Below are 57,068 nucleotides of genomic sequence, written 5' to 3'. Positions count from 1 at the left end.
GCTCGGCACCGCCCACGCCGCGGAAGCCACGCTCGTCACCGAGGGCAATCGCGCGATGACCGTCATCGTGTTCGCGGTGCTGTTCTCGCTGACGCTGGCCATCACGTGGTTCGCGGCGCGCCGCAATGCCACCGCGAGCGACTTCTACACGGCCGGCGGCGGCATCAGCGCGCGCATGAACGGCATGGCGATTGCCGGCGACTACCTGTCGGCCGCGGCCTTCCTCGGCGTGTCGGGACTGATCGCGCTGTACGGCCTCGACGGCATCAGCTACGTCGCCGGTTTCTTTATCTCGTTCGTGCCGGTGCTGCTGCTGATTGCCGAGCCCTGCCGCAACCTGGGCCGCTACACGCTGGGCGATGTGCTCGCGTATCGCAACAGCTTCCGCGCGACCAAGCTCGTGGTCGCGGTATCCAGCGTGCTGGTCGCGCTGTTCTACATGGTCCCGCAGATCGTCGGCGGCGCCGTGATCGTGCGCGCGCTGATCGGTATCCCATACGAGATCTCCGTCTGCGCGGTGGGTGCGCTGATGCTGACCTACGTGCTGTTCGGCGGCATGCGCGCCACCACGTCGGTGCAGGTGCTGAAGGCGTTCCTGCTGATCTCGTTCTGCATCGTGCTCGTCGTGCTGTCGTGGATTCCGTACGGCTTCGACATCGAAGCGTTTTTCCGCAGCGTCATCCACAACGATGCCATCCAGCGCCATGTGCTGGACACGCTGCTGAAGGGGCAATCGACGCTCTCGGTGGAAGAGGCCGGCCGCCGCTTCCTCGAACCCGCGCTGTATCTGAAGAGCCCCGTCGAGCAGATCTCGCTGGGCATGGCGCTCGTGCTCGGGACCGCCGCGATGCCGCACATCCTCATGCGCTTCTTCACCGTCAAGAGCGCGAAGGACGCCCGCACGTCGGCGCTGTATGCGATGTTCGCGATCGGCCTGTGCCATCTGCTGATCGTCGTCATCGGCTTCTCGGCGGCGCTGAACGTCGGCCCGAAGGCCATCCTTGCGCTCGACAAGGGCGGCAACCTGGCCGCGCCGATGCTCGCGCAGTTCCTCGGCGGCGGGCCCGACAGCCTGCTGGGCAACTTCATGCTCGCGGTGGTGGCCGCGGTGGCCTTCGCGACGATCGTCGCGGTGGTCGCCGGCCTGACGCTGGCCGCGGCCTCGTCGCTCGCCCACGACGTCTATGTCGGCGCGATCCGCAACGGCCATGCGACGGACCGCGAACAGGTGGTGGCCGCGCGCATCGCCACGTTGCTGACCGCCGTGGTCTGCGTGGCCGCGGGTATCGCGGCCAAGGGCCAGAACGTCGCGCATCTGGTGGGGCTCGGCTACGCCGTGGCGGCCTCGGCCAACCTGCCCGCGCTCGTCTGCACGCTCTACTGGCGCCGCTGCAATACGGCGGGGGTGGTGGCCGGCGTCGTCGGCGGCACGCTGGTGTCCATCGGCATGGTACTGGTGTCGCCCAACATGACCTATCCGAGCATCATCGGGCTCGATCATCCGCTGATCTCGCTGCGCAATCCCGGCATTGTCTCGATTCCCATCGGCTTTCTGCTCGTGATCGTGTTCTCGCTGCTGACGCGCAGCCGCCTGTCCGAGTCTCGCTGGCCCGAAATGGCCGTCCGCCGCGAGACCGGCATGGGCATCGCCGACGCGGTTTCGCATTGATTCATTGTTTTGTCCGCACACACTGATATGACTCTTCCTATCGTCAAGGTCGCCGCCGCGCATGCCGCGCCGGTGTACATGAATGCGGCGGCCACCGCCGCCAAGGCTGTCTCGCTGATCGATGAAGCCGCGCGCCATGGCGCCGAGCTCGTGGTGTTTCCCGAATCGTTCATCCCGGGCTTTCCGGTCTGGGCCGCGCTGTGGGCGCCGATCTACAACCACGAATGGTTCCACCGCATGGTGAACAACAGCATCCGCATCGACGGGCCCGAGATGGCGCAAATCCGCGCCGCGGCCCGCCGCAACGGCGTGTTCGTGTCGATCGGCTTCAGCGAGAGCAGCGAGGTCAGCGTCGGCTGCATCTGGAACTCCAACGCGATGATCGGCGACGATGGCGCTTTGCTGAACCACCATCGCAAGCTCGTGCCGACGTTCTACGAGAAGATGGTGTGGGCGCCCGGCGATGGCCACGGCCTGCGCGTGAGCGACACCCGCATCGGCAAGATCGGCGCGCTGATCTGCGGCGAGAACACCAACCCGCTCGCGCGCTATGCGCTGGCCGCGCAGGGCGAGCAGATCCATATCTCGGCATGGCCCGCGATCTGGCCGACGCGCCTGCCGGGCTCCGGCCAGAACTTCGACAACCTCGCGGCCAATCGCATCCGCGCGGGCGGACATTCGTTCGAAGCCAAGGCATTCGGCATTCTCAATGCGGGCTTCATGGACAACGCGATGATCGAGGCCTTGTGCGAAAGTGGCGACGCGCAGGCGCGCGAGGTCATCGAGCGCACGCCGCGGGCCGCGACGCAGTTCCTCGACCCCACCGGGGCCGTGATCGGCGATACGCTCCAGCACGACGAGGGCCTGGCCTATGCGACGTTCGACCTCGATGCCTGCATCGAGCCGAAGCAGTTCCACGATATCGTGGGGTACTACAACCGCTTCGACGTGTTCGATGTGCGGATCGACCGGCGGCGACTGACGCCCGCCACGTTCACGTCCGACAACGTCGGGGCCACGCGGCCCGCCGCGCGCGAGGGCGCCGGAACGGTGGCCAGCGAGGGGGCCTTCGCGTTCGAGGATGCGGTGCGCTGACGCACCGCCATATGGCCCTTGGTCCCTTGGTCCCTTGGTCCCATGGCGGGACGGGGCCAAGCACCGGCATAATCGCTGCAACGCCCCGCCCTGCCCGTGCCCGCCGCCATGCCATTACCGACCCGACTCAACTGGGATGACCTTCGCATTTTCCTCGAGGTCAATCGCAGCAAGACCCTGACTGCCGCGGCGCGGCAGCTTCGCATCGACGACTCCACCGTCAGCCGCCGGATTGCGGCGCTCGAGGCGTCGCTCAACGAGACGCTTTTCATTCGGGACAGTGCGGGGCTGCATCCCACGCCGCGGGGCCTGGAGCTGCTGACCTGCGTGCAGGACATGGAGCGCGGGGCGCTGGCCATTACCGAGCCAGCGATCGCCAGCGACCGGACGCCGTGCGGGCACGTGCGGGTGGCGACGATGGAGGGAATTGCCTCGCTCTACCTTGCCGCGGAGTTCGTGGCGCTACGCGAACGGTTTCCGTTGCTCGAGGTCGAGCTCGTGACCTCGTCCAACCAGGTGCAGGTGAACCGTCGCGAGGCCGATATCTTTATCAGCTTCTTTCCGTCGGCGGGGCGCGGGCTCGCGGTATCGGCGATCGGGGCGTTTCAGCTCCATCTCTACGCCGCGCCGGAATACCTCGAACGCGCGGGCACGCCGCGATCGGTCGATGACCTCGCCGGTCACGACTTCGTGTCCTATGTCGACGATCTGATTCAGCTCGATACGGTGCGATGGCTACGCGAAGGCGTACCGAATCCGCGCGTGGTCTTCCACTCGTCGAGCATGCTCGCGCAGATGTTCTCCGCGGCGGGCGGGGGCGGAATCGTGATGCTGCCGACGTTTGCCCGGGCCGAGCGATTCGGGCTCGTGCGGGTGCTGGGTCGGCGGGTGGAGGTGGAGCGCATGCTGTACCTTGCCGTGCACAAGGAGTTGCAGCATACGCCCCGGGTGAAGGCGGTGTGTGGCTACCTGCAGGAGATCATTGCGCGGGATTATCCCGCGCGATAACCCTCAGAACCCGATACGTGCCTGCACGTACACCGTCCGCGGCGCACCGACGAGGCGGCCGGCGTTGCCGTCGGCGGTACGCGTGTAGTAGCGCTTGTCGAACAGGTTGTTGATACCGATCGCGATATCCGTACGCTTCATCCGCGGCACCTTGAACATGCCCTGGATGTTCCAGACACGGTAACCCGGGATCTTGCCGTTGCTGCCGTCCGCCGACTCCTGCACCGTATTCGCGAGATCCGAGAACTGCGAACTCTGGTGCGTGGTCGCGATATTGAACGTCCACTCGCGCCAGTTGTAGCGCGCGCCCACCGTGTCCGTGTTCCGCGAATAGAACGGCACGTCGAGGCCCGCCGTCGTGCCGGACTTCTGGATCGCGCGCGTGTACGTGTAGTTGGCATACACGTTCAGGCCCGCCAGCAGGCTCTTCTGGTCGAACGAGTAGTCGATGGCCGCTTCCACGCCGTCGTGGTCCGTCGCGCCGATGTTCTGGAACGTGGCCGGCACCAGCCCCGGTACCTGAAGAATCTGGTTGTCGAACTTGATCTTGAACGCGCTCAGCTCGGCCTTGATCTGGTTGTCCGTCCAGCGCGTCCCCACTTCGAACGTGCGCGCCACTTCAGGCGACAGCGGGTTGTTCGGCGTCTGCGAGTTCAGCTGGATGTTCTGCACCGGGCCGAACGACGTGCTGTAGTCCGCGAACACGGTCCATGCATTGTTGACCAGATACGAGACATTGATCGCCGGCAGCGGCTTGTTGTTCACGCTCTCGAATTGCGAGGCCGTGCCGCGCTGCTGGCGGCTCGTGTCGATATGCTCGAAGCGCAGGCCCGGCGTCACACGCCAGTTGCCGATCGCGATCCGGTCGTCGATATAGACCGCATGCGCGTCGGTCGCATTGTCGAACGTGGTGGTCGGCCCCGTGACGCCGGTCGTGGCGTTGACGTTGTACGAATTGTCGTCGCCACGCTCTCGCACGTAGCGATAGCCCACGGTAATGTCATGCAGGGTGGGCCCGAGCGCCAGGCGATGCGTGTAGCGCGGCTCGATGCCGAACGTCGAGTAGTTGCGCGGCTGGTGCACGAGGTTCGCGCCGCTGGTCAGCGTGCTCTGGCGGTAGCTGTCGTTATAGAACGTGCGGATCTCGAACTCCTGGTTGTCGGAGATCGCGTTCACGTAGCCGAGATCGAAGCCGTAGCGATTGCCGCTCCAGTAGTCGTTTGGACGCGTGTTCTGGAACGGGTCGGCATTGAATTGCGCCACCGTGAGGCCACCGGGCGTGCGCGACTTCACGTCGTAGTACGAAACCTTGCCGTAGAACTGCTGCGAGGGCGTCAGGTCGTACGAAAACTTGACGGCCATGTCGTTCACGTCGTCGTCGCTGCCCTTGCGCCATTCGCGGCCCGTCTGGCCCGAATACAGGAACGCAAGGCCGAGGCCGCTGTCGAGCGTGGTGCCGACGAACGCGTTGTACTGCGTGTTGGAGCCACCCGTGGTGAAGATGTTCTCGCGAATCGCGGCGTCGCCCGTAATGCCGGGGCCCGCCGGAATCGGCTTGGTCGTGAAGTTGATGATGCCGCCGACGTTCTGCGGGCCGTAGCGCACCGAACCGCCGCTGCGCACGACGTCGATCGAATCGATATTGCCGAGGCTCACCGGCGCGAACGACAGCTGCGGCTGACCGTAAGGCGCCACCGCGAGCGGGATGCCGTCCAGCAGCACCGTGGAACGCGGCGTATAGCGGCCGGTCAGGCCGCGCACCCCGACGTTGAGCGAAATGGCGCTGCCCGCCGTACCGGAGTTGTCGCTCGACTGCACGCCAGGCACGCGGCGCAGCACGTCGCCGATATTGGACGCGCCGCTCTGGTCGATCTGGGTCTGGTTGACGACCGTGCGCGCGCCCGCGAAACCCTTGACGCTGTTCTGCAGGCCCGAGCCGAGCCAGTTGCCGGTCACCTGAATCGTGTCCAGCGTGACTTCTTTCTGTGCATCGGCGGGTGCCTGCTGGGCTGCGGCGGGACCGGACATCGAACACAGCAGCATGACGGCACCGGCTGTCGCGCAAAGCGCCAGGCGTTGACCGGCAAGGGGAGCGGCAGGCAGGCCGCGACGGCTCGAAACCATCTCTTTCTTCTCCAGCGTGTTTATTAAGATCACAAAATTCCGGCGATTGTAAATGATAATCGTTATCGGATTTTGTGCTGCCGTGAAAGAAAGACATACGGCCCGCATGCCGTTGCGGCCGCGCGACACGGGTAACCGCGTGTCGCAATGGGAACGCCCAAAACATCGGGAAATACCACATTGCAACACAAAAAACACTTTTGCCAACCGGTTCCCGCACGGGTGCCAGGCCTAGCTCATGATCCCGATATGCCAGGGCACGAACTCATGGTCGCCGAGCCCGAGCAGCTCGCTCTTGCTCGGCGCGCCCGAAGCGGTCCGCAGCATCAGCCGGAAAATCTCCTCGCCCACCTGCTCGATGGTCTTCTCGCCGTCGAGGATCGTGCCGCAATTGATGTCCATGTCCTCTTCGAGGCGCCGGTACATCGGCGAGTTGGTCGCGAGCTTCACGCTGGGCACGGGCTTGGCGCCGAACATCGAGCCGCGGCCCGTGGTGAACGCGATGAGATTCGCGCCGCCGGCGATCTGCCCCGTCGCGGAGACCGGATCGTACCCGGGCGTGTCCATAAACACCAGCCCGTGTTCGGTTACCGGCTCCGCGTAACGGTAGACGGCCATCAGCGGGCCCGTGCCACCCTTCATCGACGACCCCAGCGACTTCTCGAAGATGTTCGCGAGCCCGCCCATCTGATTGCCGGGGCTGACCGCACCATTGATCTGCACGTCGCGCCCCACCGAGTACTCGTCCTTCCACCAGCGCACGCGTTCGATCAGCTTCTCGCCCACCGCGCGGCTGCGTGCGCGGCGCGTCAGCGTATGCTCGACGCCGTAGATCTCGGGCGTCTCGGACAGGATCGCCGTACCGCCGTGGCGCGCCAGCAGATCGACGGCCGCGCCGAGCGCCGGATTGGCCGTGATCGACGAGAAGCCGTCCGAGCCGCCGCATTGCAGGCCCACCGTCAGATGGCTCGCCGGCACCGTGGTGCGCGAGACGCGGTTGACCTCGGGCAGCATCTCGCGCACGGCGGCGATGCCCGCCTCAATGGTCTGACGCGTGCCGCCGGTTTCCTGCATCACGAACGCGCGCAGCAGCGGTCCCGCCGCGAGCGACTGCGTATCGAGCAGCCCTTTCAGCTGGTTGCGCTCGCAGCCCAGGCCCACGACGAGCGCGCCACCGACATTGGCATGCCGCGCGTAGCCGGCCATGGTCCGGCGCAGCAGGTCCATCGGCTCGCCGGTCATCTCCATGCCGCAGCCCAGCGAATGGCTGAACGCCACCACACCGTCGACGTTCGGATAGTCCGCAAGCCGCTCGGGCGTGAACCACTCGGCGATCTTTTTCACCACCGTGGCCGAGCAGTTGACCGTGGAGAGGATCGCCAGATAGTTGCGCGTGCCCACGCGGCCGTCGGCCCGGACGATGCCTTCGAACGTGGCCTGCTGCGCCTGCGGCACCGACACCACGGGCACGTAGTCGCGCGCATGCGCATAGTCGCGCTCGTACTCCTGAAAGCTGATGTTGTGCGAATGCACGTAGCTGCCCGGCGCGATATCGGTCGCGGCAAAGCCGATGCACGTGTTGTACTTCACGATCGGCTCGCCCGCGCGTATCGCGCGCGCGGCAATCTTGTGCCCGGCCGGCACCTGCCCGCGAATGCTCCAGTCCTCGCCCGGCACGGTGTCGCCGATGGCGACGTTGATGCGCGCCACATAGACGTTGTCCGAGGGATGCAGGCGGATGCACGGGCCCGCCACCACCTTGCTGCCGATATGGCCAATCTCTGCGATGCTTTCCATACGCGTCCTTACTCCGGCTGAATATTGGCCGACTTCACGATCGCGGCCCACCTGGGCACCTCCGCGGTCATGAACTGGCCGAACTGATCGGGATTGGTGCCGACGATCGTGAGCCCCTGCTCCTGGAACTTGCCGCGCACGTCGGGCGTGTTGAGCGCGGCGCTCACTTCGTCGCTGATCCGGCGCGCGATCGGCTTCGGCGCGCTGGCGGGCAGGAACAGGCCGTACCACGTGAGCACCTCGAAGTCCCTGAGTCCGGATTCCGATACCGTCGGCACCTGCGGCAGCGTCTGCGCGCGCGCCAGGCTCGATACCGCGATCGCGCGCAGCTTGCCGGACCTGATGAACGGCGCGGCCACGGGCACGTTGGCGAACGCGACCTGCACGTTGCCGGCCATGACGTCGGTCAGCGCGGCGGACTCGCCCTTGTAGGGCACGTGCGTGAGCCTGATGCCGGCCATCTTGTTGAACAGCTCGCCCGCGATATGCTGGGGCCCGCCCGCGCCCGACGACGCGAAGTTGGCGAGCTTGCCCGCGCGCGCGAGGTCCATCACTTCCCTGAGCGTGGTGGCCGGAACCGATGGCGTGACCACCATCACGAGCGGCATCGAGACCAGCTGCGTCACGGGGAGGAAGTCGCGGATCGGGTCGTATTGCAGCTTGCCGTACATGCTCGGCGCGATGACCATCGTCGATTGCGACGCCAGCATCATCGAATAGCCGTCGCCCGCGGCCTGCGCGACATTGGTCGCCGCCAGCGTGCCCGTGGCGCCTGGCCGGTTCTCGACCACCACCGACTGGCCCATCTGCTTCGACAGCTGCGTGCCGATCTGGCGCGCGACGATATCGGCGCCGCCGCCGGGCGCGAAGCCGACCACGATGCGGATGGGCTTGCTGGGATAAGCGTCCGAGGCGTAGGCCGGCACGGCGAGGATGCCCGCCGCCAGCGCCATGCCCGTCAGCGCGCGATGCAGGCATCGCGAGATTGGATGATCCATGTTCCGTCTCCTGTGGTGATCGAATGTCCCGCAGCGGTGTCTCGCGACATCGAGGCCCGCTGTCTTGAGCCGGATGGTAGAAGAAGGCAGAATCTCAAAACAGTGTTGTCTGACGCATTCAAACCGCAAGGATTTTGCGTTTTATGGATATCCGTTTTCTGCAGAGCTTCGTCGCCGTCGTCGAGTACGGATCGTTTGCCGAGGCCGCGCGGCGGCTGGGGCTGACGCCCAACGCGATTGCCGCGCGCGTCAAGGCGCTCGAGGACGCGCTCGACATTCCGCTCGTGCAGCGCGCGGGCCGCACCGTCATGCCGACGCAGGGCGGGTTGCGCATTCTGGCGAGGTCCCGCGCGGTGGTACGCGACGTGCGCGACCTCGGCGCGATGGCCCATGACGATTCCATGGGCGGCGAGCTGCGGCTGGGCGTCTCCAGCTCGGCGCTCACGGGACTGTTGCCCCGCATTCTCAAGCGCCTCTACGCGCGGCATCCGCGGCTGAAGATCTTCGTCGAGCCCGGCACGTCGTCGCACCTGTATCGCTCGGTGGTCTCGGGCGACCTCGACGCCGGCCTCATCGTGATGCCGCAGTTCGCGATGCCCAAGGCCTTCGCGTGGAAGGTGCTCGTGGAGGAGCCGTTCATCGTGCTCGCGCCCGGCGCACTCGCGCATCGCGAGCCGCACGACCTGCTGCGCAGCGAGCCGTTTATCCGCTACGACCGCGCGATGTGGGGCGGCATGGTCGCGGACCGGTACCTGCAGTCGCACAATATCGCCCCGCACGAACGGCTCGAGATCGATGCGCTTAATGCCATCGCGTCGATGGTGGACGCGGGGCTCGGCGTGTCGCTGGTCCCGGACTGGGCACGGCCGTGGCCCGAGGGGCTCGACGTGGCGCGCATCGCGCTGCCGAAGCCCGCGCCCGTGCGCCGCATCGGATTGCTATGGTCGCCGAAAGGACCGCACGCCGCGATTGCGGAAGCCTTTCTGGCGTCAGTGGGCTGAAGCGGCCGCACCCCGGTGCCCGACCATCGAGAAGTCCTCGAAGGTACGCGTCGATGATTACTCCGCCTTCGCGCCGGATTCCTTCACCACCTTTGCCCACTTGGCAATCTCGCTCTTCTGATAGGCGGCAAGCTTGTCCGGCGTGCCGAGGACCGGATCGAGTCCCAGCGTCGCCAGCTTCTGCTTGACGTCCGGCAATTCGAAGATGCGGTTCAATTCCGCGTTGAGCTTGTCGACGATCTCCTTCGGCGTGCCCGCCGGCGCGAACACCGCGAACCACGATTCCGCTTCATACCCTGGCAGTCCCTGCTCCGCGATGGTCGGAATATCCGGCGCCGAAGGCGAACGCTTCGCGCTCGTCACGCCCAGTGCGCGCAGCTTGCCCTCCTTGACCACCGGCAGCGCCGACGGCAGGTTGTCGAACATCATCGTGATATGGCCGCCGAGCAGATCGGGAATCGCCATCGCGCGGCCCTTGTAAGGCACGTGCGTGATCCGGGTTCCGGCCATCGTATTGAACAGCTCGCCCGAAACATGCAGCGACGTGCCGACGCCCGGCGTGCCGAAGGTCAGCTGCCCCGGCTTGCTCTTGGCCAGCGCGATGAGTTCCTGCACATTCTTCGCCGGCACGGACGGATGCACGACGAGCACGTTCGGCGTGGAGGCGAGCAGGATCACCGGCACGAAGTCCTTGACCATGTCGTACGGCATCTTCGTGTACAGCGCGCCGTTGATCGAGTGCGTGCCAACCGTGCCGAGCGCGAGCGTATAGCCGTCGGGGGGCGCGTGCGCGACGGCCTCCGCGCCGATATTGCCGCCCGCGCCGGGCTTGTTGTCCACCACGACCGACTGGCCCCACGACGGCGAGATCTTCTCCGAGAACGTGCGCGCGAGGATATCGGGCGCGCCGCCACTGGGGAACCCGACGACCACGCGGATCGGCTTGCTGGGATAGGCCTGGGCGCGCGCGGCGGGCGTGCCCAGGGTGGCAACGGCGGTGACACCCGCGAGCACGGCGAGCGCGAACGCGCGCCGGGCGGGGAGCGATGCAATACCAATACGCATGGGGGCTGTCTCCAATCTTGTTATGGATATCGTTGATGCGGTACTGCGGTGATGCCTCGATACGGTGACACGAAACCTCAGATGCCGTGGCCGAACTCCTCTTCCACCCTGTCCTTCAGCCGGCGCATGCCGCTCAGCCAGCGATCGTAGTCCTGTCCCTTGCGGCGGTAGTATTCGAGGACTTCCTCGTGCGGCAGGATCAGAAAGCGTTCGGCGCGAATGCCGTCGATCGTCAGCTCCGCCACCCTCTCCGGATCGAGCGCGCCCGCCTGCAGGAAGCCCTTGCGCGTGCCGTCCTTGCCGAGCAGCATGGGCGTGCGCACGCCTTGCGGACAAAGACAGCTGACGCGGATACCGCGATCATGGTATGCGATCGACAGCCACTCGGCAAAGCCGATCGCCGCATGCTTGGTCATCGAGTACGACGCGGAACCGATCTGCGACAGCAGTCCCGCCGCCGACACCGTGTTGACGAAATAACCGCTGCCGCGCTCGAGCATCTGCGGCATGACCGAATTCGCCGCATGCACGTGCCCCATCACGTTGACGCCCCAGGTCTGCCGCCACTCGACGTCGGTGGTTTCCAGCCCCTTTCGCACCATGACGCCGGCATTCGAGCAGAATATGTCGATGCCGCCGAAGCGCTTCGTCACCGCATCGACCATCGACTGCACGGCCTCCTGACTGCCGACGTCGACGCGATGGGCGCTCACGTCGCAATGCGGATACTTGGTCCTCAGGACACCGGCGACCGCCGCCGCGCGGGACAGGTCGATATCGACCACCGCGACGGCGCACGCGCCCTTGGCCACGAACTGCGCGGCCAGCGCCTCGCCAATCCCGGAGCCACCCCCGGTCACGACCACGCGTTTGCGACGAATCTCCATGGAACTGCCCCCTGTCGAGTTGAACGAATGTTTGCAGGCGCGGCCGTCAGGCCGCGTGGTGCCAGAGCCGTTGCTCCAGCGTATGTGCGAGCTCGCGGATGCGCGGGCCGAGATTGGTCTCGAGAATCTCGGGCGATAGCCGTGTCGATGCGCCGCCGATATTGATGGACAGCACCTCGGTGCCATCTTCCAGCCGCACGGGCGCCGCCACACCGCTGACCGAACGGTCCCACTCCGCATGCGCCACGCAGAACCCGCGCCGCGCGTACTCGCGCAGCGTGCGGTCGAGTTTCGTACGCAGCGCGGGCCAGCGCGCGCCGTAGAACCGTTCCAGTTCGGCGAGTACCGCCGCGCGCCGCGCGGGGTCGAGTCCGGCAAGCCAGGCGCGGCCGATGGCCGAGCTCGCCATCGGCAGCCGCGAGCCCGGCGTGAGTCGCATGACGAGGCCGCCGCGCGGCTGGCAGGCCTCGAGGTAGAGCATGTCGTGGCGGTCGGGCGCGGCCAGCGCGACCGTGCATCCCGTGGCGAATGCGAGCGACTGCATCAGCGGCTGCGCGACATCGCGAATGCCCGCGCCCGACAGATAGCGATGCGCGGGCAGCAGCGCGCCCTGCCCCACGCGGTATTTCTCGTGGCTCTCCACGTAGACGAGGTAGCCGAGGCTCGCGAGCGTATAGGTCAGGCGCGAGACAGTGGGCCGCGGAATGCCCGTGCGGCGCGACAGCTCGGCATTGCCGAGGTAGTCGTCGCCGGGCCCGAAGGCGCGCAGCAGTTCGAGCCCGCGCGCGAGCGCGCCGACGAAATTGCGGTCGCCATCGTCGATGGGACATACGGTCTCGCCGGACACGAGGGCCGCGTCTACAGGCTGCGGAATCGAAGTGGATCGCTTCATGCAAGGCTGGCGTCGAGGAGGATGGACCAGAAGATGCGCACGGATGATATGTGGCACATCGATGGACGATATTGACCTCGTACATATCCCGTGCACATCGGGCGCACGGCGTCACGCGAAGCACTGTCCGCCACCCGGACCGCGCCGCAAATCAGGGATTCCACTGAGGAAAATTCCTACAAAAGTCCGCGTATTCAGGCCGCTATTTCGATCTGCGGAATACGCGGCCATATCGCTTGACGGTGGGCAAACGGCCATGCAAAAGTCCGCTGAACAAAAAACGAACGACCGTGCACAACACGGCGGCACGGGGACCTACCCAAGGAGACGACCGTGGCTTTGTTCTTTCAGCAGTTCCTCAACGGGCTCACACTCGGCGGCGTGTATAGCCTGGTGGCACTGGGCCTCACGCTGGTCTACGGCATCCTGCACGTGCCGAACTTCGCGCATGGTGCGTTCTACATGGCCGGCGCGTATGTGTCCTACTTCCTGATGACGTCGTATGGCGTCAACTACTGGCTGGCGATGCTCGCGGCAGCCGGCGCCGTGGCATGCCTCTCGATGCTGGCGGACCGGCTCGTGTTCCATCCGCTGCGCAACGCGCCGGAAGTGCACGACATGATCGCGGCCATCGGCATCCTGCTCTTTCTCGAAGCCGGCGCGCAGGCGCTATGGGGCGCGGAGTTCCATCGCATGCCGACGCCCTACGGGCAAATGGTGGAACTATTCGGCTTGACCGCGCCGATGCAGCGGCTGCTGATCATCGCCGCGGCGTTCGGGCTCATGGTGCTGCTGCATCTGTTCCTGACGCGCACGGTCACCGGGTCCACCATCGTGGCGATGGCGCAGAACCGCGAAGGCGCCGCACTGGTCGGCATCGACGCGACGCGCGTCACGCTGCTGGTGTTCGCGATCTCGGGCGCGCTGGCCGCGGTGGCCGCCACGCTCTATGCGCCGATCAACCTCGTTTATCCGAGCATGGGCAACCTAGTGATCACCAAGGCGTTCGTGATCATCATCCTCGGCGGCATGGGCAGCATTCCCGGCGCCATCGTCGGCGGCCTGATCATCGGCATGGCCGAAAGCTTCGGTGGCTTCTACGTGTCCACCGACTACAAGGACATCATCGCCTTCCTGCTGCTCGTGCTGATTCTCTCGGTACGCCCGCAGGGATTGTTTGCCGGCCGCATGGCCTGAGGAGTCCTCCATGACATCACTGCAAGGCAAGGCCGGCTGGGCCCTGCTGCTGGCCATCGCCATCGCGTTTCCGCTGTGCGTGCCCAACAGCTACTTCATCACCGTGACGACGCTCGCGTTCATCTATGCCATCGCCACGCTGGGCCTGAACCTGCTGACCGGCTATACCGGCCAGCTCAACCTCGCGCACGGCGGCTTCATGGCCATCGGCGCGTACACGCTCGGCATCCTCACCGTCGATCACGGCGTGCCGTTCTGGGCCGCGTTCGCGCTCTCGGGCTGCGTCTGCATGGCGGCGGGATGCGTGATCGGCGCGGTATCGCTGCGGCTCAAGGGCCATTACTTCGCGATCTTCACGATGTGCATCGGCTACATCATCTACCTGCTGATCGAGAAATGGGAGTCGCTCACGCACGGCACGGTCGGCCTGATCGGCATTCCGGTGCCCGCGTCCATCGGACCGGTCGCTTTCGACAGCGTCACCGCGCAGTACTACCTCGTGCTGGCCTTCCTCGTCGTGGGCACCTTCCTCATGCATCGCATCGTCACGTCGCTGCTCGGCCGCAGCCTGATGGCCGTACGCAACAGCGACGTGCTTGCCGAAGCGCTGGGCATCGACCTGATGCGCACCAAGATGCTGTCGTTCGTGCTGTCGGTGGGCTACGCGGGATTCGCGGGCGCGCTCTACGCGGGACAGGTGCGTTTTCTCGGCCCCGATATCGCGCGCACCGACCTTACGTTCGACATGGTCATGGCGATGCTCGTCGGCGGCACCGGCACGCTGCTCGGGCCGCTGCTCGGCTCCGTGCTCGTGCCGTGGGTCACGCAGACGCTGCAGTTCCTGCAGGACTACCGCATGCTGGTGTTCGGGCCGGTGCTGGTGCTGCTGATCATCTTCTTCCCCGAAGGCATCGTGGGTGCGTATCTGGCCCGCCGCGCCAGGCGCGCGGCCGCGTTGCGGCGCGCATCGGCACGCGACGCCCGCGAGGGGGGAGACCGGCACGCAGCCGCCGCGCGCCGCCCCATGACGACCCGCCCGGGAGCCGACCATGCTTGAAATCCGCAACCTGACGAAAACGTTCGGCGGGCTGACCGCGGTCAGCGATGTCTCGGTGACGTTCGAAGCCGGGCAGATCAACGCGATCATCGGCCCGAACGGCGCCGGCAAGACGACGTTCTTCAACCTGATCGCGGGCACGCATGCGCCGACGTCGGGCCAGATCGCGTTCAAGGGCACCGACATCGCCGGGCAGCGCGCGGACCGGATCGCCCGCCTGGGCCTGGCGCGCACGTTTCAGGCCACCGCGCTGTTCGATCGCGCCACCGTGCTGGACAACCTGATCGTCGGCCACCGGCTGCGCACGCAGTCGGGACTGGCCGATGTGCTGCTGCACACGCGGCGCTGGCGCGAGGAGGAAGCGCGCTGCCGCGACAAGGCCGAGGCCGCGCTCGACTTCGTCGGCCTCTCGCACCTCGCGCACGAACTGGCTGGCGACATCACGCAGGAAGCGCGCAAGCGCGTGGCGTTCGCGCTCGCGTGGACCACCGATCCGGAACTGCTGCTGCTCGACGAGCCGGCCGGCGGCGTCAACCCCGAGGAGACGGTCGGCCTGTCCGAGCTTATCCGCAAGATGGTGCGCCATGGCAAGACGGTCTGCCTGATCGAACACAAGATGGACATGATCATGCGCATTGCCGACAAGATCATGGTGCTCAACTACGGCCAGAAGATCGCCGAGGGCACGCCCGCGCAGATCCAGCGCGACCCCGTCGTCATCGAAGCCTACCTCGGAGCCGACCATGCTGCAGCTTGAACGCGTATCGCTGTCTTACGGCAGCTTCCGCGCGCTGGAGGACGTCTCGCTCCACGCGGGCGCGGGCGAACTCGTGGTGCTGCTCGGTGCCAACGGCGCGGGCAAGAGCTCCATCTTCCTCGCGATGAGCGGCATTCACCGCCCCAGCGGCGGCAGCATGCGCTTCGACGGCCGCGAGCTGTCCGGCATGAAGCCCTCGCGGATCGTGCAGGCGGGCCTCGTGCATTGCCCAGAGGGACGCAAGCTGTTTCCGGCGATGACCGTCGAGAAGAACCTGACGCTCGGCGCTTATGTGCACCGGCGCGATCGGGCCGGCATCCGCCGGTCGCTCGAAGAGGTCTACGCGCTGTTCCCGATCCTGCATCAGAAACGCGACGATGCGGCGGGCTCGCTTTCGGGCGGCCAGCAGCAGATGGTCGCGCTGGGCCGCGCCTTGATGAGCCGGCCGCGCGCACTGCTGCTCGACGAACCGTCGCTCGGCCTCGCGCCGCTGGTCGTCAGGCAGATGTTCGAGGTCATCCAGCGCATCAACCGCGCGGGCACGACGGTACTGCTCGCGGAACAGAACGCATACGCGGCGCTCGGTATCGCGCACCGCGCCTACGTCATCGAGAGCGGCCGCATCGTGATGGAGGGCGACCGGGACACGCTGCTGAAGGACGAGGGGATTCGCAAGGCGTACATCGGCGGTTAGCAAGCACCACGGCATACACAAGACAAGGAGAGAGACATGAAGGTCAAGACCGTTGCCGCCGCGCTGGCGGCCCTGCTGGCGACCGTGCCGGCATTCGCGCAGGAAGTCGTCAAGCTCGGCTATACGGGCCCGCTCTCCGGCGGCGCCGCGCTGTATGGCAAGAACGTGCTCTCCGGCGTGCAGATGGCCGTCGACGAGATCAATGCCACCAACCCCGAGATCGGCGGAAAGAAAGTGAAGTTCGAAGTCGTCGCGCTCGACGACAAGTACGCGCCGGCCGAAGCCGCGATCAATGCGCGTCGCCTGGTCCAGCAGCACAAGGTGCCGGCCGTGTTCGTGCCGCACTCGGGCGGCATCTTCGCGCTGCAGGCATTCAACGAACAGGAGAAGTTCCTGGTCATGGCGTACTCGAGCGTGCCGCGCATTACCGATGCCGGCAACAAGCTGACCATCCGCATCCCGCCCGCGTACACGGGCTATATCGATCCGTTCGTCAAGGCGCAGATGAAGCGATACGGGAAGAACGTCGCGCTGGTGCCGGCCGATCACGACTACGCCAAGGCGTGGGTGCAGGCCTTCGTGCCCGCATGGGAAGGCGCGGGCGGGAAGGTCGTCGGCAACAATCCGATGTCGTACACCAAGGCCACGGATTTCTACACGGGCGTCTCGCGCGCCATCGCGGACAAGCCCGACGTGATGTTTATCGGCGGCCCGTCGGAGCCGACCGCGCTGGTGGTCAAGCAGGCGCGCGAGCTCGGCTTCAAGGGTGGCTTCATCATCATGGATCAGGCCAAGATGGACGAGATGGCCAAGGTCACCAACGGCCTGGCGATGCTCGAAGGCTCGATCGGCGTCATGCCGCTCGTCAGCGACGCGCGTCCCGTCACGCAGGCGTACAACACGCGCTATCGCAAATCGCACGACAACAAGGACGCCACCACCGAGATGTCGCTGAACTACACCGCGGTGTATGCGCTGGTCGGCGCCATGAAGCTCGCCAACAGCACCAGCGACGCCACGGCAATCCGCGCGAAGATGGCCGACGCGTTCAAGGCGCTGCCGAAGGACGCGAACCCGAACGAGGTGGAAGGCCTCGACGCCAGGGGCGGCACCGTCGCCGATACCGTGGTGGGCTGGGTGCAGAACGGCAAGATCCAGCCCGTGCGGCTGTCGGAGCTCGCAAAGTAATACATGGAGGGAAAGACCGGCATCAGCCGGCTGGCGGTAGCAGCAGAGAAAGAGAGAGAGAGAGAGAGAGAGAAGAACCGGGCGCCACGCGAGTGGCGTCCTTTTTTTTTTCGTACCCGGGTAAATATTACTAAGGGTTTTCCACTAGCTGCCGTAAACATCCCCATGTCTATGACCAGCGGGAAACCGTCATGCTGAAGAACCTTTCGATCCGCACCGGACTGTCGATGGTGACAGCCCTCTTCCTCGCGCTCGTGCTCATCGTGGGCGCCTGCGCATTCGTGGCGTTGCAACGCTCGGGCAACGCGCTCAACGCGATGTACAAGCAGGACATGGTCGCCATGACCGCGCTGGGCCGCAGCTCCGAGATGCTGCTGCGCTGCCGCTCCGCCAAGAACCGCTACCAGACGCTGACCGGCGACGGTCAGGATGCCGCCGCGGCCAAGCAGCTGGCCGCCGCGCGCGAGTACTGCGCCGAATCGCAGAAGGAATGGGACGCCTTTGCGGCCGTGCCGGCCACCGGCGAAGGCAAGACGCTGCTCGACGACGCCAACGCCAAGCACAAGGCGATGATGGAGAAGGGCATCATGCCCGAGTTCGGTGCACTGGAGGCCAAGGACTTCGATGGGTACACGCGTATCCAGCTCGAGTTCAGCAGCCCGCTCTACAAGCAGGTGGACGAGCTGTCGAAGCCGCTGCAGCGCTATACGGCCTTGCGCGCGCAGGAGCGCCACGCGGCAGCCGAGCATGACACGCGCATCGTCAATATCGTGCTGGGCCTCTGCGCGCTGGCCGCGCTGGTCATCAGCCTGGCGCTGCGCGCGGCGATGACGCGCCTGGTCGTCAAGCCCATCGCCTCGATGGCGGAGGACATGGCCCGCATCGCCGGTGGCGACCTGCGTGCCTCGACGCACTCCACGCACGGCCAGGACGCCTACGGCGACAACGAGATCGGGACGCTGCAGCGCGCGCTGGCCAGCATGCAGCACGAGCTGTCCGATACCGTGCGCCATATCCGCCAATCCGCCGACACGATCACGGGCGCCGCCGCGGAGATCGCCAGCGGCAATATGGACCTGTCCGCGCGCACCGAGCAGCAGGCGGCCTCGCTCGAGGAAACCGCCGCGAGCATGGAGCAGATCAGCGGTACCGTGAAGCTCAACGCCGACAACGCCTTGCACGCGGCCACGCTGGCGAACGACGCATCGGACAAGGCCACGCAGGGCAGCGAGGTCGTGAGCCGCGTCATCTCGACCATGGACGAGATCTCGCAGAGTTCGGCCAAGATCGCGGACATCATCGCGATCATCGAGGGCATTGCCTTCCAGACCAACATCCTCGCGCTCAACGCCGCCGTGGAAGCCGCGCGTGCCGGCGAACAGGGCCGCGGTTTCGCGGTCGTGGCCGGCGAGGTGCGCAGCCTCGCGCAGCGCTCGTCCACGGCGGCCAAGGAAATCAAGGAGCTGATCGACCGCTCGGTGGATCGCGTGCACGCCGGCTCCGGCTACGTGCAGCAGGCTGGCGTGGCAATGAACGACGTCACGCAGGCCGTGCATAACGTCACGCAGATCATGCGCGAGATCTCCACCGCGTCCGCGGAGCAAAGCCGTGGCATCGGCCAGGTTGCCACGGCCGTCACGCAGATGGATGGCGTGACGCAGCAGAACGCCGCGCTGGTCGAGGAAGCCGCCGCCGCCGCGCGCTCGCTCGACGAACAGGCGCGCATGCTCAAGGACGTGCTTTCCACCTTCGTCGTCGACGAGGCCAGCCGCGCGAAGACGTCGCGCGCGCATCCGCAACTGGCCGCGCCGCGGCTGCACGCGCTCGCTCACTGAAGTTGCACTGATCGACGCCGACACAATCGGCGCCGTCAGAAGCGACCGCGTTTTCGTCTTCCGCGCCATATCATGGGTGCATTGCCCATGGCATCGCGGGAGACGGCATGGCATCGACAAGAAAAGAAACCACGCTCTCCGCGCTGTGCCGCGGCATCTTGCTGGCACCTTCGCTGGCACTGTCACTGCCATCGTCGATCGCCGAGGCCGCCGCGATTGCCGTCACCGACGGATCGACGCAGACCGTCGATGGCGGGACCTACGACGGCACGCTGAGAGACCCCGCCCTGCTTGCCGCGAACCGGGGCAGCACGCTCGTTGCCAATGGCGTCAGCGCCAGCAGTACCAACACGAGCGCCGTCATCGCCAACAACAGCGGCGTGATCCGACTGACCACTTCCGCCGTGCAGGCCGCCACCGCCAATGCGTTGCAGGCCACGCATCAGGGCCGCATCGAGGCCACCGACGTCAACGTGCAGGCCCTGGCGGCGAATGGCAGTGGCGCCGATGCCGAGCGAGGCGGCCATATCTCCGTCACGGGCACCATCGTATCGGGCGGCACGGGCCTGCTTGCCGCCGATCTCGGCTCCATCCGCAGCGGCGCCGATATCACCACCAGCGGCGAGAGCGCGTTCGGCGCCTACACGGCAGGCAACGGTGCGCGCATCACGCTGATTGGCGGCACGATCACGACGTCCGGCGCACGCGCCCACGGGGTCTTCGCCACGGGCGTGGACACCCGCATCGAGGGCACCGCGAATATCGTCACGAGCGGGATCGGCGCGGTGGGAGCGGTCGCGGAGTACGGCGGCACTATCGACCTGAGCGGCGCCAGCATCCGGACCACCGGCACGCAAGCCAACGGCGTCACCGCCACAGGGACCACCGGCCGGCTGTCGCTCGCCGACTCGACGGTCGTCACCTCGGGCATCGGCGCCGATGCCGCCGCGACGCTGGGCAACGGCACCCTGTCGATCGTCCGCAGCACGCTGCGCGCCACCGGCATCGATGCCGCCGCGCTGCGCCTGCGCGGCGGCGGTACGGTCGAGCTGCACGACACGACGCTCGTCAGCACACAGGCCAGCACGATCATGGCGGGCAGCGGCACCACCAACGTTTCGCTGTACAACAGCGTGGCCACGACGAACAACGGCACGTGGCTCGACGTTCGCGCGCTGGACCCGACGATGCCGGCGGTGGCGAATATCCTTGTGGACGGCTCGACGATCCGCGGCGCGGCGGTCACCGACGCGGCCAACGTGCCCGCCACGTCCAATGTCACGCTGCGCAATGCCCAGTGGACCTTGACCGGCGACTCGGCCGTGACCACCCTGACCAACGCGGGCAGCACCATCCAGTTCGCGCCGGCAGCCGGCGGCTTTCGGACGCTGCAGGTCGCGAACTATGCCGGCAGCCATGGCACGCTGGCGCTCAACACCTATCTGGGCGCGGACGGATCGCCGTCGGACCGGTTGCTCGTCAATGGCGGTACGGCATCCGGCAATTCGCTGCTGCGCATCGCCAATGCAGGCGGCCCGGGCAGCGTCACCACGGGCGACGGCATTCTGGTCGTCGGCACGGCCAACGGCGGCACCACCGCGCCCGGCGCGTTCGCGCTCGGCGCGCCCGCGGTCGGCGGTCCGTACGAATACACGCTCTACCGCGGCAGCCTCGATGGCACCCAGCCCGACAACTGGTACCTGCGCTCGTTCCTGTCCTGCACCGACCCCAACGTACCCGCCCCGCCCTGCCCGGCGCCCCCCACGCCCCCGCAGCCGCGCTATCGGCCCGAGGTCTCGCTCTACGCCGCCATCCCGTCCGCCGCGCTGCAGTTCGGCCGCACGCTCATCGACTCGTTCCACGAACGTGCCGGCGACCAGGCAATGCTGCGCGGACGCACGGACCTCGCATCGCGCGCGGGACCGGGCGGCGCGTGGGGCCGGCTCATCGGCATGCGCGGCTCGCGCGATGGCGCCGCCAATGGCATCTACGGCAGCGGCCCCAGCTACGACTACAGCTTCACGGGCGCGCAGATCGGCATGGACCTGTGGCGCCGCGCGGGCGAGACCGGTCATCGCGATACGGCCGGTGCATATGCGGCCATCGGCCGCGCGAGCGTCGATGTGACCAACTTCGATGGCCAGGGCGCCGGCAAGGATACGCTCGACGGCTACACGTTCGGGGGGTACTGGACCCACTATGGCCCCGGCGACTGGTATGTGGATGGCGTGCTGCAGTACACGTGGTACGACGTGCAGGCCAACGGCAATCGCGGCCTGCCCGAGCTCTCGACCAACGGCTTTGCCATCGCCACGGCCGCCGAGGGGGGCTTGCCCGTGCGGATCGGCACGGACTGGGTGGTCGAACCGCAGGCGCAGATGGTGTACCAGTGGGTCAACCTGCACGATGCGACCGATGCCGGGGCTCGCATCGCGTTCAGCGACGCGCAGTCGCTGGCCGGCCGCCTCGGCGTGCGCCTCGCGCGCACGTGGACGCGCGGGAGCGCGGCCGCGCCGCGCGAAGTCACCGCATGGGCGCGCGTGAGTGCATGGCACGAGTTTCTCGGCGATCCGAAGACGCGGTTCTCGTCCTCGCTCGGCAGCATTCCGTTCCGCGCCGACACCGCGGGCTCGTGGGGCGAGATCAAGCTGGGCGTGACCGGCGAGGTCGCGCGCAATGCGTTCGTGTTCGTGAGCGTGGGATATCAGCGCGGCTTCGACGGTTCACGCGAGGCGTGGGACGGCAAGATCGGCGTGCGCGTGAACTGGTAAATCGGGGTTCGTACCAAGGCGGACGAGACGGGTGGACCCATCAGAATACCCATCGTTTCGTGCTATAAATTGCGGCGCGTACCCCGCCGTTCCCTCCCTCTCATGCCATGAGCCAAGATCCGTCCACGAGCGCACCCCAGAGCCCACTTCAGGCCGCCTTTCTGAAGCACCCTTCCACGCTGGCACCTGCCGAGCGCGCGCCCGGCGAGGACGACGGCACGGTCTATCGCGCGCTGCTCGAGTCCACCAAGGCCATTCCGTGGCGCATCGACTGGGCAACGATGACGTTCTCGTATATCGGTCCGCAGATCGGGCAATTGCTAGGCTGGGCGCCCGACAGCTGGCAGACCGTCAACGACTGGGCCGAGCGCATCCATCCGGACGACCGCGCGGCGGTAGTGGAGTTCTGCGTGGCGCAGTCGCAGGCCGGCGCCGACCACGAGGCCGACTATCGCGCGCTGAAAAGCGATGGCAGCTATCTGTGGATGCGCGACGTCGTGCACGTGGTACGCAACGCGCAAGGCGTGGAAGCGCTGGTCGGCTTTATGTTCGACATCAGCGAACGCAAGCGCATGGAAGAGCAGCTGGCGCAGGCGCAGCGCGAACTGGAGCGGTTGTCCTTTACCGATGGCCTGACCGGCATCGGCAACCGCCGCATGTTCGACAGCGCGATGTCCCGCGCCTGGAATGCGGCGCGCGAAGCCAGCGGCCCGATGTCGGTGATCCTCGTCGATATCGACTTCTTCAAGTCCTATAACGACTACTACGGCCACCTGCAGGGCGACGAATGCCTGAAGCAGGTTGCCGCGGTACTCGCCAGCGCGGCGGGCCCCGACCACTTCCTCGGCCGCTTCGGCGGCGAGGAGTTCGTCCTGGTACTCGGCAACACCGATGCCGACGCCGCGGTGCGCGTGGCCGAACGCTGCCGCGATCTGCTCGCGGAAGCAGGCATCCCGCACGTGCGCTCGCCGTACAACCAGTGCGTGACGGCAAGCTTCGGCGTGGGCACGATCCAGCCGACCGAACGCCACGACATGCCCGCGTTTATCAACCTCGTCGATGCCCAGCTGTACCACGCGAAGGACAATGGCCGAAACCGCATCGCCATCATCGATCGCGCCGGCATGCAGGGCGAGGCGTTCAAGTCGTACTCGCGCTGATCCCTCGCCGATCTACTTCTCGTTCACCGCCAGCTCCGGCGTCGCCACGTCCATCGCGGACTTGCGGCCGGAGTGGGCGCGCCAGGCGGACCACGTCACGCCGATCAGCAGCAACGCCGATGCCACGACGAACGTGCAGCTGATGGGGCGCTGCAGGAACACCATCATGTCGCCACGCGACAGCAGCAGCGACCGGCGGAAGTTTTCCTCGACCATCGGACCTAGCACGAAGCCCAGCAGGATCGGCGCGACCGAGAACTCCAGGTAGATCAGCAGCGCGCCGATCAGGCCGAACGCGAGCACCTCCCAGATCTGGAACAGGCTGCTCTGCGTGCTGAACACGCCCACCGCGATAAAGAACATCGCCGACGGGAACAGGTAGCGATATGGCACCTGCAGCAGCTTCACCCACACGCCGATCATCGGCACGTTGAGGATCATCAGCAGCACGTTGCCGATCCAGAAGCTCGCGATCAGGCCCCAGAAGATATCGGGGTGGTCGCTGATGAGCTGCGGTCCCGGCGTGATGCCCTGGATCATCAGCGCGCCGAGAATCAGCGCCATCACCGCGTCGCCCGGAATGCCGAGGCTCATCGTCGGGATAAAGTCCACCTGCGTCTTCGAGTGCGACGACGCCTCCGGCGACGCCACGCCCGCGATCATGCCCGTGCCGAACTTCTCCGGCGTCTTGGAGATCTTGCGCTCCAGCGCGTAGGCCACGAACGTCGTGATGGTCGGTCCCGTGCCCGGCATCGCGCCGAACAGTGTGCCGATGCCGGTGCCGCGCACCATCGGCCAGAACGCCTGCTTCAGCTCGGCCAGCGACGGACGCATGTCGCGAATGCGCAGCTTGGTCTTCGTCGTGACCGCGCTCATGCGATTGACGTTGAGGATGAAGTCCGCCACACCGAACAGGCCCATCGCGATGGCGACAAGCTCGAGGCCATCGCTGAGCTCGGGAATATCGAGCGCGAAGCGGAACGTGCCCGTGTTCACGTCGGTACCGACCACCCCGCACAGCAGGCCGAACAGCGTCATCGCCACGCCCTTGAGCGGGGAACCGCGCGACATCGTCGAACCCGCGAGCAGGCCCAGCAGCATGATCGAGAAGATCTCGGCCGGACCGAACTTGAACGCGATGGTCGTCAGCAGCGGCGATGCGAAGATCATCACGAGAATGCCGACCGATGCGGCAAAGAACGAGCAGATCATCGTGATGCCGAGCGCCGTGCCGCCCTTGCCCGCGCGCGTCATCGGATACCCGTCGAGACAGGTCACCGCGTGCGGGGGATGCGAAGGCAGGTTCAGCAGGATGGCGCCGATCGCGCCGCCGTACTGCGAGCCGTAGAAAATGCCGGCAAGCATCAGGATGGCGGGCACCGGATGCATGACATACGTCAGCGGCAACAGGATGGAGATTGCCGATAGCGCGCCCATGCCGGGCAGCACGCCGATCAGGTTGCCGACGAGCACGCCGAAGAACGACCACATCAGGTTCGTGCCCTGGAAGGCGACACCGAACCCGAACCACAAATCATGCAATGCACTGGAAACCATGACGGTCAGCCTCCCCAGGTGAACAACGGCAGCTGCAGTTGCAGTGCCCACCAGAACACCACCGCGGCAACCACGCACATCGCTGCCGCGAGAACGAAGGCCTGCTTGATGGAGTTGCTGCGGTCACCGAGCGCCGAGATAAAGACGATCGCGAACGTCGCGGGAATCATGCCGCCGTACTTGCCGAGCAGCAGGAACGCGAGCGTGCCGAGCACGATGCAGACCGTGCCGCGCAGATCGGGGGCGCCATGCGCGTGGCCGTGGCCGCCGGACTGCGGCGCATCGGCCGGCGTCTTGTCGTTGCGCGCGGACATCGCGATGAGCACGCCGACGAATGCCAGCAGCGCACCCACGGAGACCGGGAAGAATCCGGGCCCCATCTGGCGCAGCGAGCCGGTGTGGTACTGCAGGCCGGCGTAGACCGCGGCGAGGCCGACGAGCACCATCAGGGCGCCGCCGTAGTAGTCCTTTTTGAAACGGGGGGAAGTTGTATGGGGGGACGAAGCGGAAGTGGGGGGACTGCTCATCGGGTCTCCTGCGTATCAAAACCCCGGCACCTTGCAATGGCGTTATGCGGGGGTCACAGGAATCTACAAGTCCGTTCTTCCAATCGCCTTTCTGGCAACTTGCGGCCAGCTTTCAACGTGTATCACGTTGTGATCTATTCGATTCAGGGGAGGGGGTGCTAGGTGAAATCCCTAGGCTCACCCCCTGCCCCGATTCATATCGACAGCTTCGGATAGTCCTTCGCGGCGATCTGCTTGCCGATGCTCTCGAGGTCGAGACCTTCGGTATTGCCTAGTAACACGTAGCCGAGCTTTGCTTGTCTCCATGTCACGACATGCATTGCATCGACACGGTTCGCGGTGACGGCCTGATCGTCCTTCGGCTCGGCCAGCACGCACAGCGAAATCGGCGGACCGTCCTTCGGCAGATAGACCAGCTGCACGAGCGCCTTGCCGCGGAACCGCAGCCGCGCCACGGACTTGAGCTCGAGCCCGGCCTTGCTGAGATCCGGCACGTCGATATCGAGCTTGTCCTTCTCGCGCGCGTCATCGACGAACTGCGTCAGGTGCCGCGCATCGACGTCGGGCATATAGGCCACGCTGTCCCGCGTGTAAAGCTGCTGGTAGTCCATCGCCGCCTTGACCCACGGGGCGAACGTGTTGCTCGCCACCGTGATCGGCGCGGTCGGCGTGCTGGCGCCACCGGCCACGGTCGTCGGGGCGGGGCCCACGGCGCTGCCGGGCAGTCCGCCGCGAATGACGAGACCCGCGCCGAAGGCGCCGGCCATGCAGGCGGCCGCAAGCCATACCGGCATGCCGCGTCGCCTCTGGCGTTCGGCGTCGAGGCTGCGGACGTTGGTCTCTTCGATGGCCTGGGCGGCGGGGGCGCCCTGCTCCCGGTGCGCGGCGACGAGCGCCTCGATATTGCGCGTCAGCGACTCGGGAACCGGCGGGACCGCCTGCGCGGCAAACGCGCCGGCATAGTCGAGCTTCGATGCCTCGAACAGCGCCAGCATCGCGGCCGCTTCCGGGTCGCGGGCCACGAGCGCCTCCACCTCGGCGCGCTGCGCGGGGGGCAGCTCGCCATCGGCATAGGCCATCAGCAACGTTTCGTCGATAGTCATGCGATCGACCCCCTGCCGTTGTCCGCGCCGCTCGTGGCGCGGGCCGAAGCCTTGCCGCCGAAATGCGCGCCAATCGCCTGCCGCGCGCGCGACAGGCGGCTCATGACCGTGCCGATGGGCACACCGATGGCTTCCGCCGTCTCCTGATAGCTGAGTCCTTCCACCGCGACGAGCAGCATCACTGCACGCTGGGCTTCGGGCAGGCGCTTGAACGCGTCGATGATCTGCCCGTGCATCACCTGTTCCTCCGGGGTCTGGCCGGCCGGGTCGGCCACGTTCTCGACGAACTGGTCATCCCATTCCATGCTCGCGCGGCTCCGTACCGTGCGCGCGCGCAACTCGTTGATCCATACGCTATGGACGATCGAAAACATCCAGCTCAGCGCCGCCGTTCCCGGCTGCAGCTGGTCCGCGCGTTCCAGCGCGCGGACGCAGGCACGCTGCACCAGGTCTTCCGCGTCATGCTTGTCCCCGGTCAGCCGCAGTGCGAAGGCCCATAGCCTCGGCAGCATCCCTGGCAGCATGTCCGGTAATTGTGCACCGGTCATCGACGTCGTTCCCCCCGCTTGTATCGCGCGCAGCATAGCACGACGCCGCGCGGTGAAAGCACCGCGCGCCGCGGGTGACCGGGGCGCGCTGGGTGCGCTACGGCCCTATCCAAAACAGCCGTCGAGCGCGAATTATTCCATCGCCGCGCAAGAAAAATGGCGACGTTCTTTCACGTTCGCACGGCGCGCACCCGAACCGGAAATTCATGAGCCGTCATTGGAATAAGCACCGTGCACCGCGCGTTATGCGGACATGTGTACTTATTTTCGATCCGCATCATGAAGCCTTCCACATCCTCCACGTCCTCCCTCGCCGCGTCCCATGCGCTGCCGCACGAAGCGGCCGGCCAGTACACGCGCGTCGCCATGCTGCTGCACTGGTCCGTCGCGCTGCTGATGATCGCCAACGTCGTGCTCGGCCTGACCACGTCACGGCTGCCCGAGGGCGCGCTCTCCGGAGACATGCTCCGGCTGCTGATCGACACCCACAAGTCCATCGGCATCACCGTGCTCGCGCTCTCGATCGTGCGCGTGATCTGGCGCGCGACCCACCACCCGCCACCGCTGCCGAATGCGATGGGCGCGTGGGAACGCCTGATGGCGCATGCCGTGCACGCGGGCCTTTACGCGCTGATCTTCCTGCTGCCGCTTTCCGGCTGGATGCACGACTCCGCGTGGGTCGCGGCAGCCTCGCACCCGATGTACCTGTTCGGCGTGGTGCCGTGGCCGCGCATCGGCCCGATCATGCAGCTCGCCCCGGATCTCAAGGAGATGCTGCATACGTGGTTCGGCACGCTCCACACCGCGTGCGGCTACGCGCTGTATGTCCTGCTGGGCCTGCACGTGCTGGGCGCGCTCAAGCACCAATGGATCGACAGACATCCGGTGCTGTCCCGGATGTTGCCGTGAAGGAGTACCACCCCATGCTGCACGTCAAACTCAACGATTATTCCCGCAAGTACGCCCTGGATCTCGCCCTCGCGCATTCGTCCTCGCGCATCGCGCCGCCGCGCACGCCGTGGACGAGCATCGCGATTCATGGGCTCGTCTTCGCGGTGTGGGGCCTGTTGTTCGCGCGGGCGTTCTATCTGGAAGGCATGCTCGCGTGGTCGGTGGGCATGGCGTACGTCGGCTACGACACGCTGCTGCTGGCCTTCGTCGCGTGGCAAGCGCGCGCACTGCGCTGGCCCGCGCGGCACGAGGTCGAGCACAGCGTGCTGAAGCCGCGTTCGCTGGCGGTGATCGTCGCCGCGCACAACGAGGCGGCCGCGCTGCCCATCACGCTGCATTCGCTATTCGGGCAGACGCGCGCGCCGGACGAGATCGTGATCGCCGACGACGGCTCGACCGACGGCACGGCCGCGCTGCTGATGTCCCGCTACGGGCTGGTCCAGCCCGAGGAAGGCGAGATCAGCGCGCCCTCCCCGCGCTATCCCACGCTGCGCTGGCTGCGGCTGCCGCATGGCGGCAAGGCATGTGCGCTCAATGCTGCGCTGGTCGAGCTGCGCAGCGAGACGTTCATGACCGTCGATGCCGATACGCTGCTCGATGCCGATGCCTGCGACGCCATGACACGCGCGTTCGCACGCTCGTCGCGGCTCGTCGCCGCAACGGGACTGCTGACGCCGGTCTGCGCGCGCACGGCGGGCGGCCGCTTCTTCGAATGGTTCCAGAGGTACGAGTACATCCGCAACTTCGTCTCGCGCTTTGCGTGGGCGCGCGCCGATGGACTGCTGCTGGTATCGGGGGCGTTCGCGTGCTATCGCCGCGACGCGGTCGTGGAGGTGGGTGGGTTCGATCCCAAATGCCTCGTCGAGGATTACGAACTGATCCATCGCCTGCGCCGCCATGCGGCCATGCGCGAACGGGACTGGGACGTGCAGGTGGTGGGGGAAGCGCGCGCGACGACGGACGCGCCGGGCACGCTGCGCGCGTTCCTGCGCCAGCGGCGCCGGTGGTTCGCGGGTTTTCTGCAAACCCAGTACTGGTATCGCGAGATGACGGGCAATCGCCGCTACGGGAGGCTCGGCCTGATGATGCTGCCGGTCAAGGCGTTCGACACGATGCAGCCGATCTACGGCGTCACGGCGTTCGGGCTGCTGCTCGCGTTCCTGATCGACGGCCAGTTCACGATCGCGCTGTCCGCGCTGGGCGTGATCGGCGGCAAGATCGCGATCGACCTCGCGTTTCATGCATGGTCGATCCATCTGTACCGCCGCTGGAGCGGCGATACCCATCGCACGGGCGTGCTGCGCGCGCTGCTGGCATCGATCCTGGAGCCATTCACGTTCCAGCTGATGCGGCACGGCGGCGCCGCCATCGGCTGGTTCCACTTCTTCGGCCATCTGCTGGGCCGCCGCCAGACCTGGGGCGTGCAGCAGCGGACCGGCATCGTGCAGGGGAACGTGGACGGATCAGGCCGCTAGCGCGGGATCGGCGCGAGGGTAGTCGGTCAGGCCGCGCGCGTTGCCGCCGAACAGCGTATCGCGATCGTGCTCGGCCAGCGGCACGCCATGGCGCAGCCGCGCGGGCAGATCGGGATTCGCCACGAACGGCCGGCCGAACGCGACCAGATCCGCCCACCCTTCCGCCAGCGCGGCCTCCGCGCGGTCGGCCGTATAGCGGCCGGCGTAGATCAGCACGCCCGGATACACCTCGCGCAGCTGGCGCTTGAAGGCGATGGGCATGTCGGGCGCGTCGTCCCAGTCGGCCTCCGCGATATGGATATAGCCCACGCCGATCTGGCCGAGCAGGCGCGCGGCTTCGGTGTAAGTCGTCACCGGGTCCGCATCGACGCAACCGTTCAGCGTGGTCAGCGGCGCCAGGCGGATACCGACGCGGCGCGCATCGCCGGTGCCCTCGACCAGCGCACGGGCCACCTCGTCGAGAAAGCGCAGGCGGTTCGGCAGCGAGCCGCCGTACGCATCGGTGCGATCGTTGGCTTTGGAGTCGATGAACTGGTTGACGAGGTAGCCGTTGGCGGCGTGCAGTTCCACGCCGTCGAAACCCGCTTCCATCGCGTTGCGCGCGGCCTGCCGATACTGCTCGACCACCCCGGCAATCTCTTCGACGCGCAATGCGCGCGGTCGTGCGGCCTGCACGAAGCCGGGACGGCCGTCGGCTTCCGCCACATACACCTTGACGCCCTCGGCCTGGATCGCCGAGGACGAGACGGGCGACTCGCCGCCGAGCAGGCTCTCGTGGCTCAGACGGCCGACGTGCCACAGCTGCGCGAAGATCCGTCCGCCCGCGGCGTGCACGGCATCGGTCACGAGACGCCAGCCTTCGATCTGCGCGGGCGTCTGGATGCCCGGGGTCCATGCATAGCCCTTGCCCAGCGGCGAGATCCACGTGCCTTCGCTGACGATGAGGCCCGCCTGCGCGCGTTGCGCGTAGTACTCGGCCATCAGCGCGTTGGGTACATCGCCGGGCTGACTCGCACGGGAGCGGGTCATCGGCGGCATCACGATTCGGTTGGGGAGTGTCAGGTCGCCCAGTTGCAGGGGCTGGAACAGCTTGTCGGCGTGCATGGTGTCGTCTTGGGAAAGCAATCGGATGGGTGCATTGTCGATGCCCGGTGCTTTCCCAAAAACCCGCCCGCACGCGAATGATTCTTGCGGTGACGGCAAGAATGAACGAAGAAGCGTCAGCGCGGCGGCGCCACCCCGGCCCCCTCGATCCCATGCCGCCGCAACGCGTCGGCCACGAACCCCGACGCCTTCATCTCCTCGATATACGCGGTAAGCCACGCCTGCGCCGCGGCATGCGCCTTCGGCACACCCATGGCCTGCTCGATGACCATGAAGCGTCCCGGCAGCACGCGCACACCGCCCACGCGCTTCGCATCGGCCTCCAGCTGCTGCCGCACGCCGGCGGCCACATCGAGCCGCTGCGCGAGGAACATATCGGTGACGGCCGGCGAGGTCGGCGCGCGCACGAGCGTCGCGGCCCGGACCTCCCGCGTGAGGTACAGATCGTAGGCACTGCCCTTGCCCACCACCACCCGCGTTCCCGCGCGATCGACGTCCTCGTTGCGCTGCAGCGGCGAATCGTTGCGCACGAGGTAGGCACCCTCGATGATCACGTACGGCGCGGTATAGGCGAGGTCCTTGCCGCGCACGGGGTCGATCGCGACGAACGCGACGTCCACCTGCCCCGTGCGCACGGCCTCCACCACGTTCCCCGCCGAGTTGAACGGCACGAGCTCGATGGGCAAGCCGAGCCGCCGCGCGGCCTCGCGCGCGAGGTCCACCGAAACGCCCTTGACCTGCCCGTCCGGACCCCGCCCCGCCAGAATCGGATTGCCGAGGTTGATGGCCGCGCGCATCTTGCCGGTCCCGCCCAGCTCGGCCGCCGCGTCACGCTGTCGCGTGCCGGCGCCGGACGCGCAGGCGCCGAGCCCCGCCGCCAGCCCGATGGCGATGCCCGATGCGCAGATCATTCGTCGCTGGCGGTCCATCAGAAGTCCACCTTCTGGCCCGGCTCCGGCACGATCACGCTGGTACCGGTCACGCCCAGCGCGGCATTGAACTCGGCCGGCGTGCCGCGCAGCAGCGGAAACGTCTGGTAGTGGATCGGAATCGCATACTTCGGCTTGATCATCTCGCGCACCGCGCTGGCCGCTTCCTGCGGCCCCATCGTGAAGTGCCCGCCGATCGGAATCATCACGAGGTCAGGCTTGTAGCGCTCGCCGATCAGACGCATGTCGCCGAACAGGCCGGTATCGCCCATGTGCCAGATCTTGAAACCGTTCTCGAGTTCGATGATGTAGCCCACGGGTTCGCCGCCGTAGTGGGTCTCGTCCTTGTTCGTGGCCGGGTTCTTCCAGACCAGTTCCGACGAATGCTCGGCATGCACGGCGGTGATCTTCACCCCATTGGGCCCGAACGGCATGATCGTGCCGCTCTTGCCGAACCGTTGCGCGAGCGCGGGCGGCACCATCTCCAGCGACACCAGCGCCTGCCCCATGCCGCCGCCGTTCCAGATCGGCGCGTTGTTCAGCTTGGCCAGCGCGGGCGCATCGGCCAGATGGTCGTTGTGCGCATGCGTGACGAGAATCAGATCGACCTTGCCCAGCGCGGACAGGTCTTTGTACGCGGCCGGCGTCTTCGGATTGGTGACGAGCCACGGGTCGATGACGATGACCTTGCCGCCCGGCGTCGTGATGCGCGTGGCGGCCTGGCCGAGCCAGAGCACCTCGGCCTTGCCCGCGGCGATCTTGCCCGGTGGCTGCGGCTGCGGCACCGCACCGGTCGTCGCGGTCGTGGCGCAGCCGGACAGCAGGGCTACGGCGGAAGCAATGCAAAGCAGGCTGCGTCTGATCATCGTTCGTCCTCGTTTCTTGTTTCGATAGGGGCAACGCTCCGCGAGTATTTGCATCGGCAAGTGGCCTGTCAACCGCGTGTAACGGTTCGAAATATGCAGAGGCCGCTCGCTTGACAGACACGAATCTCCCGACCAATACTTCCGTCATTGCATTCGCTATACGCACATATGTGCGCACAGCGCACTACGACAACGACAAGGACAGGGAGATTTCACGATGACGGCGCCAGACGGGCAGCGACTGACACTGCACCACGCCGGCACGACGCGCGCCCCCGTGCTCGTCCTCGGCAATTCGCTGGGTACCGATCGCCGACTCTGGGCCGCCACCGTTGCGGCACTCGGCGCGGACTTCCATATCGTCTGCTTCGACGCCCCAGGCCACGGCGGGCAGGCGGAGTTCACTCACATGGGCCAGGACGCGACGCTCGGCGACCTCGGCACCGCCCTGCTGGACGCGCTCGACGCGGCCGGCATCGGCACGTTCCGCTACTGCGGGGTATCGATGGGCGCGGCCATCGGCATCGAGCTCGCGCTCGCGGCGCCGCACCGGCTGGAGGCGCTCGTACTCGCCAACACGGCCGCGCGGTTCGCGCCCAATGCGGAGGCCCGCCAGTTCTGGGAGGCGCGCATCGACAAGGCCCGCGCCGCGGGGACCGCCGCGATCGCCGAGGCCACGGTCGCGCGATGGCTCACGCCCGCCCACGCCGGGCGCCAGCCGGCCCTGCACCGGTCGCTCGTCGAGATGTTCGGCGCGACCACGGTGGCGGGCTATGCCGCCTGCGCAAGCGCCGTGATGCGCTTCGACCGGACCGCGGCGCTCGCGGCGATCGATGTGCCGACGCTCGTCATCGCGGGCACCGAAGACCTCGCCACGCCACCCGCGCTCGGTCAGGCCCTGCATCGCGCAATCTCCGGCAGCCGCTACCTCGAACTCCCCGTGGCCCACCTCGCCCCGCTGGGCGCACCCGAAGCCTTTCACACGGCCGTGCGCGCCTTTCTTGCTTCCCCCACCGTTTTTTCCCCAACCTTTCCACTCTGAACATGGCAGACGAAAGAACCGAGATCGACGCGGCATGCCGCGACGTGCTGGACCGCTTCATGGCAGCGCTCAACGCACACGATGCCGACGCGATGGACGCGTGCATGCACTTTCCGCACGTGCGTTTCGCGGGCGGCAACATCAAGGTGTACGAGGCCGCCGGCAGCAACCCGATGGACCTCTTCCAGAAACTGCGCGACGAGGACGACTGGCGCTACAGCACGTGGCGCGAGCGCGAGCTCGTGCAGTTCGGGGGCAACAAGGCGCATGTCGCGCTCAGCTACACGCGCTTTCGCGGCGACGGCTCGGTGATCGGCGTCTATGCATCGCTCTACGTCCTCACGCGTGTCGACGGCCGCTGGGGCATCCAGATGCGCTCGAGCTTCGGTCCCTGAAACCCGGTCCCTGACAAAGCCAACCCAGTGAGGAGACAAATCGTGAAAACACTCGTCAAGACCACCCTGCTCGCGGCCTCGACGCTGGCCGCCACATGGATCGCGGCCGCCCCGGCGCACGCCGCGGACTTCCCCAACGGCCCCGTACGCCTCGTCGTACCCTTCCCGGCCGGCGCCGCATCCGACGTCATCGCACGCGCACTTGCACGATCGGCCGCCGCAAAGCTCGGCCAGCCGATGATCGTCGACAACAAGGCCGGTGCCGACGGGATGATTTCGGCGACCGAAGTCGCGCGGGCCAAACCCGACGGCCAGACGCTGCTGTTCGGCACCAACAGCGCGTTCTCGGCATCGCCCGCGCTGCGGCTCAAGCTGCCGTACGACCCGGTAAAGAGCTTCGCGCCGATCACGGAGCTCGGCCGCTATACGTTCTTCCTCTATGTGAACGCGGCCAGCCCCGCGAAGACGCTGCCGGAATTCATCGCCTATGCGAAGGCGCATCCGGGCAAGCTCAACTACGCCACCGGCAACACCACGGCGCTCGTCTCCTCGCTGCAGTTCAATGCGATCTCGAACATCGACCTCGTCTCCGTGGCCTACAAGGGCGAACCGGCCGCGATCGTCGATCTGCTCGACAACCGCGTGCAGATGATGTTCGGCAATCCCACGCTGGGCCTGACGCACCTCGCCTCGGGCAAGCTGCGCGTGCTGGCCACCACGTCCGAGGCCCGCAGCCCGCTGTTGCCCGACGTGCCGACGATGAAGGAAGCCGGCGTCAAGGGATTCACCATCACGTCGTGGGCAGGGTTGTTCGCCCCGGCCGGCACACCGGAGCCCGCGCTGACGAAAGTCCGTGAAGCATTCACCGCGGCGATGAAAGATCCGGAGGTGCTGGCCGTACTGGAGAAGCAGGGCTTCACGGCGACGCCGTCCACGCCGGCGAGCCTTGCAAAGCTCGTGGACGAACAGCTCGTGCGCTATCGCACCACCATCCGTGCGGCGGGCATCCAGGCGGAATGAGCGGGGGCATCGTCGCGGAAGGCGTGCGCTAGAATAGCCGCGTCCTTTGTGCTCCCTCCCCCTTTGTCCATGGTTCCGGATTCCGACAACCCGATCGGCCCCAACGCGATCGGCTCCAACAACTTTGTCGACTCGTTCGCGAGGGGGCTCTCCGTGATCGAGGCGTTCGGCGACGATCGCGCGGAACTCACGCTGTCGGAAGTGGCCGAGGCGGCCAACGTCAGCCGCGCGGCCGCGCGGCGCCTGCTGCTGACGCTGTGCCATCTCGGCTACGCTACGCAGCAGGGCCGCATCTTCCGGCTTACGCCGAAGGTCATGCGGCTCGGCTATTCGTATCTGTCGGGGCTGACCGTGGCGGAGATCGTGGAACCCTACGTCGTGGCGGTGGCCGAGAAGACCGGCGAGTCGTGCTCGGTCTGCGTCCTCGACGACCTCGACGTGGTGTACGTCGCGCGCGCGTCCACGCGGCGCGTGATGTCGCTGAATCTGTCGGTTGGCACGCGCCTGCCCGCATGGGCCACTGCCCACGGACGCCTGCTGCTCGCGGCGCTCGACGACGCGACGCTCGACGACCGTCTGCGCCGCAGCGATGTGCGGCCCTACACGCCGCAGAGCACGACGGACCGGGAGAAGCTTCGGGAAGCGATCGTGCGGACGCGCGATCAGGGTTACTGCTTCGTGAACCAGGAGCTCGAGTCGAGCCTCGTCGCGCTGGCCATGCCCTTGCGCAACCGCGCGGGCGACGTCATCGCGGCCATCAACCTCGCGGGGCACGCCCAACGGCTCTCGGAGGAACACATGATGCAGGCGTTCTTCCCGATCCTCGAGGCCACGGCCCGCGATATCAACGACGCGCTGCGCGCGCGGCAGTAACGCCCGGCCGTAACGCGCGGCCGCATTACCTCCGCATCAGGCCTGATCCTCGCCGTAGCGCTGGCCCAGCCGGCGCTCGATCTCTCGCACGGTTTCGAGCAGGCGTGGGCGAATTTCGTCGCGCAGGCGCGCCTCGGGAAAATACTGCGCCGCACCGGCCGCGCTCAGCGCCATCAGCGGCAGGCCGCGGCCCGGGTTCAGCGACGTCGCTACCGCATGCACCTCGCGCACCCAGTCTCCGACCGAATACGCGCACTGGCTCTGCTGGAAGTCCGCAATCGCGCCATCGATACCGCGCTGGATCTGCGGCCAGTTGCCTTCGTCGAGCGCGCGCAGCCGCTCCATCAGCCCGGTCCGCTCGCTCGGCGCCACGGCCGCCAGCAGCGCGCGGCCCGCGGCCGACGTGCCGAGCGGAATGCGCGAGCCGACGTCGAGGCTCAGCGTGACGATCGAGGTGCTGCGGCAGCATTCCAGATAGAGCATCGACAGCTGGTCGCGCGCGGACATCGCGATGACGGCGCCGGTCTCCGCCGCGAGCGCCTGCATCAGGGGCCGCGCCACCTGGCGCACGTCGAGGTTGGCGAGCATCGCGCTGCCGAGTGCGCCCGTGGCCGTTCCGAGCCGGTACTTGCCGGACTCCGGCACCACGTGCAGATAGCCGAGCTTCGTCAGCGTGTAGGTCAGGCGCGTGACCGTGGACTTCGGCAGGCGCGTGCGTTCGGCCAGTTCGTGATTGGCCAGAAAGCTGTCGCCGCTGCGAAACGCGCTCAACACCTCGAGCCCGCGCGCGAGGGCCGTGACGAAATGGCGATCCTGCGCAAGGTCGCCGGCAAGCGCGTCCTCGAGGTCGGCCCCCGCGTCCGCCTCGTCCTGCAAAGGCTGCGCGTCCGACCTGTCATTGCGTGGTTTCATGCTGGCGAAGTCCATGGCGGCGTGGCTCAAGAGGTCAGGAGGAAACGGGCGCTGGCCGAGCCGCGTCGGCCAGCGCCCTGAGTTCGTGCTTGCGTATTTTACCCGTGGGGGCGGCCGGCAATTGCGCGAGGAAGCGAATCTCCGACGGCACCTTGTACGGCGATAGCCGTTCGCGCAGGAAAGCGGCCAGCGTATCGGCATCGAGCACGGCGTTGGCGGCCAGCTCCACGAACGCGACCACCTCCTCGTTGTCCCGCACGTCGCGTCCCACGACGGCCGACTGGACGACCGCCGGATGGCAGTTGATTGCCTGTTCCACCTCCACCGGATAAACGTTGAAGCCGGACCGGATGATCAGCTCCTTGGTGCGGCCCACGACGAACAGCGCATCATCGTCGTCCTGCCGCGCCAGGTCGCCCGTATTGAACCATCCTTCGCCGTCGATGACCGCGCGCGTAAGTTCCGGCGAGCGATAGTAGCCAAGCATCAGCCCCGCGCCCCGCACCCATAGTTCGCCGACCTCGCCGCGCGGCACGGGCCGCCCCGCGGGATCGGCAGGGTCCACGATACGCACCTCGACGCCGGGCACGGGCTGCCCCACCGCGCAGTCCGTACGCGGCGCGTCGAACAGCGTCTGCGCGACCGTCGGTGCCATCTCGGTCAGGCCATAGCCGTTGTGCAGCGGCTGATGCATCAACGCTTCCGCGTTGGCCTTGAGCTCGGGCGTCAGCGGCGCGCCCGCGGTGCCCGCGAAACGCAGCGGCGTTCCCGCGAGCGACACCGCGTGGCGGCGGCACCAGTCCACGAGCTTCGCGTAGATGGCCGGCACACCGAGCAGGATCGTCACGCCGTCCGCCTTCAGCGCATGGACGAGGCGATCGGGCTGAAAGCGCTCTTCGAACACGATCGACGCGCCGCTCGACAGCGCGCCGAGCAATTGCGACGACAGCCCCACGATATGGGCCATCGGCAATACGCCATAGAAGCGGTCGGATGGCCCGAGCCGGCGAAGGCGCCGCGACAACTCGGCCACATGCAGCAGGCTCTCGTGACTGAGCATCACCCCCTTGGGGTCGCCCGATGTGCCGGACGTATAGATCAGCGCGGCCACCTGCCTGCGCGGATCGTCGTGCACGGGTTCCGCGATGGCGTCCGCGTTGAGCGGACCGACGCCGATCTGGCCGAGCAGGTGCCATGCCTGATCCTCGGCCCCGGCCCGGTCGGCATGCGCGCGCGCCTCGGCCGAGACCTCGGTCATATACAGCACGCGCCGCGCGCCCGAGTGCGCGACAAAGTTGTCGATCTCGCGCGGCGACAGCCGCGCATTGACGACGGCGACCCACGCATCGATCGTGCTGGCCGCCAGCACGAGCGCGCCGACCGCCACGCAGTTCTCCGCGACCAGCAGCACCCGATCGCCGCCCCGGACACCGAGCGCGCGCAACTGCGCCGCGCCACGCGACACGGCCAGCGCGAGCTCGCCATAACTCAGGCGGCTCCGCCTGTCCTCGAGCGCGGGCGCCGCAGGATCGCGCGCGACCCACGGCAGAATGGCTTCATGGATACGGCGGATACGCGCGGCGGGGGAACGGGTCATCGAATGTCTCCATGGATTTTATAAACCGCTATGCAATCCAATATACCGCAATGCGGTCTAAAACAGCAATTTGTGGCTGCCAAAAGGTTGACGATGGGAAGTCCGAACGCCATACTGAACCGATATGCAGTCCATGATTCTGCAATTCAGACAATACGGAGACTTCGATGGCTGAAAAGAAAGCGGTGCTCGTGATCGGCGCGGGAGACGCCACCGGCGGTGCGATCGCGCGGCGCTTCGCGCGCGAGGGCTATATCGCCTGCGTGACGCGCCGCAATGCGGAAAAGCTCGCGCCGCTGGTCGCCCAGATCGAGGCCGAGGGCGGCGTGGCCCATGCGTTCGGCTCCGACGCGCGCAAGGAGGACGAGGTTGCCGAACTGTTCCGCAAGATCGAGACCGATATCGCGCCCATCGAGGTTGCCGTGTTCAATATCGGCGCGAACGTACGCTTCGATATCGTCGAGACGACCGCGCGCGTCTATTACAAGGTGTGGGAAATGGCCTGTTTCGCGGGCTTCCTGATGGGCCGCGAGGCCGCGCGCGTGATGCTGCCCCGCGAACGGGGCTCGATCTTCTTTACCGGCGCCACCGCGAGCCTGCGCGGCCGCGCGGGGTATGCGGCCTTTGCGGGGGCCAAGCACGGGCTACGCGCGCTGGCGCAATCGATGGCGCGCGAACTCGGGCCGAAGGGGCTTCACGTCGCCCAGCTGATCGTGGACGGGGCCATCGACACCGAGTTCATCCGCGAGACGTTCCCCGAGCGGTACAAGCTCAAGGAGCAGGAAGGCATCGTCAACCCCGAGCACATCGCGGACACCTACTGGATGCTGCACAACCAGCCGCGCGACGCGTGGACGCACGAACTCGATATCCGCCCGTGGATGGAGTCGTTCTGACCGCCCCTCCCACCCCCGCCTGGTCCCGCCTGGCCGCGGCTGGTCCCAATCAACGCGGAAAGACCAGCCGGAAGCGCGTCATGCCGCCCGGCTCGGACTCCACCTCCACGCTGCCGCGATGGAGGTCCATGATGGTCTTGACGATGGCCAGCCCGATGCCCGACGACTCGCCCGAGTTCGTGCGGGCCGGATCGCCGCGGAAAAATCGGTCGAAGATCTTCGGCAGATCCTCGGCCGGAATGCCGGGCCCCGGGTTACTGACCTCGATCCGCGTGGTGGTGGCGTCCTGCGTCGCGGTCAGGAAGATGCGCTGCCCCTCCGGCGTGTGCCGGACCGCGTTCGAGATCAGGTTGCTCAGCGCGCGCCGAAGCAGCATCGCGTCCGCCCTGACCGTGCCCTTCGCATCCACGCCGAACGAGATCTGCTTGGCATCGGCCAGCAATTCGAAGTAGTCGGCCTGCCGGCTCAGTTCGGACGCCAGGTCGAGTTCCACTACGTTGATGGCCACCCGCGCGTTGTCGGCGCGCGCCAGGAACAGCATGTTCTCGATCATCCGCGACAGCCGCTCGTACTCTTCCACGTTGGAAGCCAGCAGCGCCTGATATTCCTCGGCCGTCCGCTCGCTCGACAGCGCCACCTGCGTCTGGCCGAGCAGATTGCCGATGGGCGTGCGGAAGTCGTGCGCGAGGTCCGAGGAGAAGCGCGACAGCCGGTCGTAGGCCTCCTGCAGCCGCACGATCATCTGCTGGAGCGCGAGCGCCAGTTCCTCGAGTTCGCGCGGCAGTTGCGACGGATCGATCGGCAGCGCGACGCTGGAGAACGTCACCGATTCGGTGCCGGCCGCCATGCGCCGCAGCGGCGCCATGCCCGCGCGCAGGGCCGCGAAGCCGAGCAGCCCGACCGTCAGCGCGCCGATACCGGCCGCCGCCAGCAGCTTCCAGCGATACGCGCGCAATAGCTGCACGCGCGACCGCGCCACCTGATAGATCGTCACGCGCACGGTCGGGCCGTTGTCGGCCACGGCCGCATCGAGCGCCAGCCCGCGCACCGGGTAATCGTGCATGCTGCGCCACAGATAGACCGCATCGCGCGTCACGGGCTGCGACACGGGCACCACCGCCATCTCGGGGAAAGCGCTCCCGTCGGGATTGGCCTCCACCATGAGCACGCCGCCGGCATCGCGGATATCGAGGCCGAACTCGTCGTTGCCCGACATCACGGCGCTGACCTCGCGCCAACGATCGGCCGCCGTCGCATGATGGACGGCCAGCTCGGCGCGCACGCGCACGGCCTTGCGCATCAGTTCGGCATCGTCGCGCTCGATGATCTGCGTGGCCAGCGCGCGATAGAGATAGGCGCCCACGCATGCGAACGCGATGCCGCCCACGAGCGAGAACGCCAGCGCCAGGCGCAGCGTCAGCGAATGACCGCGCCTCACGATCTGCGGTTCTCTAGCACGTAGCCGATGCCGCGCACGCTGTGGATCAGCTTGGGCGCGAACTGGTCGTCCATCTTCGCGCGCAGGCGGCGGATGGCGACGTCGACCACATTGGTATCGCTATCGAAGTTCATGTCCCAGACATGGGAGGCGATCTGCGTGCGGCTGAGGACCTCGCCGTGGCGGCGCGCCAGGAAATGGAGCAGCGCGAACTCGCGCGGCGTGAGGTCGATGCGCTGGCCGGCGCGCAGCACGCGGTGGCGGATCAGGTCGATCTCCAGATCCTCGATCTCGATGCGCTCGGACTCGCGCACGGGACCGCGGCGCAGCAGCGTACGGACGCGGGCCAGCAGCTCGACGAACGCGAACGGCTTGGCCAGATAGTCGTCACCGCCGAGTTCGAGCCCCCGCACGCGGTCGTCCACGTCGTCCCGCGCGGTCAGGAACAGCACGGGCGTGTCTTTCTGCTCGCGCAGCTGCTTGAGGACTTCCCAGCCGTTCATGCCGGGCAGCATCACGTCCAGGATGACGAGGTCGTAGTCGGTCTCGAGCGCCTGGTGCAGCCCGTCCCGGCCGGTCACGGCCAGATCGACCACGAAGGCCGACTCGGTCAGTCCCTTGCGCAGGTATTCGGCCGTTTTCGGCTCGTCCTCCACCACCAGGATTCTCATTGCTGCTCCATCTTTCCGTACCGGGACACTGTTGTTCAGGTTGACTCGATGATAGGGTCCGCGCACCCCGAAGTGCATGACAGAACTGTAATGGTTTTGTCCCCAATCGGCGAGCCGACCACTCCTTAGACTCCGTTTCGGTAAAAACACACCCTCGGAGCCCCCGCATGTGGATCGTCCGGCTCGCCCTGTCGCGGCCCTATACCTTCGTCGTGCTCGCCATCTGCCTGCTGATTGCCGGACCGCTGGCGCTGCTGCGCACGCCGACCGATATCCTGCCGGCAATCGACATCCCCGTGGTCAGCATCGTCTGGAACTACAACGGGCTGTCCGCCGAGGACATGTCGCGGCGCATCGTGACGGTCTACGAGCGATCGCTGACCAGCGATGTCGACAATATCGAGCATATCGAGTCGCAGACCGTGGCCGGCGTGGCCGTGATCAAGGTGTTCTTCCACCCGGGCGCGGACGTGACGCGCGCCATCGCCCAGGCTTCCTCGGGCGCGCAGTCGATCCTGCGGCTGCTGCCGCCGGGCACCACGCCGCCGCTCGTGCTCAGCTACAGCGCCTCCACCGTCCCCATCCTGCGGCTGGCGCTCGGCAGCAAGACGCTGCCCGAGCAGACGCTGTACGACCTGGGCAACAACTTCATCCGCACGCAGCTTTCGACCGTGCAGGGCGCGGCCATCCCGCTGCCCTATGGCGGCAAGGTGCGGCAGGTCATGGTCGATATCGACAGCCATGCCCTGCAGGCGCGCGGGCTGTCCCCGCTCGACGTGGTCAACGCGATCAACGCGCAGAGCCTGATCCTGCCGGGCGGCACCGCGAAAATCGGCGCGCTCGAGTACCGCGTCGACCTCAACGGCAGCACGGCCACCGTCGATGCGCTGAACGACCTGCCCGTGCGGGCCGGCGCCGATGGCACGATGATCTACGTGCGCGATGTCGCCCATGTGCGGGATGGCTACGCGCCGCAGACCAATATCGTGCGCCGCGACGGCAAGCGCGCGGCGCTGCTCGAGGTCGAGAAGAGCGGCAATGCTTCCACGCTGACGATCATCGCCCAGATCAAGGCGCTGCTGCCGCGCATCACGGCGGGGCTGCCCAAGGCGCTCGAGGTCCAGCCGATTTCGGACCAGTCGGTGTTCGTCACGGCGGCCATCCATGGCGTGCTGCACGAAGCGCTGGTCGCGGCCTGCCTCACGGCAACGATGATCCTGCTGTTCCTCGGCAGCTGGCGCTCGACGCTGATCATCGGCATCACGATTCCGCTGTCCGTGCTCGCGGCGCTGATCGCGCTGTCCGCGCTCGGCCAGACACTGAACATCATGACGCTGGGCGGCCTCGCGCTGGCGGTGGGCGTGCTCGTGGACGACGCGACCGTGGCGATCGAGAACATCACGCACCATCGCGAGGCGGGCAAGCCGCTCGAGCAGGCCATCCTCGACGGCTCCGCGCAGATCGCCCTGCCGACGCTGGTCTCCACGCTGTGCATCTGCATCGTGTTCCTGCCGATGTTCCTGCTCTCCGGCGTGGCGCGCTATCTGTTCGTGCCGCTGGCGGAGTCAGTGGTCTTCGCGATGATGGCGTCCTACTTCCTGTCGCGCACGCTGCTGCCGACGCTCGCGCATTACATTCTCCGCGGGGAGTCGCACGGCACACCGTCCGCCTGGCACCAGCGCTTCGAGCGCGGGTTCGAGGCAGTGCGCGCGCGGTACTCGGCCGTGCTGACGGCCGTGCTGGCTGCGCCGAAACGCGCGGTCATCGGCTTCGCGCTCGCCTGCGCCGCGTCGCTGACGCTCGTGCCGTGGCTCGGCCAGGACTTCTTCCCGGCCGTGGACAGCGGCGAGATTCGGATTCACATGCGCGCGCGCACCGGGACTCGCATCGAGGAAACCGCGCGCATCGCGGAACTCGTGGAAGCGAAGATCCGGAGCGTCGTGGGCGCGGATCGCGTGGCCGATATCGTCGACAACATCGGCCTGCCGGTCAGCGGTATCAACCTGACCTACGACTCGACGCTGCCCATCGGTACCGGCGATGCCGAAATCCTCGTCACGCTCAAGCCCAACGGCGGGGCCACCGCGCCCGATGTCGAACGGCTGGCCGCGGCCCTGCCCAAGGCGTTTCCGGGCGTGAGCTTCTCGTTCCTGCCCGCCGATATCGTCAGCCAGATCCTGAACTTCGGCCTGCCGTCACCGATCGACGTACAGATCGTGGGCAACAATCTTGCCGGCAACCGCGTGGTCGCCCAGAAGCTCGCGACGATGATGACGCAGGTGCCGGGCCTGGCCGACGTGCATATCCAGCAGCCGGCCGACCAGCCCGCGCTGACCGTCGATGTCGATCGCACGCGTGCGTTGCAGGCCGGCCTGACGCAGCGCGAGGTCGCACAGAACCTGCTGATCGCGCTCTCGGGCAGCAGCCAGACCACGCCGAACTTCTGGCTCAATCCGGCGAATGGCGTCAGCTATCCGCTCGTGGTGTCGGTGCCGCAGTACGCGATGGGCTCGCTGCAGACGCTTGCCAATATTCCGGTCAATCTCGGACTCAATACGGGCCGCAACGGCGGCGCGGCGGAGATCGGCCTGTTCGGCCATATCTCTCGTATCAACGAGGAAGGTGTGGTCTCGCACTACAACGTGCAGCCCGTGCTCGATATCTTCGGTGCCGTGCGCGGCCGCGACCTCGGTGCCGTGGCGCGCGAGATCGACCGCATGGTCGCGCAGATCCGCAAGGAGCTGCCGCCCGGCTCGACCATCGTCGTGCGCGGGCAGGTCAGCACGATGCAGCAGTCGTTCTTCGGGCTGATCACCGGGCTCGCCGGCGCCATCGTGCTCGTGTACCTGCTGATGGTCGTCAACTTCCAGTCCTGGCGCGATCCGGTCGCGATCATCGGCGGTCTGCCGGTGGCGATGTCGGGCATGGCGTGGATGCTGTTCGTGACCGGCACGACGATCAGCGTGCCGGCGCTCACGGGCGCGATCATGTGTATCGGCATCGCCACCGCGAACAGCATTCTCGTGGTGAGCCGCGCGCGCGAACTGCTGGCGGAGGGCGCCGCGCCGCTGCAGGCCGCGCTGGAGGCCGGTATCGCGCGCTTCCGCCCGGTGGTCATGACCGCGCTGGCCATGCTGTTCGGCATGATCCCGATGGCGCTCGGCTCCGGCGGCGCCGGCGCGCAGAACGCGCCGCTCGGCCGCGCGGTCATCGGTGGACTCGCCTGCGGCACCGTCGCCACACTCGTACTCGTTCCCGTGCTGTTCGCGCTGCTGCATGGCGTGCGCGGCAAGGGCACGTCTTCCCTACTCCCCGCTGCTCCCCAGAAAGGCCTCGCATGAACGCGCCCGTTCCCGACACGTCCGTACAGACGCCATCCAGCCCCGCGGCAAACTCGGCCGGCCCGCGGCCCACGCGCGGTCATCGCAAGGCCCTCGCGATCGGTATCGTCGCCGCCGCGGCGATCGTGACCGCCGCGCTGGTCACCGGCATCCTGCCGCGCCTGCACGCCACCGCCGTGCTCGACGCACGCACCGCCGACAATGCCGCGCCCGTGGTCGCAGTCACGCAGCCCCGCAAAGCGCCCGCGACCACGGACCTGACCCTGCCCGCCGACGTGCAGGCCTATGAAGATGCGGCCGTGCGCGCGCGCATCAGCGGCTATCTGCGCCACTGGTACGTCGATATCGGCACGCCCGTGAAAGCCGGCCAGCTGCTCGCCGATATCGATGCCCCCGAAATCTCGGACCAGCTGAGGCAGGCTCGCGCCGACGTGGCCACCGCCACGGCCAACTTCGCGATCGCCCAGCAAACCGCCGCCCGCTGGCGCGACATGCTCGCCGCGCATTCGGTCGCGCAACAGGACGCGGACCAGAAGACCGCCGAGATGGAAGCCACGCGCGCCCTGCTCGCGGCCGCCAACGCCAACGTCTCGCGGCTCGCGCAGTTGCTCGACTACACGCATGTGCGCGCCCCGTTCGATGGCGTCATCACCGCGCGCAACGTCGATACCGGCGCGCTCATCGATGCCGGCAGCAGCAACACGACCTCGGGCACGAGCCAGAACCTGACGCAGGGCCAGGGCCGCGGTGCCGAGTTGTTCCATCTGTCGCAGGGCAACCGCCTGCGTGTCTATGTGCAGCTGCCGCAAAGCGACAGCGCCCTGCTCGACGGCAAGACCGAGGCATGGCTCGCGCTGCCCCAATGGCCGGGCCGCAAGTTTCCCGCAACGGTCGCCCGCAACGCGGAGGCCATCGATCCCGTCACGCGCACGCTGCGCGTGGAGCTCGATGCCGACGGCCAGAACGGCAGCATCCTGCCTGGCGCCTACGCCGAAGCCCATCTGTCCCTGCACGCGGCGCAGCCCGGCTTCGACCTCCCGGCCAGCACGCTCGTCTTCCTCCCGCGCGGCACGTTCGTCGCGGTGGTCGATTCCGCGTCGAAGCTGCGGCTCGTACCGGTATCGCTGGGGCGCGACTTCGGCTCGCATGTCGAGATCCGCAGCGGCCTGCAAGGTGGCGAGCGCGTGGTGCTCAACCCCGGCGATGCGGTGGTCGATGGCACGACGGTGCGCGTGGCCACCGACGGCACGCAGGGAGCCTGAGATGCCTATCCGCATTGGCCCTATCCCCGTCCCGATGCCCGTCCCGATGCCCGCGCTATCTGCCGCGTCGGTTGCCGCGTTCGTTGCCGCGTTCGTTGCCGCACTCACTGCGGGGTGCTCCACCGCCCCCGTCTATCAACGGCCCACGATGACGCTGCCCACCGCATACCGGGAGACCTATGCCGGCGCGCGCAGCGACTACGCGCAAGCCAGCGCCACCCCCGCCCATCCGGGCGGCCCCTCGCATATCGCACCCGAATGGTGGCGCGCCTATGGCGACAAGGACCTCGACGCGCTCGAAGCGCGCGTCGACATCACGAGCCAGACCGTGATCAAGGCCGTGGCCCTGCTGCAGGACGCGCGCACGCAGGTCAGCGCCGCGCGCTCGCAGTTCTATCCGACCGTCGGCGCGGGCGCGAGCGTCACGAGCAACCACCTGTCGGCGAACGTGCGCGGCCACTCGCTCGCGGGACATACGACGCCCGACCACGCGCTCGGCATCACGGCGTCGTGGGAGCCCGACCTGTTTGGCCGCATCCGCAACGAAGTCGATGCCGCGCAGGCACGCGTGGACGCCAGCGCCGACGACGTGGCGGCGGTGAGGCTCGGCGTGCAGGCCGATATCGCCATCGACTACCTGGCCATTCGCTCGCTCGACCGAGAGGCTGGGCTGCTCACGCGCACGATCGATACCTACCAGGCCGTGCTGGACCTCGTCACCAACCGCTACCGCAACGGCATCGCGATCGAAGGCGACGTCGCGCAATCCCGCGCGCAACTCGCGTCCACGCGCGCGCAGCTCGCCGATGTGCAGCTGTCGCGCACGCAGATCGAACATGCGCTGGCCACGTTGCTCGGCGAGTCCGCCAGCACGTTCTCGCTGCCCGCGCGCGCCGATGCAAAAATTGCGCATGACATGCCGACGTTCGGCACAACGCTCGATTGCACTGGTAATAATTGCAACAACGATGACCTCTATGCCGATATCGCCCAGATGCCGGCCGCCCCGCGCGCAGTCCCCTCGCAACTGCTCGAACGCCGCCCCGATATCGCGGCCGCGGAACGTCGCGTCGCCGCGGCCAACGCGGATATCGGCGTCGCGCGCGCGGCATTCTTCCCGGACCTGATGCTGAACCTCGGGCTCGGCTTCGAGAGCTCGGGGCTCGCCGGGTGGCTCACCGCGCCGAGCCGTTTCTGGGCCGTGGGGCCTGCCATCGCGGGCACGCTGTTCGATGGAGGACGACGGCAGGCCGGCGAAGACAGCGCGTACGCGCGCTTCGACGCCAGCGCGGCCGACTACCGCCAGACCGTGCTGCGCGCGATGCAGGAGGTGGAAGATGGGTACGCCTCCGTGCAAGCCTTGCGCGATGCAACGGACAACGATCGCATCGCGGCCGATGCCTCCGCGGTGGCGTTGCGCGCGGGACTCGACCGCTATCGGCTGGGTGCGGTGTCGTACCTGGACGTCAGCGTATTGCAGGCCAACGCGCTCGCGGACGCGCGTGCGCTGGAGTCCGTGCGACGGCGCGCATGGACCGCGAATGTCCTGCTCGTGAAGTCCCTCGGCGGCGGCTGGCGCGCATCAAATGGGGAAGAGCCATCGCCACACGCGTCGAAATCATCGCCGTCTGCGATGGCACATGCTCAGTAACCGCACGCATTTTGTTGAAAGGACCTGCCGGCGCAAGCGTTTTGCATTACATTCGAACGCTGTTCACGCGAACTTGCAGGAGCTCCATCGATGTCGCCCGCCTCCACTTCGTCAACGGCTTCGTCCAACAACACGTCTTCCGATGCGCCCCGGCTACTCGCCGACCATCCCGCACTGGACCTGCTGAATACGCTCGAGCGCGCGCTCGATGCACCGGTCGACCGCTGGCAGACCGACGAGGATGTATGGCAATGGCTCGAGCGCGTGTCGCTGCTGCCCAACGGCGAAATGCCCGAGCATCGTCCGCAGGGCCTGCTCGCCGCGGCCACCGCGCTGCGCGAGTCGCTGCGCAAGGCCGTGAGCCAGCGCAAGGCCAATGGCGACGTCGACGTGACGCTGCTCAATGATTATCTTGCAGCCGATGCCTGCCGCGCGTTACTCACGCCCGCCGAGAGCGGCAGGATTCGCCTCGCGCGTGTCTATCCGACCGACACGCCGATGCAGTGCCTGGTCCCGCTGGCACTGTCCGCCGCGGACCTGCTCGCGAACGGCGACTTCTCGCTGATCCGCAAATGCGAAAGCGAAACGTGCTCGATGTGGTTCTACGACCGCACGCGCGCGCATCGCCGCCGCTGGTGCAGCATGGCGCTCTGCGGCAACCGCCACAAGGTGGCCGCGTATCGCAAGCGTGAAGCCACTGCTACCGCTGCCGCCAATGCGGCGGGTGCGGCCAACGCGAACAACAAGAGCGACGCCGCCTGACCTCACGTCCGGACCCGTTTCAACGCGCGCCGAGCGCGTGCCGCTTGCGATAGTCGGCCGGCGTCACGCCGACCACGCGCAGAAACGCGCGACGCAACGTATCCACGCTGGAGAAACCACACTCGGCCGCGACCTGCTTCGGTGCAAGGTGGCCCTGCTCCAGCAGCTCCCGCGCGGCCGATACCCGCGCGGCCTCCACCCAGCTAGCCGGCGTAATGCCGATCTCCTCGCGAAAGAGCCGCGTCAGATGACGCGCGCTGACGCCGATGCGCGCGGCCAGCGCGGGGACATCGTGCCGCGCCGCCGGATGCGCGGCGACCCAGCGTTGTAATTCCTGCAATGCCGAGCGGTTCTCCGCGGCAGGTGCCGCGCGACGACTGAACTGCGCCTGCCCACCCGGCCGCTTGAAGTACATCACGAGCTGGCTCGCCACGCGCATCGCCACCTCGCGGCCGAGGTCCTCTTCCACGAGCGCCAGCGCGAGATCCAGCCCCGCTGTCACGCCGGCCGCGGTGCGCAGCTTGCCGTCGCGCACGTGGATCGCATCGACATCGATCGTGAGGTCGGGATGGCGCCGGGCGAGCTCGTCGGCCACCGCCCAGTGGGTGGTGAGCCGCTTGCCGGACAGCAGTCCCGCTTCCGCAAGGATAAACGCGCCGCTGCACACTGAACCGTAGCGCCTGACGTACGGCACCACATTGCGGAGCCAGTGCGCGAGCATGGCATCGGGCGCCGCGTCCGCGATATGCGGCGCACCGGCCACGAGCATCGTGTGCACGCGCGGCAGGCCGCGCCCGTGCGGATCGTTCTCGATGACCAGGTCCGGAAGCAGCCGCACGCGCGACGACGACTCGATGGGGCCGCGCCGGACACCGATCACCTGCAACCGGTAGGCCTCCGTGCCCGACTGCGCGTTGGCCTCCGCGAACACGTCGAGCGGCCCCGAGACGTCGAGCAGCTGCACGCCCTGCGTGGCGACGATGGCAATGGTGCGCGATGGCATGGGGCATCCTCCGGTCCGCGTCTGTCGCGTATGTCTTAAATCGTCGTTACACGACGATTGCAGCCATCATACCCGCACTCCTACACTCGATTCAACCCCAGCACATCACGCTGCAACCAAGGAGTCAGCCATGCAATTCTCGATCGGCGGCATCGCCATTCCCGACAGCAAGCTCGCGCGCGAAATCACCGAGGTCGTCCGCGACACCGAATCCGCGCTGCTGTTCAACCATTCCAGCCGCGTCTATTACTGGGCCGCGCTCACGGGCCAGCGCATGGGTCTGCGCCAGGGCGTGGACTACGACGCCGAGCTCCTCTATGCGGGTGCGATGTTCCACGACATGGGCCTGACGCCGCAGCACGGCAGTGCCGACAAACGCTTCGAGGTAGATGGCGCCAATGCGGCCGCGGCCTTCCTGCGCAGCCGCGGCATCGACCAGCGCGATATCGATACGGTGTGGACCGCCATCGCGCTGCACACGACGCCCGGCATTCCGGAGTTCATGCATCCGGTCGTCGCGCTCGTGACGACGGGGGTGGAGATGGATGTGCTCGGCATTCGCTACGACCAGTTCAGCGACGACCATCGCGAGGCCGTCGTGCACCAGCACCCGCGCACCGAGCATTTCAAGGAAGACATCCTGCAGGCGTTCTACGACGGCATCCGGCACAAGCCCGATACCACGTTCGGCAACGTCAAGGCCGATGTCATCGCGGACAAGGAGCCGCACTTCCATCGCGGCAACTTCTGCAGCGTGATCCGCAACTCCGCGTGGAAGGGCTGAGGCGGCTACGCGCGTTGGCCGACGAGGTGCCGCTTCAGCAGCGCCTCGAGCGCGCCGAGCTCCAGCGGTTTGAGCAGCAGCTCGTCGATACCGGACTGCGCGCAATGCATGCGCTGGGTCGGCGTGAACGAGGCCGTGAGCGCGGCAATCACGGTCCGGTGGCTCGTGCGCACCTCGGCCGCGCGAATGGCCCGCGCAAGCGTCATGCCGTCCATGCGAGGCATGTTGAGATCGGTAATCAGCAGCGCGGCGGGCGCGCGCAGCCATGCGCGCCACGCGCTGACGCCGCAGTCGCATACGGCGATATCGAAGGCGCCGAGCTCGGCGAGGTCGTTCTTGAGCACCAACGCGCAGACCGGATGGTCCTCGGCGACGAGGATGCGAGGGGAGGACGGGAGATTTCGCTGCGATGACACGGCATGACCAGAGGCGAGTTATCGAGCCCTCATCATGCACGCTCATCCAGGCTTGCGGAATACGATGGCTTCCGCAAATGCTGTAAGCCTTTTCTGCATGTGTGAGGCGAAATTTCGCCCCACACTCCAGCTCAGCCCACCACGTTGCGCATCGGCTCGCCGCGGCCGAAGCTGCGCAGGTTGTCCAGGAAGATCTCGACCACGCGCGCCGCGTTGCCATCCGAGAAACCCGCGCTATGGGGCGTGGCGATGACGTTCGGCAGCGTCCACAGCGGCGACGCCTCGGGCAGCGGCTCGTGCGCGAAGACGTCGAGGTAGGCGCCGGCCAGCTTGCCGGAACCGAGCGCGTCGATCAGCGCCGGCTCATCGACGACTTCGCCGCGCGAGACGTTGACGAGCCGCGCCCCGTCGGCGAGGCCGGCCAGCGCCGCCGCATCGACGAGGCCACGCGTGTCACCCGTGAGCGGGCACGCGAGTATCAGCCAGTCGGTACGCGGCAGCACCGCACGAAAACCGGCGAACGTCACGGTCTCGCAATCGGGGCCGGCCGGCGTGGCGCGCTGGCGCACGACGATCAGCTTCATGCCGAACAGCCGGAGCACCGCGCCGATCTGCTGGCCGATGGGCCCCCAGCCGACGATCGTCGCGGTCTGTCCCTGCAGGTCGCGCGGCATGCCGGAGCGCATGAGCGGCGCCCAGCGGCGTTCGCGCTGCGCGTCGTAGAGCAGCGGCAGATGCCGCGCCAGCGCCAGCAGTCCCGCCAGCGCGGTCTGCGCGACCACACCCGCATTGGCGCCGGACGAGGTAGTCACCGTCACGCCGCGCTCGCGCAGCTGCACGAACACCGCGCGATCGGCGCCCGCGGAATGCACGTGCGCCCAGCGCAGCGACGGTGCTTCCAGCATCGCGGTATAGAACCGGCCCGTGACGGGCTGGATCTCGTGCTTGGTGGAGAGCCCCGTGACGTCGCGCGAGACAAACGCGATATCGGCATCGACGATGGTGCGATCCTCGACCGACGGCACCTGCACGGGCACCCAGGGGCGGCCGGCCAATGCCGTATCGATCGAAGCCGCGTACTGCTCGCGCGCGGCATCGGACATCAGAATCCGCAGCGGCGCGGCACCAGCGTCAGACATGCTCCCTCCCTTTCAATCGACGGACGCGCCCGAGGCGCGCACCACTTCCTTCCACTTCAGGTATTCCTTCTGCGTGAACTTGCCGAACTGCTCGGGCGTGCCGCCCACGGGGTCCGCACCTTCGCGGATCATCTGCGCCTGCAGCGACGGCAGCGCCTCGTTGACGGCCTGGTTGACCTTGGCGATCACCGCGGGCGGCGTGCCCCTGGGGGCAAAGATACCAAACCACGAGCCCGCTTCGAAGCCCGGGAAGCCCTTTTCCGCCACCGTCGGCAGATCGGGCAGCGAACGCGACCGCTTGGCGCTGCTGACCGCGATCGCGCGCAGCTTGCCCGCCTGGATATGCGAGATCACCGACGGAATCGTCGCGAACATGAATTGCACGCGGCCCGTCAGCAAGTCGTTGAGCGCGTCCGCGCCCTTGTACGGGATATGCGTGGCCGGCGCGCCGATGCGCTCGGTCAGCATGAAGCCCGACAGGTGCGACGACGTGCCGACGCCCGTGGAACTGTAGTTGAGCTTGCCCGGATTGGCCTTCGCGTACGCCACGAACTCGTCGAAGTTCTTCACCGGCAGCGAGGGATGAACGACCAGCACGTTTGGCACGTCGGCAATCTGCACCACGGGCACGAGGTCCTTGAGCGGATCGTAGTTCAGCCGCTTGTACAGCGTCTGGTTGATCGCGATCGGGCCCACCGAGTCGACGAGCAGCGTGTAGCCGTCGGCGGGCGAGCGCACGACGAACTCCGTGCCGATATTGCCGCCGGCGCCCGGACGATTGTCGATCACGAACGACTGCTTGAGCTTTTGCGACAGATGCTGGCTCACGCTGCGCGCCAGCATGTCCGTGGTGCCACCGGCGGTGAACGCCACCACCACGCGCACGGGCTTCGTGGGATATTCATCCGCGGCGTGCGCGACGGCCGAGGTTGCCGCGACGGCAAGGGCGAGCGCCTGCAGCAGGCGCCGCGGCGGCGGGAACATGAAGCGGGGCATGGCGTGTCTCCTGTATTGATATGTGGCGCGACGATCAGAAGTCGTACAGCCGCGCCGGGTTCGTCACGAGCACGCGCTCGCGCATCGCCGCATCGGGCATCCAGCGCGCCAGCAGGTTGAACAGCACGCCATCGTCCGGCATGTTCGCGGGATCGAAATAATTGATATGCGGCCAGTCCGAGCCCCACACCACCTGATCCGGATTGGCCGCGAGCAAGGCCTTCGCAAACGGATCCACGGATTCGTAGGGTGTGGCCGCGACACCGCCGCCGGGGTTGTTGCGATCGGCACCCGAGATCTTGGTCCAGGCCACCCCTTCGGCGAGCAGCGCGCACAGCGCCTGGAAGCCCGGGTCGTTCACGCCGCGCGTGGTCGCCATGCGGCCCATATGGTCCACGACCAGCGGAATGCCGAGTTTCCCGAGGCGCGGGCCCATCTCGACGAGGTCCGGCGCATGGATCCAGATCTGCGCATGCCAGCCGCGCTCGCGCAGACGCGGCGCGATGGCTTCCAGCACTTCGATGCCGGAGCCGTTGCGATACACCGCGTGGCCATCGACCTGATACAGGTTGAAGCGCGCGCCCCGTACGCCGGCCGCGTGCCAGTCGTCCAGATCTGCGTCGCTGGTGTCCGGTGCGGGCACGGCAATGCCGCGCAGGCGCGTCGGATACTTGCGCAGCGCGTCCAGCACGACCGCATTGCCGACGCCGGTGCCGCTGGCGCTCGCCGTCACCAGCACGCCGCGTTCGAGGCCGAGCTGGTCCAGATGCGCGATGAACGTATCGGCCGGATACGCCGTCGGCGTGTAGCTGCGATCTTCGGCAAGCGGAAAACGGTCGTAGGGACCGAACACGTGCGCATGGCTGTCGCAGGCGCCGGCGGGCGCCTGGAATGCAAGCGCGGCGATCTGGTCCGGTGCGGGCAGGCAGGGGCGTGTCATGGCGTTGTCTCCGCGTTCGTTGCTGTTATTCCGCCGCCTTCAGGCGGCCCGATGCGGCCAGCGTCTGCGCGCGCGCATCTTCCTGCGCGAGCCGGTCGGCCACCTCCTTCGAAGTGGAGGACCTGGCCAGGCTGCCCACCGTCAGCAGGCGCGTCTTCACCTGCTCCTCGGCCAGCGCCTTGCGCAGCGCGGTATTGATGGTCTCCACCACGGCCGCGGGCGTGCCGGCCGGTGCGAGCAGCGTGGTCGCCGTGGTCGCGTCGAAGTTGGCCAGGCCCGCTTCGCGCAGCGTCGGCACGTTCGGCAGCGCGGGGTCGCGATCGCGCGACATCACGGCAATCGCGCGCAGCGCGCCCGACTGGATATGCGGGGCCGAACTCGTCAGCTGGTCCACCACCATGTCGATCTGCCCGCCTAGCAGGTCCACGAGCGCGGGCGCCGAACCCTTGTACGGCACCTGGTTCAGCTTGATGCCGGCCGCGTCCTCGAGCTGCAGCGTCGCCATATGGTTGGTCGTACCCGGACCCGCGTGGCCCGATGCGACCTTGCCTGGATTCTTCTTTGCGAAGTCGAGCAGCGCGCGCACGTCCTTGAAGCGCGTGTCGTTGCCCTTGACCACCACCACGAGCGCGGTCGTCGATACCAGGCCCACCGGGGCGAAGCTCACGAGCTTGTAATTGGTCTTCGTCATGCGCGGCAGCACGACGATCGCGTTGGGTGTGGTCACCAGCAGCATCGAGCCGTCGGCCTCGGCGCGCGCCACGGCGCTCGCGCCGATCACGCCGCCCGCGCCGGGGCGGTTATCGACGATCACGTTGCGGCCCAGCTGCTGCTCGAGCGCGGGCGCGACGGCGCGCGCCACCACATCGAGGTTGCCGCCCGGCGCGAACGGCACGATCAGCGTGACGGGCTTGTTCGGCAGCGCCTGCGCACGCGCCGTGGTCATCATCATGGGGGCCGCGCCGATAGCCAGCATCTGCGCCAGCATGCGTCTTCTGTTCATGCTCGTCTCTCGTCTCTAGTAATAGTTTTACCCGTTCCTGCGGTCCCGCCAGCCGGGATCAGTCCCGATAGCTCGGGTCCAGCCGATCCAGCTTGCGCAGCAGCGCGGGCCATTCCATGACGCCGTAAGGACGGCGCGTGCCCGGCTGGTAGTTGTTCCACGTGGCTTCCAGCACGTCCTGCGGCACGTGCTGCATCGGCGTATTGCATGCCATCGCGCCGATCTGGGCGCGGCAGGCGAGCTCCAGACGGTGCATCCAGTTGAACGCCTCGCCCACGGTATTGCCGACGGTCAGCGCGCCGTGGTTGCGCAGGATCAGCGCCTCGCCGGTACCGAGGTCGGCGATCAGCGATTCCTGTTCGGCCGTATCCAGCACCACGCCCTGATAGTCGTGGTAGCCGATCTTGAGAAAGCGCATCGCCGTCTGCGTCAGCGGCTGCAGGCCGCAAGCGAGCGAGGAGATCGCCATCGACGCCCAGCTATGCGTGTGGATCACGCAGGCCACCTCCGGACGCGCATGGTGCACGGCGCTGTGGATCACGTACCCGGCCTTGTTGATGCCGTAGTTCAGGTCGCCGAAATCGGGCTTCGACAGGATGTTGCCCGCGTGGTCCACCTTGATCAGGCTCGATGCCGTGATCTCCTCGTACATCATGCCGTACGCGTTGATCAGGAATGCGCCCTCTTCGTCGGGCACGCGCACCGAGATATGGTTGGCCATCATGTCGGCCATGCCGTATAGCTCAACGAGCCGGTAGCACGCGGCCAGATCCACGCGCGCCTTCCATTCCGCCTCGCTGCAGCGGTCGCGCATCGACGGGATGTTCAGTACGCCGGGTTTCGTCATGGTGCATCTCCTTTGGTGTCTATCTCGTTCAATCGGCGCCGAGGGCCAGATCGCTGGGCCGGCGCTTCTCGATATTCCACTTCAACAGCGCCGCGCTGCGGAAGATTCCGTGCGCGAACTTGCCATAAGGCAACGTCAGGAACAGCGCCATCACGATGCCAAGGTGGATCGCGAGCAGCGCGGCCATCGCCGACGTATCGCGGAAAGCGAGCAATGCCAGGCCGCTCGCGCTGGTCAGCAGCAGCAGCGCGATAAAGCCACGGTCCATCGGACGCTGCGCCAGATCCATCGTACGCGGGTCGCGGCGCAGGTTCAGCCACAGCAGGCCGGCCGGCCCGATCAGCAGGCCGATGCCGCCGGCGGTGCCCAGCAGCACGGGCAGGCTCAGGAACGGGTACGGCGCGTGCAGATCCAGCAGGTAGTGGTACAGCGTGGCGACGGCCGTCGCCGCGAAGCACAGCATGAAGCCATAGAACGTGAAGTGGTGGAACCTGCGGCGTGCGAGCGTGAACGCGTCGTCGTCGTTGTTGCAGCCTTCGCCGTGTCCGCCGTCGAGGTACTTCAGGCGCAGCGCGTCGTGGGCCGCGCCGCCGATCGCGGCGCCGCGCGAATCGTTCGGCCGCGTGCCGGGCGATACCTGCCGCCAGAATCGCGTCACGCCAATCCCGAGCGCGATCACCGCGAACCCGAACACCACGCCGAACATCGCGGCCAGCAGGTTATGCGGGAAGATCGCGTAGAAGTTGCCGGCCAGCGGCTCATGCAGCAGCGTGCCGCGCATGCCGAGCACCATCAGCAGGAACAGCGCGAGGCCCGCGGCCAGCGCGAGCGCCGTGGTCAGGCCGGCACGGCGATACAGGCCCCCGAGCGCGGCCGGAAACGCATAGTCGCCGTACGTCTGCACGCGCACCTTGGCCATCGCCTGCGGGATGTTCACGGCGAACTCGTGTGGCGGCGCGTACTGGCAGGCATGGAAGCATGCGCCGCAGTTGTGGCACAGGTTCGCCAGATAGTGGATATCGGCCTTGCCGAACTCCAGGCGGCGCGTCATCGACGGGAATACCGCGCAAAAGCCCTCGCAATAGCGGCAGGCATTGCAGATCTGCAGCGTGCGGGCGACTTCGCCCTCGTCTGCCGTGAGAGTACCGGCGAGCGGCAGCGCGCCCTCGCCCAGCGAGGCTGCCTCGCGGGTCAGCGCTTCAAGAACTTGCATGCTCGATTTCCCGTGATTCCTTTTTGGCGCCGGCGGCGGCACGCGCCGCCTCGGTGCCGGCGATGCGGCCGAACGCCGTACCGATCGACATGCCGACGCCGGCCGTATAACCCTTGCCGAGCACGTTGCCCGCCATCATCTCGCCCGCGACGAACAGGTTCTCGCTCGGCTTGCCGTCGAAGTGCACGGCGGCCTTGTCGTTGACCTTGAGGCCGAGGTACGTGAACGTGATGCCGGGACGCAGCGCGTAACCGTAGAACGGTGCCGTGTCGAGCGGACGCGCCCAGTGGGTCTTCGCCGGGGTCACGCCCTCGGTATGGCAGTCGTCGAGCACCGTGTGGTCGAACTTGCCGACGCGGCACGCGGCGTTGTAGTCGTCGATCGTGCGCATGAACGTGGCCTCGTCGAGGCCGAGCTTGCGCGCGAGTTCGGGCAGCGTATTGGCGGTCACGCCCGGGAACACCGGCGGCATGAAGCGGCCCACGGCCTTGGCATCGATGATCGAGTAGCCGATCTGGTTCGGCTGCTGTGCCACCAGACGGCCCCAGATCGCGTAGCGCTTGGGCCAGAAGTCCTCGCCCTCGTCGTAGAAGCGCTCGGCGTTGGCATTGA

The 57,068-nt window shown here is 67.2% G+C and carries 50 protein-coding genes (2 of these 50 cut by a window edge); 24 read left to right on the top strand and 26 right to left on the bottom strand.

The window, feature by feature from the left end:
- The 3 genes from FOB72_RS29860 to FOB72_RS29850 form a co-directional block, all read left to right on the top strand.
- Positions 1-1,669, top strand: the 3' portion of a protein-coding gene (locus tag FOB72_RS29860; protein WP_150376842.1) for a cation acetate symporter. 62 nt of this gene lie to the left of the window's left edge; 1,669 of the gene's 1,731 nt are visible here — the last part of the coding sequence; its start codon lies off the left edge, out of view; it ends in the stop codon at positions 1,667-1,669.
- Positions 1,670-1,696: 27 nt separating this feature from the next.
- Positions 1,697-2,764, top strand: a complete 1,068-nt coding sequence (locus FOB72_RS29855) for a carbon-nitrogen hydrolase family protein (RefSeq protein ID WP_150376841.1) — start codon at positions 1,697-1,699, stop codon at positions 2,762-2,764.
- Positions 2,765-2,872: 108 nt separating this feature from the next.
- Positions 2,873-3,772 (top strand): LysR family transcriptional regulator, encoded by a 900-nt coding sequence (locus FOB72_RS29850; RefSeq protein ID WP_150376840.1) that lies wholly within the window; start codon positions 2,873-2,875, stop codon positions 3,770-3,772.
- Positions 3,773-3,775: 3 nt separating this feature from the next.
- On the opposite strand, the gene FOB72_RS29845 is transcribed toward FOB72_RS29850, so the two are convergent.
- The 3 genes from FOB72_RS29845 to FOB72_RS29835 all read right to left on the bottom strand — a co-directional run bounded on the left by FOB72_RS29845 (position 3,776) and on the right by FOB72_RS29835 (position 8,691).
- Positions 3,776-5,896 carry a TonB-dependent receptor family protein gene (locus FOB72_RS29845; protein WP_150376839.1) on the bottom strand — a complete coding sequence of 707 codons (2,121 nt, stop codon included), beginning with the start codon at positions 5,894-5,896 and terminating at the stop codon, positions 3,776-3,778.
- A gap of 231 nt (positions 5,897-6,127) precedes the next feature.
- Complete coding sequence (locus FOB72_RS29840) at positions 6,128-7,693, bottom strand: UxaA family hydrolase (RefSeq protein WP_150376838.1); 1,566 nt, start codon at positions 7,691-7,693, stop codon at positions 6,128-6,130.
- Positions 7,694-7,701: 8 nt separating this feature from the next.
- Positions 7,702-8,691, bottom strand: a complete 990-nt coding sequence (locus tag FOB72_RS29835) for a Bug family tripartite tricarboxylate transporter substrate binding protein (protein WP_150376837.1) — start codon at positions 8,689-8,691, stop codon at positions 7,702-7,704.
- Between the two features lie 143 nt (positions 8,692-8,834).
- On the opposite strand from FOB72_RS29835, the gene FOB72_RS29830 reads away from it, so the two are divergent.
- Positions 8,835-9,692, top strand: coding sequence for a LysR family transcriptional regulator (locus FOB72_RS29830; protein WP_150376836.1), 858 nt, complete (start codon positions 8,835-8,837; stop codon positions 9,690-9,692).
- A gap of 57 nt (positions 9,693-9,749) precedes the next feature.
- Here the strand turns inward: FOB72_RS29830 and FOB72_RS29825 are convergent, their stop codons facing one another.
- From FOB72_RS29825 to FOB72_RS29815, 3 genes are all read right to left on the bottom strand, one after another.
- The gene (locus FOB72_RS29825; RefSeq protein ID WP_150376835.1) at positions 9,750-10,757 is read right to left on the bottom strand and encodes a Bug family tripartite tricarboxylate transporter substrate binding protein; all 1,008 of its coding nucleotides are present in this window, start codon (positions 10,755-10,757) and stop codon (positions 9,750-9,752) included.
- Between the two features lie 77 nt (positions 10,758-10,834).
- The gene (locus tag FOB72_RS29820) at positions 10,835-11,644 is read right to left on the bottom strand and encodes an SDR family oxidoreductase (RefSeq protein WP_150376834.1); all 810 of its coding nucleotides are present in this window, start codon (positions 11,642-11,644) and stop codon (positions 10,835-10,837) included.
- A 46-nt stretch (positions 11,645-11,690) separates the two neighbouring features.
- Complete coding sequence (locus tag FOB72_RS29815) at positions 11,691-12,536, bottom strand: IclR family transcriptional regulator (protein ID WP_150376833.1); 846 nt, start codon at positions 12,534-12,536, stop codon at positions 11,691-11,693.
- Between the two features lie 333 nt (positions 12,537-12,869).
- On the opposite strand from FOB72_RS29815, the gene FOB72_RS29810 reads away from it, so the two are divergent.
- The 8 genes from FOB72_RS29810 to FOB72_RS29775 all read left to right on the top strand — a co-directional run bounded on the left by FOB72_RS29810 (position 12,870) and on the right by FOB72_RS29775 (position 23,195).
- On the top strand, positions 12,870-13,733 hold the full coding sequence (locus FOB72_RS29810; protein WP_150376832.1) for a branched-chain amino acid ABC transporter permease: 864 nt from the start codon (positions 12,870-12,872) through the stop codon (positions 13,731-13,733).
- Between the two features lie 10 nt (positions 13,734-13,743).
- The gene (locus FOB72_RS29805; protein WP_150376831.1) at positions 13,744-14,790 is read left to right on the top strand and encodes a branched-chain amino acid ABC transporter permease; all 1,047 of its coding nucleotides are present in this window, start codon (positions 13,744-13,746) and stop codon (positions 14,788-14,790) included.
- Positions 14,783-15,547: an ABC transporter ATP-binding protein gene (locus FOB72_RS29800; RefSeq protein ID WP_150376830.1), complete on the top strand. Its 765-nt coding sequence runs from the start codon at positions 14,783-14,785 to the stop codon at positions 15,545-15,547. Before FOB72_RS29805 ends, FOB72_RS29800 begins: the two co-directional genes overlap by 8 nt.
- A complete protein-coding gene (locus FOB72_RS29795; protein WP_150376829.1) occupies positions 15,534-16,241 on the top strand; it encodes an ABC transporter ATP-binding protein in 708 nt (235 codons plus the stop codon). Before FOB72_RS29800 ends, FOB72_RS29795 begins: the two co-directional genes overlap by 14 nt.
- A gap of 36 nt (positions 16,242-16,277) precedes the next feature.
- Entirely contained in the window at positions 16,278-17,429 is a 1,152-nt protein-coding gene (locus FOB72_RS29790) for an ABC transporter substrate-binding protein (RefSeq protein ID WP_150376828.1), read from the top strand.
- A gap of 191 nt (positions 17,430-17,620) precedes the next feature.
- Positions 17,621-19,264, top strand: a complete 1,644-nt coding sequence (locus tag FOB72_RS32915) for a methyl-accepting chemotaxis protein (protein WP_150376827.1) — start codon at positions 17,621-17,623, stop codon at positions 19,262-19,264.
- A gap of 107 nt (positions 19,265-19,371) precedes the next feature.
- A complete protein-coding gene (locus tag FOB72_RS29780; protein WP_150376826.1) occupies positions 19,372-22,035 on the top strand; it encodes an autotransporter outer membrane beta-barrel domain-containing protein in 2,664 nt (887 codons plus the stop codon).
- 107 nt (positions 22,036-22,142) lie between these two features.
- Complete coding sequence (locus FOB72_RS29775) at positions 22,143-23,195, top strand: diguanylate cyclase domain-containing protein (protein ID WP_150376825.1); 1,053 nt, start codon at positions 22,143-22,145, stop codon at positions 23,193-23,195.
- A gap of 12 nt (positions 23,196-23,207) precedes the next feature.
- On the opposite strand, the gene FOB72_RS29770 is transcribed toward FOB72_RS29775, so the two are convergent.
- The 4 genes from FOB72_RS29770 to FOB72_RS29755 all read right to left on the bottom strand — a co-directional run bounded on the left by FOB72_RS29770 (position 23,208) and on the right by FOB72_RS29755 (position 26,930).
- The gene (locus tag FOB72_RS29770) at positions 23,208-24,752 is read right to left on the bottom strand and encodes a tripartite tricarboxylate transporter permease (RefSeq protein WP_150376824.1); all 1,545 of its coding nucleotides are present in this window, start codon (positions 24,750-24,752) and stop codon (positions 23,208-23,210) included.
- A 5-nt stretch (positions 24,753-24,757) separates the two neighbouring features.
- Positions 24,758-25,279 carry a tripartite tricarboxylate transporter TctB family protein gene (locus tag FOB72_RS29765; RefSeq protein WP_223851641.1) on the bottom strand — a complete coding sequence of 174 codons (522 nt, stop codon included), beginning with the start codon at positions 25,277-25,279 and terminating at the stop codon, positions 24,758-24,760.
- A 194-nt stretch (positions 25,280-25,473) separates the two neighbouring features.
- Positions 25,474-26,382, bottom strand: coding sequence for a zf-HC2 domain-containing protein (locus tag FOB72_RS29760; RefSeq protein WP_150376823.1), 909 nt, complete (start codon positions 26,380-26,382; stop codon positions 25,474-25,476).
- On the bottom strand, positions 26,379-26,930 hold the full coding sequence (locus FOB72_RS29755; RefSeq protein ID WP_150376822.1) for an RNA polymerase sigma factor: 552 nt from the start codon (positions 26,928-26,930) through the stop codon (positions 26,379-26,381). Before FOB72_RS29755 ends, FOB72_RS29760 begins: the two co-directional genes overlap by 4 nt.
- A gap of 279 nt (positions 26,931-27,209) precedes the next feature.
- On the opposite strand from FOB72_RS29755, the gene FOB72_RS29750 reads away from it, so the two are divergent.
- On the top strand, positions 27,210-27,839 hold the full coding sequence (locus tag FOB72_RS29750; RefSeq protein ID WP_150376821.1) for a cytochrome b: 630 nt from the start codon (positions 27,210-27,212) through the stop codon (positions 27,837-27,839).
- 14 nt (positions 27,840-27,853) lie between these two features.
- The gene (locus tag FOB72_RS29745) at positions 27,854-29,356 is read left to right on the top strand and encodes a glycosyltransferase family 2 protein (protein WP_150376820.1); all 1,503 of its coding nucleotides are present in this window, start codon (positions 27,854-27,856) and stop codon (positions 29,354-29,356) included.
- Here FOB72_RS29745 and FOB72_RS29740 read toward each other — a convergent pair.
- The 3 genes from FOB72_RS29740 to FOB72_RS29730 form a co-directional block, all read right to left on the bottom strand.
- Positions 29,345-30,460: an alkene reductase gene (locus FOB72_RS29740; protein ID WP_150376819.1), complete on the bottom strand. Its 1,116-nt coding sequence runs from the start codon at positions 30,458-30,460 to the stop codon at positions 29,345-29,347. The genes FOB72_RS29745 and FOB72_RS29740 overlap by 12 nt on opposite strands.
- Positions 30,461-30,576: 116 nt before the next feature.
- On the bottom strand, positions 30,577-31,257 hold the full coding sequence (locus FOB72_RS29735) for an ABC transporter substrate-binding protein (RefSeq protein WP_223851823.1): 681 nt from the start codon (positions 31,255-31,257) through the stop codon (positions 30,577-30,579).
- Between the two features lie 131 nt (positions 31,258-31,388).
- A complete protein-coding gene (locus FOB72_RS29730; protein WP_150376818.1) occupies positions 31,389-32,255 on the bottom strand; it encodes a metal-dependent hydrolase in 867 nt (288 codons plus the stop codon).
- Between the two features lie 217 nt (positions 32,256-32,472).
- On the opposite strand from FOB72_RS29730, the gene FOB72_RS29725 reads away from it, so the two are divergent.
- From FOB72_RS29725 to FOB72_RS29710, 4 genes are all read left to right on the top strand, one after another.
- Complete coding sequence (locus FOB72_RS29725) at positions 32,473-33,297, top strand: alpha/beta fold hydrolase (RefSeq protein WP_150376817.1); 825 nt, start codon at positions 32,473-32,475, stop codon at positions 33,295-33,297.
- A 2-nt stretch (positions 33,298-33,299) separates the two neighbouring features.
- Positions 33,300-33,692, top strand: coding sequence for a nuclear transport factor 2 family protein (locus tag FOB72_RS29720; protein ID WP_150376816.1), 393 nt, complete (start codon positions 33,300-33,302; stop codon positions 33,690-33,692).
- A gap of 42 nt (positions 33,693-33,734) precedes the next feature.
- Entirely contained in the window at positions 33,735-34,712 is a 978-nt protein-coding gene (locus FOB72_RS29715) for a Bug family tripartite tricarboxylate transporter substrate binding protein (protein ID WP_223851640.1), read from the top strand.
- A 69-nt stretch (positions 34,713-34,781) separates the two neighbouring features.
- Positions 34,782-35,585 (top strand): IclR family transcriptional regulator C-terminal domain-containing protein, encoded by an 804-nt coding sequence (locus FOB72_RS29710; RefSeq protein WP_150376815.1) that lies wholly within the window; start codon positions 34,782-34,784, stop codon positions 35,583-35,585.
- A gap of 36 nt (positions 35,586-35,621) precedes the next feature.
- Here FOB72_RS29710 and FOB72_RS29705 read toward each other — a convergent pair whose 3' ends face one another.
- Together FOB72_RS29705 and FOB72_RS29700 are read right to left on the bottom strand one after the other, a co-directional pair.
- Entirely contained in the window at positions 35,622-36,497 is an 876-nt protein-coding gene (locus tag FOB72_RS29705) for an IclR family transcriptional regulator (RefSeq protein ID WP_150376814.1), read from the bottom strand.
- Between the two features lie 34 nt (positions 36,498-36,531).
- Positions 36,532-38,094 carry a class I adenylate-forming enzyme family protein gene (locus FOB72_RS29700; protein WP_150376813.1) on the bottom strand — a complete coding sequence of 521 codons (1,563 nt, stop codon included), beginning with the start codon at positions 38,092-38,094 and terminating at the stop codon, positions 36,532-36,534.
- A gap of 167 nt (positions 38,095-38,261) precedes the next feature.
- Between FOB72_RS29700 and FOB72_RS29695 the strand changes: the two genes are divergently transcribed.
- Positions 38,262-38,990 carry an SDR family oxidoreductase gene (locus tag FOB72_RS29695; RefSeq protein ID WP_150376812.1) on the top strand — a complete coding sequence of 243 codons (729 nt, stop codon included), beginning with the start codon at positions 38,262-38,264 and terminating at the stop codon, positions 38,988-38,990.
- Between the two features lie 49 nt (positions 38,991-39,039).
- On the opposite strand, the gene FOB72_RS29690 is transcribed toward FOB72_RS29695, so the two are convergent.
- Together FOB72_RS29690 and FOB72_RS29685 are read right to left on the bottom strand one after the other, a co-directional pair.
- Positions 39,040-40,428, bottom strand: coding sequence for a heavy metal sensor histidine kinase (locus tag FOB72_RS29690; RefSeq protein ID WP_150376811.1), 1,389 nt, complete (start codon positions 40,426-40,428; stop codon positions 39,040-39,042).
- Positions 40,425-41,099, bottom strand: coding sequence for a heavy metal response regulator transcription factor (locus tag FOB72_RS29685; RefSeq protein ID WP_109583381.1), 675 nt, complete (start codon positions 41,097-41,099; stop codon positions 40,425-40,427). Before FOB72_RS29685 ends, FOB72_RS29690 begins: the two co-directional genes overlap by 4 nt.
- Positions 41,100-41,266: 167 nt before the next feature.
- Here FOB72_RS29685 and FOB72_RS29680 point away from each other — a divergent pair, with 167 nt between their 5' ends.
- From FOB72_RS29680 to FOB72_RS29665, 4 genes are all read left to right on the top strand, one after another.
- A complete protein-coding gene (locus tag FOB72_RS29680; protein WP_150376810.1) occupies positions 41,267-44,440 on the top strand; it encodes an efflux RND transporter permease subunit in 3,174 nt (1,057 codons plus the stop codon).
- A complete protein-coding gene (locus FOB72_RS29675) occupies positions 44,437-45,702 on the top strand; it encodes an efflux RND transporter periplasmic adaptor subunit (RefSeq protein ID WP_150376809.1) in 1,266 nt (421 codons plus the stop codon). Before FOB72_RS29680 ends, FOB72_RS29675 begins: the two co-directional genes overlap by 4 nt.
- A 1-nt stretch (position 45,703) precedes the next feature.
- Positions 45,704-47,353, top strand: coding sequence for a TolC family protein (locus FOB72_RS29670; RefSeq protein WP_223851639.1), 1,650 nt, complete (start codon positions 45,704-45,706; stop codon positions 47,351-47,353).
- 90 nt (positions 47,354-47,443) lie between these two features.
- A complete protein-coding gene (locus FOB72_RS29665) occupies positions 47,444-48,115 on the top strand; it encodes a CGNR zinc finger domain-containing protein (RefSeq protein ID WP_150376808.1) in 672 nt (223 codons plus the stop codon).
- 19 nt (positions 48,116-48,134) lie between these two features.
- Here the strand turns inward: FOB72_RS29665 and FOB72_RS29660 are convergent, their stop codons facing one another.
- Positions 48,135-49,118 (bottom strand): GlxA family transcriptional regulator, encoded by a 984-nt coding sequence (locus tag FOB72_RS29660; RefSeq protein WP_150376807.1) that lies wholly within the window; start codon positions 49,116-49,118, stop codon positions 48,135-48,137.
- A gap of 130 nt (positions 49,119-49,248) precedes the next feature.
- Between FOB72_RS29660 and FOB72_RS29655 the strand changes: the two genes are divergently transcribed.
- Positions 49,249-49,902, top strand: coding sequence for an HD domain-containing protein (locus FOB72_RS29655; protein ID WP_150376806.1), 654 nt, complete (start codon positions 49,249-49,251; stop codon positions 49,900-49,902).
- 5 nt (positions 49,903-49,907) lie between these two features.
- Here FOB72_RS29655 and FOB72_RS29650 read toward each other — a convergent pair whose 3' ends face one another.
- From FOB72_RS29650 to tcuA, 8 genes are all read right to left on the bottom strand, one after another.
- Positions 49,908-50,318, bottom strand: a complete 411-nt coding sequence (locus FOB72_RS29650; RefSeq protein ID WP_150376805.1) for a response regulator — start codon at positions 50,316-50,318, stop codon at positions 49,908-49,910.
- 131 nt (positions 50,319-50,449) lie between these two features.
- Complete coding sequence (locus FOB72_RS29645) at positions 50,450-51,457, bottom strand: D-2-hydroxyacid dehydrogenase (protein ID WP_150376804.1); 1,008 nt, start codon at positions 51,455-51,457, stop codon at positions 50,450-50,452.
- 12 nt (positions 51,458-51,469) lie between these two features.
- Positions 51,470-52,453 (bottom strand): Bug family tripartite tricarboxylate transporter substrate binding protein, encoded by a 984-nt coding sequence (locus tag FOB72_RS29640; protein ID WP_150376803.1) that lies wholly within the window; start codon positions 52,451-52,453, stop codon positions 51,470-51,472.
- A 34-nt stretch (positions 52,454-52,487) separates the two neighbouring features.
- Positions 52,488-53,393 (bottom strand): amidohydrolase family protein, encoded by a 906-nt coding sequence (locus FOB72_RS29635; protein WP_150376802.1) that lies wholly within the window; start codon positions 53,391-53,393, stop codon positions 52,488-52,490.
- Between the two features lie 25 nt (positions 53,394-53,418).
- The gene (locus FOB72_RS29630) at positions 53,419-54,396 is read right to left on the bottom strand and encodes a Bug family tripartite tricarboxylate transporter substrate binding protein (protein ID WP_223851638.1); all 978 of its coding nucleotides are present in this window, start codon (positions 54,394-54,396) and stop codon (positions 53,419-53,421) included.
- Positions 54,397-54,454: 58 nt separating this feature from the next.
- Positions 54,455-55,243, bottom strand: a complete 789-nt coding sequence (locus tag FOB72_RS29625; protein WP_150376801.1) for a class II aldolase/adducin family protein — start codon at positions 55,241-55,243, stop codon at positions 54,455-54,457.
- 28 nt (positions 55,244-55,271) lie between these two features.
- The gene (gene tcuB / locus FOB72_RS29620) at positions 55,272-56,456 is read right to left on the bottom strand and encodes a tricarballylate utilization 4Fe-4S protein TcuB (protein WP_150376800.1); all 1,185 of its coding nucleotides are present in this window, start codon (positions 56,454-56,456) and stop codon (positions 55,272-55,274) included.
- On the bottom strand, positions 56,443-57,068 hold the final stretch of the coding sequence (gene tcuA / locus FOB72_RS29615) for an FAD-dependent tricarballylate dehydrogenase TcuA (RefSeq protein ID WP_150376799.1). 796 nt of this gene lie beyond the right edge of the window; only the last 626 of its 1,422 coding nucleotides appear in the window; the start codon falls outside the window, past its right edge — the gene reads right to left on this strand; it ends in the stop codon at positions 56,443-56,445. Before tcuA ends, tcuB begins: the two co-directional genes overlap by 14 nt.

This window comes from Cupriavidus pauculus, assembly GCF_008693385.1.
Lineage (GTDB): Bacteria > Pseudomonadota > Gammaproteobacteria > Burkholderiales > Burkholderiaceae > Cupriavidus > Cupriavidus pauculus_D.
The sequence above is the reverse complement of the archived record's forward strand: the minus strand, read 5'-3'. Positions and strand labels throughout refer to the sequence as shown.

Bases quoted from the DNA above. Each gene is read 5' to 3' on its own strand.
- FOB72_RS29750 (WP_150376821.1), top strand. From the start codon at position 27,210: ATGAAGCCTTCCACATCCTCCACGTCCTCCCTCGCCGCGTCCCATGCG.
- FOB72_RS29685 (WP_109583381.1), bottom strand. From the start codon at position 41,099: ATGAGAATCCTGGTGGTGGAGGACGAGCCGAAAACGGCCGAATACCTG.
- FOB72_RS29695 (WP_150376812.1), top strand. From the start codon at position 38,262: ATGGCTGAAAAGAAAGCGGTGCTCGTGATCGGCGCGGGAGACGCCACC.
- FOB72_RS29705 (WP_150376814.1), bottom strand. From the start codon at position 36,497: ATGAAACCACGCAATGACAGGTCGGACGCGCAGCCTTTGCAGGACGAG.
- FOB72_RS29755 (WP_150376822.1), bottom strand. From the start codon at position 26,930: ATGACCGGTGCACAATTACCGGACATGCTGCCAGGGATGCTGCCGAGG.
- FOB72_RS29800 (WP_150376830.1), top strand. From the start codon at position 14,783: ATGCTTGAAATCCGCAACCTGACGAAAACGTTCGGCGGGCTGACCGCG.
- FOB72_RS32915 (WP_150376827.1), top strand. From the start codon at position 17,621: ATGCTGAAGAACCTTTCGATCCGCACCGGACTGTCGATGGTGACAGCC.
- FOB72_RS29850 (WP_150376840.1), top strand. From the start codon at position 2,873: ATGCCATTACCGACCCGACTCAACTGGGATGACCTTCGCATTTTCCTC.
- FOB72_RS29680 (WP_150376810.1), top strand. From the start codon at position 41,267: ATGTGGATCGTCCGGCTCGCCCTGTCGCGGCCCTATACCTTCGTCGTG.
- tcuB (WP_150376800.1), bottom strand. From the start codon at position 56,456: ATGCAAGTTCTTGAAGCGCTGACCCGCGAGGCAGCCTCGCTGGGCGAG.
- FOB72_RS29710 (WP_150376815.1), top strand. From the start codon at position 34,782: ATGGTTCCGGATTCCGACAACCCGATCGGCCCCAACGCGATCGGCTCC.
- FOB72_RS29840 (WP_150376838.1), bottom strand. From the start codon at position 7,693: ATGGAAAGCATCGCAGAGATTGGCCATATCGGCAGCAAGGTGGTGGCG.
- FOB72_RS29825 (WP_150376835.1), bottom strand. From the start codon at position 10,757: ATGCGTATTGGTATTGCATCGCTCCCCGCCCGGCGCGCGTTCGCGCTC.
- FOB72_RS29740 (WP_150376819.1), bottom strand. From the start codon at position 30,460: ATGCACGCCGACAAGCTGTTCCAGCCCCTGCAACTGGGCGACCTGACA.
- FOB72_RS29720 (WP_150376816.1), top strand. From the start codon at position 33,300: ATGGCAGACGAAAGAACCGAGATCGACGCGGCATGCCGCGACGTGCTG.
- FOB72_RS29770 (WP_150376824.1), bottom strand. From the start codon at position 24,752: ATGGTTTCCAGTGCATTGCATGATTTGTGGTTCGGGTTCGGTGTCGCC.
- FOB72_RS29795 (WP_150376829.1), top strand. From the start codon at position 15,534: ATGCTGCAGCTTGAACGCGTATCGCTGTCTTACGGCAGCTTCCGCGCG.
- FOB72_RS29660 (WP_150376807.1), bottom strand. From the start codon at position 49,118: ATGCCATCGCGCACCATTGCCATCGTCGCCACGCAGGGCGTGCAGCTG.
- FOB72_RS29655 (WP_150376806.1), top strand. From the start codon at position 49,249: ATGCAATTCTCGATCGGCGGCATCGCCATTCCCGACAGCAAGCTCGCG.
- FOB72_RS29670 (WP_223851639.1), top strand. From the start codon at position 45,704: ATGCCTATCCGCATTGGCCCTATCCCCGTCCCGATGCCCGTCCCGATG.
- FOB72_RS29815 (WP_150376833.1), bottom strand. From the start codon at position 12,536: ATGAAGCGATCCACTTCGATTCCGCAGCCTGTAGACGCGGCCCTCGTG.
- FOB72_RS29625 (WP_150376801.1), bottom strand. From the start codon at position 55,243: ATGACGAAACCCGGCGTACTGAACATCCCGTCGATGCGCGACCGCTGC.
- FOB72_RS29675 (WP_150376809.1), top strand. From the start codon at position 44,437: ATGAACGCGCCCGTTCCCGACACGTCCGTACAGACGCCATCCAGCCCC.
- FOB72_RS29725 (WP_150376817.1), top strand. From the start codon at position 32,473: ATGACGGCGCCAGACGGGCAGCGACTGACACTGCACCACGCCGGCACG.
- FOB72_RS29700 (WP_150376813.1), bottom strand. From the start codon at position 38,094: ATGACCCGTTCCCCCGCCGCGCGTATCCGCCGTATCCATGAAGCCATT.
- FOB72_RS29845 (WP_150376839.1), bottom strand. From the start codon at position 5,896: ATGGTTTCGAGCCGTCGCGGCCTGCCTGCCGCTCCCCTTGCCGGTCAA.
- FOB72_RS29855 (WP_150376841.1), top strand. From the start codon at position 1,697: ATGACTCTTCCTATCGTCAAGGTCGCCGCCGCGCATGCCGCGCCGGTG.
- FOB72_RS29760 (WP_150376823.1), bottom strand. From the start codon at position 26,382: ATGACTATCGACGAAACGTTGCTGATGGCCTATGCCGATGGCGAGCTG.
- FOB72_RS29805 (WP_150376831.1), top strand. From the start codon at position 13,744: ATGACATCACTGCAAGGCAAGGCCGGCTGGGCCCTGCTGCTGGCCATC.
- FOB72_RS29665 (WP_150376808.1), top strand. From the start codon at position 47,444: ATGTCGCCCGCCTCCACTTCGTCAACGGCTTCGTCCAACAACACGTCT.
- FOB72_RS29820 (WP_150376834.1), bottom strand. From the start codon at position 11,644: ATGGAGATTCGTCGCAAACGCGTGGTCGTGACCGGGGGTGGCTCCGGG.
- FOB72_RS29635 (WP_150376802.1), bottom strand. From the start codon at position 53,393: ATGACACGCCCCTGCCTGCCCGCACCGGACCAGATCGCCGCGCTTGCA.
- FOB72_RS29835 (WP_150376837.1), bottom strand. From the start codon at position 8,691: ATGGATCATCCAATCTCGCGATGCCTGCATCGCGCGCTGACGGGCATG.
- FOB72_RS29645 (WP_150376804.1), bottom strand. From the start codon at position 51,457: ATGTCTGACGCTGGTGCCGCGCCGCTGCGGATTCTGATGTCCGATGCC.
- FOB72_RS29640 (WP_150376803.1), bottom strand. From the start codon at position 52,453: ATGCCCCGCTTCATGTTCCCGCCGCCGCGGCGCCTGCTGCAGGCGCTC.
- FOB72_RS29790 (WP_150376828.1), top strand. From the start codon at position 16,278: ATGAAGGTCAAGACCGTTGCCGCCGCGCTGGCGGCCCTGCTGGCGACC.
- FOB72_RS29630 (WP_223851638.1), bottom strand. From the start codon at position 54,396: ATGAACAGAAGACGCATGCTGGCGCAGATGCTGGCTATCGGCGCGGCC.
- FOB72_RS29730 (WP_150376818.1), bottom strand. From the start codon at position 32,255: ATGATCAGACGCAGCCTGCTTTGCATTGCTTCCGCCGTAGCCCTGCTG.
- FOB72_RS29735 (WP_223851823.1), bottom strand. From the start codon at position 31,257: ATGCGCGCGGCCATCAACCTCGGCAATCCGATTCTGGCGGGGCGGGGT.
- FOB72_RS29775 (WP_150376825.1), top strand. From the start codon at position 22,143: ATGAGCCAAGATCCGTCCACGAGCGCACCCCAGAGCCCACTTCAGGCC.
- FOB72_RS29780 (WP_150376826.1), top strand. From the start codon at position 19,372: ATGGCATCGACAAGAAAAGAAACCACGCTCTCCGCGCTGTGCCGCGGC.
- FOB72_RS29745 (WP_150376820.1), top strand. From the start codon at position 27,854: ATGCTGCACGTCAAACTCAACGATTATTCCCGCAAGTACGCCCTGGAT.
- FOB72_RS29765 (WP_223851641.1), bottom strand. From the start codon at position 25,279: ATGAGCAGTCCCCCCACTTCCGCTTCGTCCCCCCATACAACTTCCCCC.
- FOB72_RS29830 (WP_150376836.1), top strand. From the start codon at position 8,835: ATGGATATCCGTTTTCTGCAGAGCTTCGTCGCCGTCGTCGAGTACGGA.